The 40,721-nt window shown below is 62.3% G+C and carries 43 protein-coding genes; 26 read left to right on the forward strand and 17 right to left on the reverse strand.

What is annotated here, in order from left to right:
• From H0W47_RS08710 to H0W47_RS08720, 3 genes are all read left to right on the forward strand, one after another.
• The coding region (locus H0W47_RS08710) for a hypothetical protein (protein WP_296923224.1) at nt 1–388 on the forward strand (388 nt) is incomplete at its 5' end.
• Nucleotides 327–746 (forward strand): toxin-activating lysine-acyltransferase, encoded by a 420-nt coding sequence (locus H0W47_RS08715; RefSeq protein WP_296923227.1) that lies wholly within the window; start codon nt 327–329, stop codon nt 744–746. The genes H0W47_RS08710 and H0W47_RS08715, both read left to right, overlap by 62 nt.
• Nucleotides 747–815: 69 nt before the next feature.
• Nucleotides 816–1,289 (forward strand): ribonuclease HI family protein, encoded by a 474-nt coding sequence (locus H0W47_RS08720; protein WP_296923229.1) that lies wholly within the window; start codon nt 816–818, stop codon nt 1,287–1,289.
• On the opposite strand, the gene H0W47_RS08725 is transcribed toward H0W47_RS08720, so the two are convergent.
• The 4 genes from H0W47_RS08725 to H0W47_RS08740 form a co-directional block, all read right to left on the reverse strand.
• Entirely contained in the window at nt 1,286–1,798 is a 513-nt protein-coding gene (locus tag H0W47_RS08725; protein WP_296923232.1) for a nucleoside deaminase, read from the reverse strand. The two genes, H0W47_RS08720 and H0W47_RS08725, sit on opposite strands and share 4 nt — an antisense overlap.
• Nucleotides 1,799–1,812: 14 nt before the next feature.
• Nucleotides 1,813–3,504: a PhoH family protein gene (locus H0W47_RS08730; protein ID WP_296923236.1), complete on the reverse strand. Its 1,692-nt coding sequence runs from the start codon at nt 3,502–3,504 to the stop codon at nt 1,813–1,815.
• Between the two features lie 225 nt (nt 3,505–3,729).
• A complete protein-coding gene (locus H0W47_RS08735) occupies nt 3,730–4,206 on the reverse strand; it encodes a peroxiredoxin (RefSeq protein WP_296923239.1) in 477 nt (158 codons plus the stop codon).
• Between the two features lie 104 nt (nt 4,207–4,310).
• The gene (locus tag H0W47_RS08740) at nt 4,311–4,739 is read right to left on the reverse strand and encodes an Mth938-like domain-containing protein (RefSeq protein WP_296923242.1); all 429 of its coding nucleotides are present in this window, start codon (nt 4,737–4,739) and stop codon (nt 4,311–4,313) included.
• Between the two features lie 174 nt (nt 4,740–4,913).
• On the opposite strand from H0W47_RS08740, the gene H0W47_RS08745 reads away from it, so the two are divergent.
• The 8 genes from H0W47_RS08745 to moaD all read left to right on the forward strand — a co-directional run bounded on the left by H0W47_RS08745 (nt 4,914) and on the right by moaD (nt 12,854).
• Nucleotides 4,914–6,170: a pyridoxal phosphate-dependent aminotransferase gene (locus H0W47_RS08745; RefSeq protein WP_296923245.1), complete on the forward strand. Its 1,257-nt coding sequence runs from the start codon at nt 4,914–4,916 to the stop codon at nt 6,168–6,170.
• 32 nt (nt 6,171–6,202) lie between these two features.
• Complete coding sequence (locus H0W47_RS08750) at nt 6,203–7,525, forward strand: homoserine dehydrogenase (RefSeq protein WP_296923333.1); 1,323 nt, start codon at nt 6,203–6,205, stop codon at nt 7,523–7,525.
• 39 nt (nt 7,526–7,564) lie between these two features.
• Nucleotides 7,565–8,752, forward strand: a complete 1,188-nt coding sequence (locus H0W47_RS08755) for an AAA family ATPase (RefSeq protein ID WP_296923248.1) — start codon at nt 7,565–7,567, stop codon at nt 8,750–8,752.
• A complete protein-coding gene (locus tag H0W47_RS08760; RefSeq protein WP_296923251.1) occupies nt 8,749–9,309 on the forward strand; it encodes a DUF4276 family protein in 561 nt (186 codons plus the stop codon). The genes H0W47_RS08755 and H0W47_RS08760 overlap by 4 nt, the downstream gene beginning before the upstream one ends.
• A gap of 16 nt (nt 9,310–9,325) precedes the next feature.
• Nucleotides 9,326–10,744 (forward strand): threonine synthase, encoded by a 1,419-nt coding sequence (gene thrC / locus H0W47_RS08765; RefSeq protein WP_296923254.1) that lies wholly within the window; start codon nt 9,326–9,328, stop codon nt 10,742–10,744.
• Nucleotides 10,745–10,822: 78 nt separating this feature from the next.
• The gene (gene mobB, locus H0W47_RS08770; RefSeq protein WP_296923257.1) at nt 10,823–11,356 is read left to right on the forward strand and encodes a molybdopterin-guanine dinucleotide biosynthesis protein B; all 534 of its coding nucleotides are present in this window, start codon (nt 10,823–10,825) and stop codon (nt 11,354–11,356) included.
• Entirely contained in the window at nt 11,353–12,606 is a 1,254-nt protein-coding gene (gene glp / locus H0W47_RS08775) for a gephyrin-like molybdotransferase Glp (RefSeq protein ID WP_296923260.1), read from the forward strand. Before mobB ends, glp begins: the two co-directional genes overlap by 4 nt.
• A complete protein-coding gene (gene moaD / locus H0W47_RS08780; protein WP_296923263.1) occupies nt 12,603–12,854 on the forward strand; it encodes a molybdopterin converting factor subunit 1 in 252 nt (83 codons plus the stop codon). The genes glp and moaD overlap by 4 nt, the downstream gene beginning before the upstream one ends.
• On the opposite strand, the gene dapA is transcribed toward moaD, so the two are convergent.
• Entirely contained in the window at nt 12,851–13,759 is a 909-nt protein-coding gene (dapA, locus tag H0W47_RS08785; protein WP_296923265.1) for a 4-hydroxy-tetrahydrodipicolinate synthase, read from the reverse strand. The two genes, moaD and dapA, sit on opposite strands and share 4 nt — an antisense overlap.
• Before the next feature lie 297 nt (nt 13,760–14,056).
• Between dapA and H0W47_RS08790 the strand changes: the two genes are divergently transcribed.
• Nucleotides 14,057–14,533, forward strand: coding sequence for a molybdenum cofactor biosynthesis protein MoaE (locus H0W47_RS08790; RefSeq protein ID WP_296923268.1), 477 nt, complete (start codon nt 14,057–14,059; stop codon nt 14,531–14,533).
• A gap of 18 nt (nt 14,534–14,551) precedes the next feature.
• Here the strand turns inward: H0W47_RS08790 and H0W47_RS08795 are convergent, their stop codons facing one another.
• Together H0W47_RS08795 and H0W47_RS08800 are read right to left on the reverse strand one after the other, a co-directional pair.
• On the reverse strand, nt 14,552–15,058 hold the full coding sequence (locus H0W47_RS08795; RefSeq protein WP_296923270.1) for a MarR family winged helix-turn-helix transcriptional regulator: 507 nt from the start codon (nt 15,056–15,058) through the stop codon (nt 14,552–14,554).
• 562 nt (nt 15,059–15,620) lie between these two features.
• Entirely contained in the window at nt 15,621–16,244 is a 624-nt protein-coding gene (locus H0W47_RS08800; RefSeq protein WP_296923274.1) for a hypothetical protein, read from the reverse strand.
• 158 nt (nt 16,245–16,402) lie between these two features.
• Between H0W47_RS08800 and clpB the strand changes: the two genes are divergently transcribed.
• From clpB to H0W47_RS08815, 3 genes are all read left to right on the forward strand, one after another.
• Nucleotides 16,403–19,003 carry an ATP-dependent chaperone ClpB gene (gene clpB / locus H0W47_RS08805; RefSeq protein WP_296923276.1) on the forward strand — a complete coding sequence of 867 codons (2,601 nt, stop codon included), beginning with the start codon at nt 16,403–16,405 and terminating at the stop codon, nt 19,001–19,003.
• Between the two features lie 110 nt (nt 19,004–19,113).
• A complete protein-coding gene (locus H0W47_RS08810) occupies nt 19,114–19,365 on the forward strand; it encodes a hypothetical protein (RefSeq protein ID WP_296923279.1) in 252 nt (83 codons plus the stop codon).
• 51 nt (nt 19,366–19,416) lie between these two features.
• The gene (locus H0W47_RS08815) at nt 19,417–20,139 is read left to right on the forward strand and encodes a transporter substrate-binding domain-containing protein (protein ID WP_296923282.1); all 723 of its coding nucleotides are present in this window, start codon (nt 19,417–19,419) and stop codon (nt 20,137–20,139) included.
• Between the two features lie 93 nt (nt 20,140–20,232).
• Here the strand turns inward: H0W47_RS08815 and H0W47_RS08820 are convergent, their stop codons facing one another.
• The 4 genes from H0W47_RS08820 to H0W47_RS08835 form a co-directional block, all read right to left on the reverse strand.
• Entirely contained in the window at nt 20,233–20,658 is a 426-nt protein-coding gene (locus tag H0W47_RS08820; protein WP_296923284.1) for a GFA family protein, read from the reverse strand.
• A gap of 50 nt (nt 20,659–20,708) precedes the next feature.
• Nucleotides 20,709–20,966, reverse strand: coding sequence for a DUF3297 family protein (locus H0W47_RS08825; protein WP_296923286.1), 258 nt, complete (start codon nt 20,964–20,966; stop codon nt 20,709–20,711).
• A 27-nt stretch (nt 20,967–20,993) separates the two neighbouring features.
• Nucleotides 20,994–21,707: a YebC/PmpR family DNA-binding transcriptional regulator gene (locus tag H0W47_RS08830; protein ID WP_296923288.1), complete on the reverse strand. Its 714-nt coding sequence runs from the start codon at nt 21,705–21,707 to the stop codon at nt 20,994–20,996.
• 152 nt (nt 21,708–21,859) lie between these two features.
• Nucleotides 21,860–22,564, reverse strand: a complete 705-nt coding sequence (locus H0W47_RS08835; RefSeq protein ID WP_296923290.1) for a glutathione binding-like protein — start codon at nt 22,562–22,564, stop codon at nt 21,860–21,862.
• Nucleotides 22,565–22,719: 155 nt separating this feature from the next.
• Here H0W47_RS08835 and H0W47_RS08840 point away from each other — a divergent pair, with 155 nt between their 5' ends.
• Complete coding sequence (locus tag H0W47_RS08840) at nt 22,720–23,349, forward strand: pyridoxamine 5'-phosphate oxidase family protein (protein ID WP_296923291.1); 630 nt, start codon at nt 22,720–22,722, stop codon at nt 23,347–23,349.
• Between the two features lie 81 nt (nt 23,350–23,430).
• On the opposite strand, the gene H0W47_RS08845 is transcribed toward H0W47_RS08840, so the two are convergent.
• The 5 genes from H0W47_RS08845 to hutU all read right to left on the reverse strand — a co-directional run bounded on the left by H0W47_RS08845 (nt 23,431) and on the right by hutU (nt 29,654).
• The gene (locus tag H0W47_RS08845) at nt 23,431–24,222 is read right to left on the reverse strand and encodes an ABC transporter ATP-binding protein (RefSeq protein WP_296923293.1); all 792 of its coding nucleotides are present in this window, start codon (nt 24,220–24,222) and stop codon (nt 23,431–23,433) included.
• A gap of 133 nt (nt 24,223–24,355) precedes the next feature.
• Nucleotides 24,356–25,129 (reverse strand): ABC transporter permease, encoded by a 774-nt coding sequence (locus H0W47_RS08850; RefSeq protein ID WP_296923295.1) that lies wholly within the window; start codon nt 25,127–25,129, stop codon nt 24,356–24,358.
• 134 nt (nt 25,130–25,263) lie between these two features.
• A complete protein-coding gene (locus tag H0W47_RS08855; RefSeq protein ID WP_296923297.1) occupies nt 25,264–26,214 on the reverse strand; it encodes an ABC transporter substrate-binding protein in 951 nt (316 codons plus the stop codon).
• 55 nt (nt 26,215–26,269) lie between these two features.
• The gene (gene hutH, locus H0W47_RS08860; protein WP_296923299.1) at nt 26,270–27,853 is read right to left on the reverse strand and encodes a histidine ammonia-lyase; all 1,584 of its coding nucleotides are present in this window, start codon (nt 27,851–27,853) and stop codon (nt 26,270–26,272) included.
• Nucleotides 27,854–27,950: 97 nt separating this feature from the next.
• Nucleotides 27,951–29,654, reverse strand: coding sequence for a urocanate hydratase (gene hutU, locus H0W47_RS08865; protein ID WP_296923301.1), 1,704 nt, complete (start codon nt 29,652–29,654; stop codon nt 27,951–27,953).
• Nucleotides 29,655–29,750: 96 nt separating this feature from the next.
• Here hutU and hutC point away from each other — a divergent pair, with 96 nt between their 5' ends.
• The 9 genes from hutC to H0W47_RS08910 all read left to right on the forward strand — a co-directional run bounded on the left by hutC (nt 29,751) and on the right by H0W47_RS08910 (nt 37,672).
• The gene (hutC, locus tag H0W47_RS08870) at nt 29,751–30,461 is read left to right on the forward strand and encodes a histidine utilization repressor (protein WP_296923303.1); all 711 of its coding nucleotides are present in this window, start codon (nt 29,751–29,753) and stop codon (nt 30,459–30,461) included.
• A 28-nt stretch (nt 30,462–30,489) separates the two neighbouring features.
• Nucleotides 30,490–31,050 (forward strand): HutD family protein, encoded by a 561-nt coding sequence (locus H0W47_RS08875; protein ID WP_296923305.1) that lies wholly within the window; start codon nt 30,490–30,492, stop codon nt 31,048–31,050.
• On the forward strand, nt 31,047–32,261 hold the full coding sequence (hutI, locus tag H0W47_RS08880) for an imidazolonepropionase (RefSeq protein ID WP_296923307.1): 1,215 nt from the start codon (nt 31,047–31,049) through the stop codon (nt 32,259–32,261). The genes H0W47_RS08875 and hutI overlap by 4 nt, the downstream gene beginning before the upstream one ends.
• 190 nt (nt 32,262–32,451) lie before the next feature.
• Entirely contained in the window at nt 32,452–33,189 is a 738-nt protein-coding gene (locus H0W47_RS08885) for an IclR family transcriptional regulator (RefSeq protein ID WP_296923310.1), read from the forward strand.
• Between the two features lie 17 nt (nt 33,190–33,206).
• A complete protein-coding gene (locus H0W47_RS08890) occupies nt 33,207–33,950 on the forward strand; it encodes a glutamine ABC transporter substrate-binding protein (protein WP_296923313.1) in 744 nt (247 codons plus the stop codon).
• Nucleotides 33,951–33,974: 24 nt separating this feature from the next.
• On the forward strand, nt 33,975–34,643 hold the full coding sequence (locus H0W47_RS08895; protein WP_296923316.1) for an amino acid ABC transporter permease: 669 nt from the start codon (nt 33,975–33,977) through the stop codon (nt 34,641–34,643).
• Complete coding sequence (locus H0W47_RS08900; RefSeq protein ID WP_296923319.1) at nt 34,640–35,404, forward strand: amino acid ABC transporter ATP-binding protein; 765 nt, start codon at nt 34,640–34,642, stop codon at nt 35,402–35,404. The genes H0W47_RS08895 and H0W47_RS08900 overlap by 4 nt, the downstream gene beginning before the upstream one ends.
• Before the next feature lie 92 nt (nt 35,405–35,496).
• The gene (hutG, locus tag H0W47_RS08905) at nt 35,497–36,297 is read left to right on the forward strand and encodes an N-formylglutamate deformylase (RefSeq protein ID WP_296923322.1); all 801 of its coding nucleotides are present in this window, start codon (nt 35,497–35,499) and stop codon (nt 36,295–36,297) included.
• Complete coding sequence (locus tag H0W47_RS08910) at nt 36,287–37,672, forward strand: formimidoylglutamate deiminase (protein ID WP_296923325.1); 1,386 nt, start codon at nt 36,287–36,289, stop codon at nt 37,670–37,672. Before hutG ends, H0W47_RS08910 begins: the two co-directional genes overlap by 11 nt.
• A 72-nt stretch (nt 37,673–37,744) precedes the next feature.
• On the opposite strand, the gene H0W47_RS08915 is transcribed toward H0W47_RS08910, so the two are convergent.
• A complete protein-coding gene (locus H0W47_RS08915) occupies nt 37,745–39,058 on the reverse strand; it encodes an amidase (RefSeq protein ID WP_296923327.1) in 1,314 nt (437 codons plus the stop codon).
• Between the two features lie 77 nt (nt 39,059–39,135).
• Here H0W47_RS08915 and H0W47_RS08920 point away from each other — a divergent pair, with 77 nt between their 5' ends.
• Nucleotides 39,136–40,551 carry a coniferyl aldehyde dehydrogenase gene (locus H0W47_RS08920; RefSeq protein ID WP_296923330.1) on the forward strand — a complete coding sequence of 472 codons (1,416 nt, stop codon included), beginning with the start codon at nt 39,136–39,138 and terminating at the stop codon, nt 40,549–40,551.
• The last annotated feature ends 170 nt before the right edge of the window (nt 40,552–40,721 follow it).

Below are 40,721 nucleotides of genomic sequence, written 5' to 3' on the forward strand. Positions count from 1 at the left end.
CTCGCCTCGGTGCTCCTGCACCATACGGACCGCGCGTTCGCGTACTTCGGGGGAAAACTTGTTTGATTTCTTCATGGCTCCATCTTCTCAAAGGTTGGAGCCTCCTCAATTCCCGGGGCGATTCACTGGCTATGCCCATGACGTGGGTGCGTTGATCCTGCACTACCAGGACAAGGGTTACGACGATCCGGCCAATGTGCGGCGGCTCTATTGCTGGTTGCAAATTGAAGATACGTTCTGGATCGCGCAGGCTCCGCAACGATTGCTTGCTGACCTCAAGCAGCGAGTTATGCAGAACAATCGCCCGGAATTGTTAACGCTTCAAAATGAACTTCAAGGCAAGCAAAACACCTTGCAAGATTGTGTGGAACTGGGAACGGGAGAATAAAAATGAGCACGACCACACAAGCGGTAAACGTAACCGCAGTGAACAGCGGTTGGCTTTTGCATCGTGGGCGCGATTCAGTGACGCCACCGCTCAGCGCTACCGCTTGCCACCCCATCAGCTCATGACAACCGATTGGGCTTCGGGAGACCAGATCTGGCTGATTGATGTGTTCACGCCTTTCGGCGGTGCGCAGGACGTGCTTAAGGATCTGCGCGACAAGATTTTCGCCGGGCAGACCGTGTATCAGCTTGTGCCTGTGCCCGGCGCGCCGCCCAAGGTGCTGGCGTGGCCGGCCATCCAGAGCAAGCCCGATACCCCAACGTCAAGCAGCCAACATCCGTCCCATGACTCACCTTGATGTCTAAGGCCCCATGCGTGAGTCGCTGATGGGCACAGCGACGCGGGAAGCAAATCATCAGCAGGGTGCATGAGCCTGACGGCCGCGCCCTTCGCCGGGTCCTTTCGGCCGTGGACCATTCATTGCGACGGCAGCGCCGTGCCCAATCCTGGCCGCATGGGTCTGGGGGCGGTGCTGATGGCGCCGGATGGGGTGCGCCACGTGCTTTCGTTGGCGGCGGATGCGCGCGGCTGCAATAACGAGGCAGAGGCGAGAGCCTTGATGCTGGCCTTGCGCGAGGCGCAGGCGCGTGGAGCGAGGGAGTTGGAGATTTTTTCGGACAGCAGCTTGCTGGTGGCGCAACTGGGTAGTGGTGGCGTGCCACCGGTGCTGCGCCTGGCCGCGCTGTATGAGGAAGTGGCTGCTTTGCTGGCGACTTTTGCGCACACGTCCCTGCGTTGGATACCGCGGCACCGAAACGGCGAGGCGGATGTGTTGGCGCGTTCAGCGCTGGGGCTGGCGCCCAAGGCGGCGGTGAAGTTGACGAAGAAGAAGCGGCGTTAGCTGCTGCCGCAGTTGCTTTGCCAGAAGCCCCGGTGTGGCACGGCGGCTTCGTCTTCCAGCAGCGGGCCCACCACCTCGACCGGCCGTTGACCGGTCGCAAAGATATGCCTGCAGGGCAGGGACAGGGTTGGATTTTCCGGATGGGCGCCGGTCAGCTCAAGCAGCTTGTGCTCGGACAGGCCGTAAACGACGCGGCCTATGTTGCACCAGTAGATTGCACCGGCGCACATGCAGCAGGGCTCGGCGCTGGTGTAGAGCGTGCACTTGGACAGTTGCTCATGCGGCAAGGCGCGGGCGGCCAGCGCGGCGGCGGCCAGTTCAGCATGTTGAGTCGGGTCGCCCAGGGGCGGCATGGAGTTGTTGCCAGCTGCCGCGATGACTTTGCCGTTTTCGTCGGCCACCAGTGCGGCAAAGGGGTGGCGCCCGCTGATGCGCGATTCGGCCGACAGCGCGATAGCCTGGCGCAGCAGGGTGAGGTCGCGTGCAGAGGCCTGCTGCTCTGGCTGCATGGCCTCAGGCCCGCTCAGAGCACCTCGCTGGCGAAGTCGGCCAGGCGTGAACGCTCGCCGCGAGCCAGCGTGATGTGCCCGCCATGCGGCCAGCCCTTGAAGCGGTCCACGGCGTAGGTCATGCCGGATGAGCCTTCAGTCAGGTAGGGCGTATCGATTTGCGCGAGATTGCCCATGCAGATGATCTTGGTGCCGGGGCCGGCGCGGGTGATGAGGGTTTTCATCTGCTTGGGCGTCAGGTTCTGCGCCTCGTCGATGATCACGTACTTATTGAGGAAGGTGCGGCCGCGCATGAAGTTCATGCTCTTGACCTTGATGCGCGAACGGATCAGTTCGTTGGTGGCGGCGCGCCCCCATTCACCGGAGCCGCTGTCGTTTTTGCCCAGCACTTCGAGGTTGTCGTCGAGCGCACCCATCCAGGGGCCCATTTTTTCTTCTTCGGTGCCGGGCAGGAAACCGATGTCTTCGCCAACGCTGACGGTGGCGCGGGTCATGATGATCTCGGTGTAGCGGCGGTCGTCCAGCACCTGGGTCAGGCCGCTGGCCAGGGCCATCAGCGTCTTGCCGGTGCCGGCCGTGCCGGCCAGGGTGACGAAGTCGACTTCCGGGTCCATCAGCAGGTTCATCGCGAAGTTCTGCTCGCGGTTACGGGTGGTGATGCCCCAGACGGCGTTCTTGAGGTGGGTGTAGTCCTTCAGTGTCTTGAGCACGGCAGTCTTCGCGCGGATCTCGGTCACGCGGGCATACAGCGGCGGCTCGCCGGGTGCCTCGAAAAACACGAACTGGTTGATCAGCAGGCTGCCGACGATGGGGCCGGTGATGCGGTAGAAGGTGTGGCTGCCCTGCTGCCAGCTTTCGATGGTTTTGCTCTGGCGTGTCCAGAAGTCGGGCGGCAGGGCCAGCGAGCCGGCGTACAGCAGGTCGCCGTCTTCCAGCGTCTTGTCGTTCTGGTAGTCGTCGGTGGCCAGGCCCAAGGCGCGGGCCTTGACGCGCATGTTGATGTCCTTGGACACCAGCACCACCTCGCGCGGTGCGTATTCCTTGCGCAGGGCTTCGACCACGCCCAGGATCTGGTTGTCGGCCTTGCCCTGCGGCAGGCTCATGGGCAGGGAGTAGTCCAGCACCTTGGTCTGGAAGAACAGGCAGCCGCCGGCTTCCTTGTGGCCGGTGGTGTCGAGCTTGAGGCCTTTGGCAATGTCGGCGCCGCTGGTGCCGGCCAGTGCGTCCAGCGTGCGGCTGGTCTGGCGGGCATTGCGCGCGACTTCGGTCATGCCTTTTTTGTGGCCGTCGAGCTCTTCGAGCACGATCATGGGCAGGAAGATGTCGTGTTCTTCAAAGCGGAACAGGCACATCGGGTCGTGCATCAGCACGTTGGTGTCGAGCACAAACAGCTTGGTCGGGCCGCTGTGTTTGGGTCTTTTGGGTTTGGCGGCTACTTCTGGTCGTGCCGGCGATGCGCTATCTTTATGATAGCTGCCTGCGCCCGTCTTTAAAGGGCTGGCGGCCTCTTTGGCTTGATGCGCAACGGGGTGCTCGGCTTCACCGCCGGTCGAACGGCTGTCGAACAGCTCAAGCGCGGGTGGTTTGCGGATGGGCTCGGCCTGTTCCGTCTTTCGCGCAGCTTTGGAGGGCGACCGGGCCGGGGCGTCGAAAGCCTCGGTGGAAAGCAGAGCGGCACGTTTTGTCGGGGCGGGGGGCAGGGGCATGGTGCTTGGAGCTCGCTGGGTGGTTGGGGTTCTGAAAGCAAAAAAGCCGCCTGGAGGCCAGGGCGGCTTTTTCGGTAAACGCAGTCGCTAGGGTCAACAGCATGAAGTCACTATACACGACTCCCATGTCAAGAAACATCGCCCCCACGCTCATTCACTTTGTGTAATTCGCTGCCCCCGAGGGGTTAATTTTCCTGGGGGCGGCCCGTCGGAAAATTGCTCTGTTCAGGCGGCTTTCTTGAGCGCCTTGACGGCCTTGAGTACGTCGTCCACATGGCCGGGCACTTTCAGGCCGCGCCACTCTTCCTTGAGCGTGCCGTCGGCGCCCACCAGAAAGGTGCTGCGCTCAATGCCCTTGACCTTTTTGCCGTACATGATTTTGTTCTTGACCACGCCGAACATGTGGCACATTTTTTCTTCGGTATCGGCGATCAGCTCGAAGGGCAGCTCAAGCTTGGCCTTGAACTCGTCATGCGACTTCATGTTGTCGCGCGAAACGCCAAACACGGTGGCGCCGGCTTTGACGAAATCCTTGTAGCGGTCGCGGAACTGCATCGCTTCGGTGGTGCAGCCGGGGGTGTTGTCCTTGGGGTAGAAATACAGGACCACCACGTGGCCCACATGGGTTTGGTTGGAAACCTTGACGCCGCTGGTGGCGTTGGCTTCAAATTCGGGGAGTGGTTTATTAACGACGACTGCCATACTGCTTGGACCCTGACGAAAGTAGTTGTAATTGGCCGTTGGCTCTGGTGGCGGTATCGGGCCGGGCTCAGGGAGCCAAGCCGGTTTTTGCACCAGACGTAACCCTAGATTTTACTCTGAAAGCTCGGGCGTCCATTGGCAGCGTCCTCTGGCGCCTCCATCAGCAGCGCCGCCAGCACCTTGCGCCGTTCCCCGGCCAGAATGTTGTAGGTACGGCAGGCCGCAATCGTGTCCATGGTCTCGATACCGATGCGCGCGGCCATCAGGGCGCGCAAAAGGGCCGGCGGCGGGAAACGCAGCCGCGCGCCGCTGCCGAAAATCACCAGTTCCGGCCCGCTTTCCACCAGCCGGGCAAAATGCGCTTCGGTGAGGTCTTCAAAACGATCGCAGACCCAGTCAAACTTCTCGCCCCGCGAACCGATCACCACGCTGTGCTCAATTTTTTCGGCCACGCCCTGGTTGGCCACGCCGATCCAGCCGGGGCCGTAACCGAGGATGGACTGGACGTCGAGGCGGTCGGGTTGAAGTTTCATGCGGTAGTGAGGGGAGGGAATGGGTGGCGGCAGCCCCGGAAAATCGCGGCTTTATGTGGTCAAATTATAGATTCCGCCCGATTTTCCAGCTGCTGCGCCACGCTTCAGACCCGTTGCGAGTGGGGTCGTCAGCCTGCAGCGGTGCGGCACCCGCCGTTAATTCCCGAGAGACGCATGAAACCGATCACCAAATCCGCCAAACTGGCCAACGTGCTGTATGACATCCGCGGCCCGATCATGGACGCCGCCAAGCAGATGGAAGAGGAAGGGCAAAAGCTGATCAAGCTCAACCTCGGCAATCTCGCGGCCTTTGGTTTTGACGCGCCTGAGGAAGTGCAGCAGGACATGATCCGCAACCTGCCGGCTTCGGCGGGCTACTCCGACAGCAAGGGCATTTTTGCGGCGCGCAAGGCGGTCATGCACGAAACCCAGAAGCAGGGCATCAAAGGCGTGGTGCTGGACGACATCTACCTCGGCAACGGCGCCAGTGAGCTGATTGCCATGGCCACCAACGCGTTGCTCGACGACGGCGACGAGCTGCTGCTGCCGGCGCCCGACTACCCGCTGTGGACCGCCAGCACCAGTCTGTCAGGCGGCACGCCGGTGCATTACCTCTGCGACGAGGCCAACGGCTGGATGCCCAACCTGGCCGACATCCGCGCCAGGATCACGCCCAAAACCAAGGGCATCGTGGTCATCAATCCGAACAATCCGACCGGCGCGCTGTATTCGGACGAGCTGCTCAAGGGCATTGTGGCGATTGCGCGCGAGCACGGGCTGGTGCTGCTGGCCGACGAGGTGTATGACAAGGTGCTGTACGACGGCGTGAAACACACGGCGCTTGCCAGCCTGTCTACCGACGTGCTGACGCTGACTTTCAACTCACTGTCCAAGAGCTACCGTTCCTGTGGCTACCGCGCGGGCTGGCTGGTGGTGTCGGGTCCGAAGAAGCAGGCACAGGACTACATCGAGGGCCTGAACATGCTGGCCAACATGAAGCTGTGCTCCAACGTGCCGGGCCAGTGGGCGATTCAGACTGCGCTGGGCGGCTACCAGAGCATCAACGACTTGACGGGCGAGGGCGGCCGCCTGCGCCGCCAGCGCGATCTGGCCTATGAACTGATCACTGCCATCCCGGGCGTGAGCTGCGTCAAGCCGAGCGCGGCGCTTTACATGTTTCCGCGGCTGGACCCCAAGGTGTATCCGATCACCGACGACCGCCAGTTTTTCCTGGAGCTGCTGATGGAGACCAAGGTGATGCTGGTGCAGGGCACCGGCTTCAACTGGGCCTCGCCCGACCATTTCCGCATCGTGTTCCTGCCGCATGAAGAAGACCTGCGCGAGGCGATCGGACGCATTGCCAAATTCCTCGAAAGCCGCAGGAATACGGCGCAGCCTGCCAACACGCAAACCGCTGAACTGATCAAGTGAGCCAAACAACCAACATGACGACATCGACAAGTATGAAACCGATCAAGGTAGGCCTGCTGGGCATGGGCACCGTGGGCAGCGGTGTGTTCACCGTGCTCAAACGCAACCAGGAAGAAATTTTCCGCCGCGCTGGCCGCGGCATTGAAATCGCCATGGTCGCCGACCTGGACACGACGCGTGCGCAAACTGCAGCAGGCGCCGGCGTCACGGTGGTGGACGACGCGCGCAAGGTGATCGCCAACCCCGAGATCGATATCGTGATCGAACTCATCGGCGGCTACGGCATCGCCAGGGCGCTTGTGCTGGAAGCTATCGAGGCCGGCAAACATGTGGTGACCGCCAACAAGGCACTGCTGGCCGTGCACGGCACCGAAATTTTTGCAGCGGCGCACCGCAAAGGCGTGATGGTGGCGTTTGAAGCGGCGGTGGCCGGCGGCATTCCCATCATCAAGGCACTGCGTGAAGGCCTGACCGCCAACCGCATCCAGTGGATCGCCGGCATCATCAACGGCACCACCAACTTCATCCTCAGCGAGATGCGCGACAAAGGCCTGGACTTCGACGTCGTGCTGAAAGAAGCGCAGCGCCTCGGTTACGCCGAGGCCGACCCGACCTTCGACATCGAGGGTGTGGATGCCGCGCACAAGGCCACGCTGATGTCGGCGATTGCCTTTGGCATCCCGGTTCAGTTCGACAAGGCGTATGTGGAGGGCATCACCAAACTAGGCGCGCAGGACATCAAATACGCCGAGCAACTCGGCTACCGCATCAAACTGCTGGGCATCACCAAACAGACCGCCAAAGGCATCGAGCTGCGGGTGCATCCGGCGCTGGTGCCGGCCAAGCGCCTGATCGCTAATGTTGAGGGCGCGATGAACGCGGTGGTGGTGCAGGGCGACGCCGTTGGCACTACGCTGTATTACGGCAAGGGCGCCGGCAGCGAACCGACCGCCAGCGCGGTGATTGCCGACCTGGTCGACATCACGCGCCTGCACACCAGCGATCCGCTGCACCGTGTGCCGCATTTGGCCTTCCAGCCGCAGTCCATGAGTGACAAGCCGGTACTCGCCATGAGCGAGGTGGTGACCAGTTATTACCTGCGCCTGAACGTGGCCGACGAAGCCGGTGTGCTGGCCCGGGTGACCGGCATCCTGGCCGACGCTGACATCAGCATCGATGCAGTGCTGCAGCGCGAAGCCGATGAGGTGGGCGGCGAAGGCTCGACCCACACCGACCTGATCATCCTGACGCACGATTGTGTGGAAGCGAAGATGAACAGCGCGCTGGCGCAGATGCAGGCCTTGCCCACAGTGCTGTCGCCGATCACGCGTATCCGGAAAGAGGAATTGGCTTGAACTACTACCCCTCAGATATCGATCTGGAAGGACTAAATTATGAGAATTGAGTCAATTCGATTGAAAAACTTCAAAGTTTTTCGCGATGTTCATATTTCTGATATGCCGTCTTTTTTAGTGGTGGTTGGGGCGAATGGCGCCGGTAAAAGCACACTGTTTGATGTCTTCGGGTTCCTCCACGATTGTTTAAAGGGAAACGTTCGCCAAGCTTTAGACAGTCGAGGCCGATTTAAGGAAGTGCTTAGTAGGGATAGTGCGGACGATACGATATTGATTGAAATTCAGTACCGCATGCCGATTGCCGGGGTTGATCGGTTGGTAACATATTCTCTTGAGATTGGTGAAAAAGGAAACGCGCCGTACGTGAAGCGTGAGGTATTGCGCTACAAGCGCGGGCGCTATGGGAGTCCTTACCGCTTTCTTGACTTCACGAACGGTCAAGGCTTTGCAATTACCAACGAGGAAGAGTTTAATAAACCCGATGAAGAATTAGAGAGAGAGTTTCAGACGGTCGATTCGGACACTTTGGCCATTAAAGGACTCGGACAGTTTGAGAGATTTAAGGCAGCGAATGCCTTCAGGCAGCTAATGGAGTCTTGGCACGTTTCGGACTTTCATATTGACGCAGCACGTGGTCGCAAAGAAGCGTCTGGTGATTCAGAGCATCTTTCAGAAACGGGGGACAACCTTCCGTTAGTCGCGCGCTATATATTTGAGCAGCACCCCCAAGATTTTCAGAATATTTTGAATACGATGGCAAGGCGAGTGCCTGGTGTTCGCGGCATCGAGCCAAAGTTGATGGATGATGGATATCTCACGCTTCGCTTCCAAGATGGCTCGTTCAAAACCCCCTTTCTTGATCGCTACGTTTCTGACGGAACAATCAAGATGTTCGCGTACCTAGTGCTTTTGCATGATCCCAAGCCACATCCCTTGTTGTGCGTGGAGGAGCCAGAAAATCAGCTCTATCCCAAGTTGATGGCGGAGTTAGCCGAAGAGTTTCGTTTATACGCGCAGCGCGGAGGGCAGGTCTTGGTATCTACTCACTCCCCAGACTTTCTTAACGCAGTTGATCTGGATGAGGTGTGTTGGCTGGTCAAGCAAGATGGAGGCACGAAAATTCTGCGCGCAAGGGACGACGCCCAAATCGCCGCATATATGGCCGACGGCGACAAAATGGGGTATCTGTGGAAGCAAGGTTTCTTTGCGGGCGCAGATCCTACATGAAAGAGTTGGTTTTTTGCCTTGAGGAAGAGTCTGCGCAAGCAATGTTGGAAGAGCTGCTCCCGAGATTGCTTCCATTGGGAGATATTGTTTTTCGATACATAACTTTTCAGGGAAAGCAGGATTTAGAAAAACAACTACCTCGTAAATTGCGTGGGTACCAAAATCCCCTCGCAAAATTCGTCGTGGTTCGGGATCAAGATTCTCATCCGGACTGCAAGGTAGTTAAAGCCAGACTTGTGGATATCTGCTCTCAGGCAGGTAAGCCCAATGCTATGGTGCGCATAGCCTGCAGGGAACTTGAGAGCTTCTATTTGGCTGATTTGGCTGCGGTTGAGCAGGGGCTCGCTATTGCCGGTCTTGCTCACCTTCAGGCCAAAATGAAATACCGAAGTCCTGACTATCTTGGCTCACCATCAAGAGAGCTTTTTATGTTGACGCGAGGACAGTACCAGAAAGTGGGGGGCTCGCGAGCGATAGGCGCATATCTAGACCTTGACAATTCTCGATCTGACAGCTTTCGCAATCTTGTTGCCGGGATCCGAAAGCTCGCAGGTTGAATTACTGATTTTGTTTATGTTTTATCTTTCTACCCGCGGTGACACCGACCGCAAACGCTTCAGCGAAATTTTGCTTGAAGGCCTGGCGCCTGACGGCGGCCTGTATTTGCCCGAGACCTATCCGCAGGTCGATGCGGCCACACTCGAAGAGTGGCGCAATCTGCCGTATGCCAGCCTGGCGTTTGAGGTGTTGTCGCTCTACATCGACGACATCCCGCCAGCCGACCTGAAGGCCATCTGCGACAAGACTTACACCGAAGAAGTTTTCGGCACCAAAGAGATCGTTCCGCTGCGCAAGCTCGAAGATGGCCTGTATCTTGAAGCCCTGTCCAACGGCCCGACGCTGGCCTTCAAGGACATGGCGATGCAGTTGCTGGGCAACCTGTTCGAGTACGAACTGGCGCGCCGCGGTGAAGAGCTCAACATCCTGGGCGCGACCAGCGGCGACACCGGCAGCGCGGCCGAATACGCGATGCGCGGCAAAAAGGGTGTGCGGGTTTTCATGACCTCGCCGCAAGGCCGCATGAGCCCCTTCCAGCAGGCGCAGATGTTCAGCCTGCAAGACGAAAACATTCACAATCTCGCGCTCGAAGGTGTGTTTGACGACTGCCAGGACATCGTCAAGGCGGTCTCCCACGACCTGGCCTTCAAACGCAAGTACCGCATAGGCACTGTCAACTCGATCAACTGGGCGCGCCTGATGGCGCAAGTTGTCTACTATTTCTCGGGTTACTTCCAGGCTAGCGCAGCAACAGGCGCCGACAAGGTCAGCTTCACCGTGCCCTCGGGCAACTTCGGCAATGTCTGCGCCGGGCATGTGGCGCGCATGATGGGCCTGCCGATTGAGAAACTGGTGGTCGCGACCAACGAAAACGATGTGCTCGATGAGTTTTTTCGCACCGGTGTCTATCGTGTGCGGGCCAGCGCCGACACGCATGAAACATCCAGCCCGTCGATGGACATTTCCAAGGCGTCCAACTTCGAGCGTTTTGTGTTTGACCTGTTGGACCGCGATGCGGCGCGCGTGGCTGGCCTGTTCGGCGCGCAGTTGTCCAACCAAGGGTTTTTCGACCTCAGCGGCGATCCCCTGTTCCAGTCGGCGGCGCAGCACTACGGCTTTGCCAGCGGCAAAAGCACCCACGCAGACAGGCTGGACATCATCCGCGACACCTTCAAGCGCTTCGACACCATGATTGACACCCACACGGCCGACGGCCTGAAGGTCGCGCGTCTTCACCTCCAGCCCGGCGCGCCCATGGTGGTGCTGGAAACCGCCTTGCCGATCAAGTTCGCCGAGACGATCCAGGAGGCGCTGGGCCGCCTGCCGGACCGGCCCGCGAAGTTCGAAGGCATCGAGGCCCTGCCCAAACGGGTGCAGGTGATGCCTGTCGACGTGGACCTGGTCAAGGCCTACATCGCCAGACATGTGAACTAAATCGGCCTCCAGCCCCCGTCGGGCTTGTGTGGACAGCTATTGAGTTGATAGCAAACCAGGATCGGTGAAAACTGTTTTATGAACGTGGTTGGATTTGCCGGCTATTCCGGTTCGGGTAAAACAACGCTGGTCGAGGGGGTGATCCCCGCGCTCAGGCTGCGCGGCCTGCGGGTGTCGGTGGTCAAGCATGCACATCACAAATTCGACATCGACCACCCCGGCAAGGACACGTACCGGCACCGCGAGGCTGGCGCTTTCGAAGTGGTGGTGGCCTCGGACAAGCGGCTGGCGCTGATGCGCGAGTTCGAGCAGCCTGCGGCGCTGAGCGTGCATCACCTGCTTGCCGAGCTTTACGAGGGTGTGGACTGGGTGCTGGTCGAAGGTTTCAAGAGCAGCGACCTGCTCAAGGTCGAGGTCTGGCGCGCCGAGTCTGGCAAGCCGGCGCGTTATCCGGACGACGATTTTGTGGTTGCTATCGCCACCGACTCGCCAGCGCAACTGCCGGAAACCACCCTGAGGCCGGTGCTGGATTTGAACAGCCCCGATGCCGTGGCGCAGTGGCTGGTCGACAATCATGACCGGTTTGTCTACAACGTTGACATGCACGCATGAAGCCGCCGACCGCCGTACCTGCCACACGCCCGCCGCTGCGGTCGCTGGACGATGCGCTGGCCGAACTGCTGGCCCATGCCGCAGCACTGCCGGGCAGCGAGAGTGTTTGCACCTTTGATGCCGATGGCCGCGTGCTGGCTGTTGGCGTGGTCTCGGCCCTGCAGGTGCCGCCAGAAGATAACAGCGCCATGGACGGTTACGCGGTGCGCAGCACCGAGCTGTCTGACGAGGGCGTGGCGCTGCGGGTGTCGCAGCGCATCCCGGCCGGCAGCAGTGGCGGTGCGCTGGAACCTGGCACGGTGGCGCGCATTTTCACCGGTGCGCCGGTGCCCGCCGGTGCCGATGCAGTGGTGATGCAGGAGGACTGCGAGCCGGTCGCCGGCCGCGAAGGGTTTGTGCGCGTGTTGCAGATTCCCAAACCCGGCCAGTGGATACGCCGCGCCGGCGAAGACGTCACGCGCGGTGCCACGGTGCTCTCAAAAGGAGAGCGGCTGACGCCCGCTGCGCTTGGGCTGGCAGCCAGTATCGGCATGGATCAGCTGCAGGTGGCGAAGAAGCCGCGGGTGGCGCTGTTTTCCACCGGCGACGAACTCGTGATGCCGGGCGAGGTGCCGCCGGAGCAGATGCGTCCTGGCGCGATCTACAACTCCAACCGCTTTTTCCTGCGCGCCTTGCTGCTGCGCCTGGGCTGCGAGGTGACCGACCTGGGCATCGTGCCGGACCGGCGCGACGCCACCCTGGTCGCACTGCGCAGCGCCGCTGCAGCCCATGACCTGATCCTCACCAGCGGCGGTGTGTCGGTCGGCGAGGAAGACCACATCAAGCCGGCGGTGCAGCAACTGGGATCGCTGGACCTGTGGCAAATCGCCATCAAGCCGGGCAAGCCCTTTGCTTATGGCAAGGTCGGTGCCGCGCATTTCATCGGCCTGCCCGGCAACCCGGTGTCCAGTTTCCTGACTTTTTTGGTGCTGGTGCGGCCGTTTCTGCTCAAGCTGCAGGGCGCCAGCGAGCTGCTGCCGGCGGCGTTGCCGCTGGTCGCCGATTTCGACTGGCCGCGCGCCGACAGGCGCCGCGAGTTTCTGCGCGTGCGGCGCAATGCCACCGGCGGCCTGGAACTGTTCCACAACCAGAGCTCGGGTGTGCTGACCTCTGTGGTCTGGGGCGACGGTGTGATCGACAACCCGGCGGGCCAGACCATAAGCCGTGGCGACACCGTGCAGTTTCTGCCATTTTCCGAGTTGCTGTCATGAAAATCACCGTCAAGTACTTTGCCTCCATCCGTGAAACCATCGGGCAGGGCAGCGAGCAGATCGACACCGCCACCACCACGCTGGCCGGTCTGCGCGATGAGTTGATCACGCGCAGCCCGGCGCACGCTGAAAGCTTGGCCCGTGGCAAGGCGGTGCGCATGGCACTCAACCAGATCATGAGCGACGAGTCGGCGGCCTTGAGCCAGGGTTGTGAAGTCGCTTTTTTCCCGCCGGTGACAGGCGGCTAACTGCCCATCAACTTGTCCAGCCGCTGCAGACGCCCGGCCAGCGCGGCGGAGGCGCGGGTCATGGGGCTGCGCAGGCCGTCGCGAAGCAGGCCCCGGTGAGCCATCAGCGCCTTGAGCGGGCCCGGGTTGGGCTCCGAAAACAAGCCCTCAATCAGCGGCAGCAGCGGCGTCCATAAAGCACTGGCCTGAGCGGTTTTGCCCGCCCTGAGCAACGCGATCACCCGGACAAAACGCTGCGTGTGCACATGCGCGGCCGCGGCGATGGCGCCATGGCCGCCTTGCGAGATCGTTGAGAAAATGTTGATGTCTTCACCGGCCAGCACCTGCAGGCGTCCATCGGCAATCAGGGCCCGCGTCTTGGCCGGGTCGCCACCGCAATCCTTGACAGCGCAGATCCGGGGGTGGCTGGCCAGCGACAGCAGGGCGGCCAGGTCTAGGGTGCTGCCGGTACGGTAGGGAATGTCGTAAAGAATCAGCGGCACAGCGCTGGCGTCGGCCAGTGCATTGAACCATTCGATGAGGCCGGCCTGGGAAGGCCGGATATAGCTGGGCGCCGGCAGCAGGATGCCGCTGATGCCCTCGGCACCCAGGGCCGTGATGCGTGCCGCCGTCTGGCCCAGGTGGTAGCCCGACACGCCCATGATGACCGGCAGGCCGCGCGCTTCGGCCAGCACGGCGTGCAGCACCTCCATTTGTTCCTCTTCGCTCAGTGCCGCGGCCTCGCCAGTGGAGCCGCACACCACCAGCCCCGCGCTGCCGCTGCTGCGGTAGTGTGCGACCAGGCGCTTCAAGGCCGAATAGTCAATCTGGTCGCCGTCAAACGGTGTGACAAGCGGGATCCATAGCCCCGAAAAATCAGGCCGAAAGGGTGGTGTAGGGCTGGCTGACTCTGTTTCTGTTTGCATGAAGACACATCCTGAAAACTGACCGGCTTGAAAGCCGTCGTCAGAACAAGGATGGTGTCCGCAAAGACTTTTGGGGGAAGTTACCGGGCGGTTCCATCGCTCATTCGACGACGGAACCGCAGCCCCGGTCAAATGAGCAACGGTTTTTTCGATTTGCCGGCGCACGCGTCCTGCCCCGGTGCGCCGGAGGGCGTCCAGGTGGTCAGGCAACGGGTGCAAGCGGTCATGCGTCAAATCTTACTTGCATGTATTGCCAAATAGGCATGCGATGGGTGGGTGAGTGGCAAAATTGCAACCATGGCTTCTCCCCGCATCCTGATTACCACTGATGACTTCGACCTCGCCAATGAGGTGGCCGCCCTGCGTGCAAACGACAAACGCGTCGGCGCCGTCTGCAGTTTCATCGGCACCGTCAGGGACCGCAACGATGGAAGTGATGTGCGGTCCATGGAGCTCGAGCACTACCCCGGCATGACCGAAAAGGCCATTGAAGCCATGATCGATCAAGCCATGGCGCGCTTCGACATTTTTGGGGCCAGGGTGATTCACCGCGTCGGTTTGCTGCAGCCCCTCGATCAGGTGGTCATGGTGGCGGTGACTTCAACGCACCGCGGCGAGAGTTTTCAGGCCTGCGAATTCCTCATGGACTACCTCAAAACCCAGGCGCCGTTTTGGAAAAAAGAGCAGACGCCCGAGGGCGCTCGTTGGGTGGATGCACGCGTCAGTGACGACGCGGCGCTGGCCAAGTGGGGAATTCAGGCGTCCAACGCCTGAGCGTCTGGCGCACGCCTTTCAGCCCGGCGGGCTTTCGTCGCCAGCGCCGTCCTGTCCCGGCGGTACAAAAGCCGCTCGTGCCTCGCCCTCCAGTCCGCTGGTCAGCATCTGCAGCAGTTCCACGAGTTGCGCCTGCTGGGCAGCATCCAGAGGCCCCATCAGGCGGCGGTAGGCCCGGTCAGCCGGTTCCTGCGCCTGCTTGAGCAGGTCCAGCCCTTGGGCTGACAGGGTCACCGCCAGATTGCGCCGGCTGGCCGGCGCCGGGGCCCGTTCTATCAGCCCACGCGCCTCCAGCCCGCGCAACACGCGCAGCACCGTCACCTTGTCAAAGCCCAGGGCCCGCCCCAGGCTGGACTGGTCCAGCCCCGGGCTGGCGTGCAGCACACTGAGCACGCCGAACTGCGCCGGCGTTAGCGCCAGGCTACGGCATTCGTCCTCGAAAACGGCAGCCGAAATCTGATGCGCCCGGCGCAACAGAAAGCCCGGGCGGGCGTAAAGCCGGGTAAGGTTGTGGAAAGCAGGCAAGGCGGGCGGTCGCTTGGAAGTTTGTTCGGATGAGCTGGGACAGACTCGCCGATGACATGGATTGTGCCTTGGAGTGACCACCTCAATAACTATTTGCATGCAGAAAAAGAGGGATTTTCCATCAGCGTCACTTCGTGTTCCTGCCGCCTGACCTGCAAGATCCAAAAGTTATTTTGGCCCAAGGGCATGGGCCCCAGCGGCAGCACACAGGGCGAGTTCAAGAGCCTGAGCGAGACGGATGCCCAACGCCGGGCGCCACTAATCAAGGCCCGGAGAATCACCGCCACTTGAGCAAAGTTGCTATTAAAGTGATAGCTGACTGCGCTTGTCCGGCGAGGGCTGGAGGCCAATTTGATGCACAATTCGTCAACATCAAGGCTGATGAACTGAGTGGTGGCAAGCCGTTTGTCTATATCGGCGAGCTGATCAGCCAGCAGGAGCTGCGCGCAATATCGGACCACTACAAGCAGGTGGGCGGCTTCTGGCTGAAAGCGGGCACGAAGTGGGGCGGGCAGGACAGGTGCAGGCCCCGACCCGAGCGCCGATCGGAGCCCGCAAGCCCTCAGTTCAGGTACTTGGGCCGGGCCAGGTCGGCCGTCAGCTCGGCGGGCTCGGTGTCCGGCGCGGTATCTTGCGCCAGGGCCACGGCATCAACAGGCGCGGCTGACGCAGCTGCCGGCACGGTGAGCCACTGCGAGAACTTCATAGCCTGGTGCAGCAGGTGCAGCAAACCGTTGCTCAGCTGCGCGTCCATCATCACCTGGAAATCGCGCGCTGTGGCCTGCCCAGGGAATTTTTCAAACAGCTGCAGGCGCAGCTGGCCGTTGCCCATCAAGGTGAACTTGACCTCGGTCAGCAGCAAGGGCTCGGGGCCCACCGCCACGTCGGGGGGCGGGCCGGGCTGGTCGATATAAGGGGTTTTAAAGTCTCCGCTGCGCAGAGCCGCTTCTTTCTGGAAGCTTGTCAACAGCTGGCCGCGCTGCTCGTCCAGGCTGGTCGCTGCCCCCTCGGGGGTGGCCGCCTTGCGGGTCTGGTCGGCCGCGCTTTTGTCGAGCACGGGCAGCAAGGCCAGCGCCAGGCGCCGGGTGAGCCAGGCACGCAACTCACCGCCTTCCTTGCCGTTGATGCGGATCATCATGCGGTCCTGCTCCTGGACGTAACTGACCGACACCTGGTGAATGTTCATGGGGTCATTTTAGTCCCCCGCCTGTTCCCCCTGTGGTTTGATCTCCGTCAAGCCGCCCCGCGCCAGGCGGTGCATGAAGGGTGGCGACAACTGAGGACTATTGAAAAGCCACGGGTTTAGCCCCAGATTCTCAGCAATCCAATACACCAAGGGACGCCATGCGCCAGGACAAACTCACCACCAAATTCCAGGAGGCCCTCAGCGACGCGCAATCGATTGCGCTGGGCAACGACAACGCCTACATCGAACCGGCCCACCTGCTGGCGGCTATGCTGGCCCAGGAGGACGGGCCGAAAGCGCTGCTGCAGCGCGCCGGTGTCAACGTGCATGCCTTGCAGGCCGCCACCGACGCGTCCCTGAAGAAGCTAGCGACGGTGTCGGGCCAGGAGCAGATCCAGGTCGGCCCCGAACTGGCCAAGCTGCTGCAGGCGACCGAGAAGGAATCCATCAAGCGCGGTGACCAGTTCATCGCCGGCGAGCTGTTCCTGCTGGCCGTCGCCGACAGTAAATCCGAGGTCGGCAAGCTCGCCAAAGAGGCCGGGCTGACCCGCAAGGCGCTGGAGTCAGCCATCGACGCGGTGCGCGGCGGCGAGAAGATGGACAGCGCCGAGGGTGAAGGCCAGCGCGAAGCGCTCAAGAAATACACCTTGGACCTGACCGAGCGGGCCCGCCTGGGCAAGCTCGACCCAGTGATCGGCCGCGACGATGAAATCCGTCGCGCCATCCAGGTGCTGCAGCGCCGCACCAAGAACAACCCGGTGCTGATCGGTGAGCCCGGGGTCGGCAAGACCGCGATTGTCGAAGGCCTGGCCCAGCGCATCGTGGCCGGTGAAGTACCCGATTCGCTCAAGGGCAAGCGCGTGCTGAGCCTGGACATGGCCGCGCTGCTGGCAGGCGCCAAGTTTCGTGGCGAGTTCGAGGAGCGCCTGAAAACCGTGCTGAAGGAACTGGCCAAGGACGAAGGTCAGACCATCGTCTTTATCGACGAGCTGCACACCATGGTGGGCGCCGGCAAGGCCGAAGGCGCGATGGACGCGGGCAACATGCTCAAGCCCGCGCTGGCGCGGGGCGAACTGCACTGCGTGGGCGCCACCACTCTCGACGAGTACCGCAAGTACATCGAGAAAGACGCTGCGCTCGAGCGCCGCTTCCAGAAAATTTTGGTGGGCGAGCCATCGGTAGAGGCCACTATTGCCATCCTGCGCGGCTTAAAAGAAAAGTACGAGCTGCACCACGGCGTGCAGATCACCGACCCGGCCATCGTGGCCGCGGCTGAACTCAGCCACCGCTACATCACCGACCGCTTCTTGCCCGACAAGGCGATTGACCTGATTGACGAGGCCGCCAGCAAGATCAGCATCGAGCGCGACTCCAAGCCCGAGGTGATGGACAAGCTGGACCGCAGGCTGATTCAACTGCAAATTGAGCGCGAAGCCGTGCGGCGCGAAAAAGACGAGTCATCACAAAAACGCTTCGGTCTGATCGAAGAAGAAATCACCAGACTGCAAAAGGAAATTTCCGACCTCGACGAAATCTGGCAGGCCGAAAAAGCGCAGGCGCTTGGCTCCAAAGACGTGATGGAGGAAATCGACCGAATCAAATTCCAGATTGACGAGTTCACCCGCAAAGGTGACTTCAACAAAGTGGCAGAGCTGCAATACGGCAAGCTGCCTGACCTTGAAAAACGCCTGAAAGAAGCGCAGGACAGCGAAGCCGCCCCGCATGCCAACGCAGCACCCAAGCTGCTGCGCACCCAGGTGGGCGCTGAAGAGATCGCCGAAGTCGTGGCCCGTTCCACCGGCATTCCGGTCAGCAAACTCATGCAGGGCGAGCGCGACAAGCTGCTGCTAATGGAAGGCAAGCTGCACGAGCGTGTGGTCGGCCAGGACGAAGCCATAGGCGCAGTCGCCAACGCGATTCGTCGCTCTCGTTCGGGTCTGAGTGATCCGAACCGTCCCACAGGTTCTTTCCTGTTCCTCGGCCCGACCGGCGTCGGCAAGACCGAACTCTGCAAGGCGCTGGCCGGTTTTTTGTTCGACAGCGAAGACCACTTGATCCGCGTTGACATGAGCGAGTTCATGGAGAAACATTCGGTGGCCCGCCTGATCGGTGCGCCTCCGGGTTATGTGGGTTACGAGGAGGGCGGCTACCTGACCGAAGCCGTGCGGCGCAAGCCCTACAGCGTGCTGCTGCTCGACGAGGTGGAAAAAGCCCACCCCGACGTGTTCAACGTGTTGCTGCAGGTGCTGGACGACGGCCGCCTGACCGACGGCCAGGGCCGCACCGTGGACTTCAAAAACACCGTGATCGTGATGACCAGCAACATCGGCTCACCCATCATCCAGACCATGGTTGGCCAACCGTATGAAGACGTCAAGGAGGCGGTGGAGGGCGAGCTGAAGAACTACTTCCGCCCCGAGTTCCTGAACCGCATCGACGAGACCGTGGTCTTCCATTCGCTCGACGCGAAGAACATCGAGTCGATTGCACGCATCCAGCTGCGCACGCTGATAACGCGTCTGCAAAAGATGGATCTGAACATGGAAGTGTCGGAAGCGGCGATTGCCGAACTCGCCAAGGTCGGTTTCGATCCGGTGTTCGGTGCCAGGCCACTGAAACGTGCGATCCAGCAGCGCATCGAGAACCCCTTGAGCAAGCTGCTGCTTGAAGGCCGCTTCCCGCCCAAGAGTGTGATCCCGGTCGATGTGGACCCGATCCGTGACCCCGGCGTGTTCAGGTTCGAGGTGGCGCCGGACTGAACGGTGTTTTAGCCATCTGTAAAAAAGTCCACTTCTTCTGGGCCGGAGGTGGGTTCGCTATCATGCACATGCAAACACGGCGAGCACCATGACCACCCCGATTTGCACCCATGAAGCCTGTTTCGACCACCGGCCCGGGCCCGCATCACCGCAAGTCGCCCCACCGTTTGGCTGCCGTGCTGCAGGCGCTGAAACGCCAGACTTCGCCGACGGCTTTGGAGCGCGAACTGCGGGTCTCTCAATCCATAAGTCTCGAAGAATTCGATGAACTGTCCGACATGCAGCTTGACCGCCTGTTGCCCAAAGCCCACCGGGAAGTTTTCCCCGGCAAGCACAATTGCGCCGACCGCATTTTTATCTGATTTGTCTGTACCACGGCAACGCCTGGAGCTTTTACAAAGGAGGATTTCTCGATGACTGATCTGGCCACGGAATTTGCGCCCACCGGCAAGCTGCGCGCTTCGCTGAACATGGGCAACCCGGTGCTCGCGCACAGCCACACCGCTGCGGAAAAGCCGGCCGGCGTCACCATCGACCTGTCGCGCGAGTTCGCACGCGAGCTGGGTGTGGAGGTGGACTTCTTGCAGTTTGACAACGCTGCCAAATCGGTGGCCGCGCTGGCCAGCGGCGAGGCCGACATCGGCTTCATGGCGATTGACCCGCTGCGCGCGGAGACCACACATTTCACGCCGGCTTATGTGCAGATCGAGGGCTACTACCTCGTCCCCGAAAGTTCACCGATTCAGACCAATGCCGACGTGGACCGCGCCGGCACACGCATCGTGATGGGTGCGGGCAGCGCCTACGGTCTTTACCTGACGCGCAACATCCGCCATGCCGAGCTGGTGCAGGTGCCGACCTCCGAAGCCGTGGTTGATGCCATGCTGAAAGACGGACTTGAGGTGGCGTCGGGTGTGAAGCAGGGACTGGAAGCTGACGCCCGTCGTGTCGGCGGCGTGCGCCTGCTGGGTGAGCGCTTCATGGTGATCAACCAGGCCATGGCCATGCCCAGGGGCCGCAGCGCTGCAGCCGCTGCCTTCATTGATGACTTTGTCGCCCGCATGAAGCGTAGCGGGTTTGTGGCCGCTTCGCTGGCACGCCACGCCATTGTGGGTGCGGCCGTCGCTGCGGACTGAGGCTTCGCCTTCCGGTCGCTCTGCTTTTGATAGCTGCTCACGCCCGCCAGTCAAGGGTTGTGGGCCTTTTTTGTTCTCAACCGCGCTGACCCGTCAGTACGCGTCCGACTGCGGCCAGCCGTGCTCGATCTGGAACCAGGGCGCCCTGGAGGCCAGGTGGATGTGTCTTTGTTTGGGCGGTGTGTAAGGCGTGTCCAGCGTCGCCAGGGGAAATGACACCCAGTCCGCAAACTCTCCCTTGCTGTGCCAGAGCATGGGCGAGCCGCAGACCGAACAAAACGTCCTCGTGACCTCGGTCGACGAGGCGTAGCTGGCAAGCAGCTGGCTGCCCCCAGTGAAGCTGTGTGCTTCTTTCAGCACACTGGCATAGGTGGCAAACGCCGCCCCATGGGCCTTGCGGCACATCGAGCAATGGCAGTGCGATGTGGATTTGATGTCGGACGTGAGCTCATACCTGACCTGTCCGCACAGGCATGAACCGGAATGAACCGGCCTCGTGAGGCCTTCTTCTGGTTTCATGGGAAGGCCGCTTGCAGTGCGAAAAAAAGTACCAGAGGGAGTCTGCCCGCCTATTTGTAGAAGGCCTCGACCTTGCCCTTGAGCTTGATCATCAGCGGCTGGCCCTTGCGGTCCAGCGCCTTGCCCGCGGGCACCTTGATCCAGCGCTCGCTGATGCAGTATTCCTCGACGTCGCTGCGCTCCTTGTCGTTGAACCGGATGCCAATGTCGTGCTCGAACACGGCGGGGACATGGTGCGGGCTGCGTGGGTCTGCGGACAGATGGTCGGGCAGGGGAGGAAGGGACGGGGGCGTGGTGGCGTCGGTCATGCTGCTGGTGTGTGAGGTTGAATCGGGTCAGGCGCCGAGTCCGGCATAAATGGTCTGTACATCGTCGTTGGCGTCGATGGCGGCGAGGAAGGCTTCGACCTCCTCAAGTTCGGCGGCGCTCAGCGTTGCCGGATCCACCGGGTTTTTCGGCTTGTAGCCGAGTTTGGCGGACAGCACGGTGAAACCCTGGGCCGGCAGTGCCCGGCTGACGATGTCCAAGTCGGTGGCGTCGCTAAGGAACAGCGTCGTGCCTTCGTCTTCACCAGCCTCGAAGTCCTGGGCGCCGGCTTCGATGGCGGCGACTTCCGGATCCACCCCTGCGGCAGTGGGCTCGGCTTCAATCATGCCCACGTGGTCAAAATCCCAGGCAACTGAGCCCGAGGTGCCGAGCTGCCCCTTGCGGAACAAGACCCGCATTTCCGGCGCGGTGCGGTTCAGGTTGTCGGTCAGGCATTCGACCATGACCGGCACACGGTGCGGCGCAAAACCTTCGTAGATCACATGTTCGAAATGGACGGCGTCGCCGGTCAGGCCCGCACCCTTCTTGATGGCACGCTCCAGCGTGTCCTTGGGCATGGACACCTTGCGGGCCTGCTCGACCACCAGCCGCAGCCGCGCATTGAGCGCCGGGTCAGCGCCGCTGCGTGCAGCGACCATGATTTCCTTGGCCAGTTTGCCGAAGACCCTGCCCTTGGCATTTGCTGCGAGCTCTTTGCCTTTTGCTTTCCACTGCGCGCCCATGCTGGATGTTCCTTGAGGTGTGTCAGATAGTCCTGCGCTGCTGACACATGCGGCGCGCAGGACCGGGGGCCCTGTTTATACACCCTGCGGAGCGGCCGAGTGTCGATTTGCGGATCGCGGCCGGGAGTGCGGGCCCGGGGGGGGGGCGCTGCCTAGCTGCGTGCCGGTATGGCCAGGCCCCTGATCACCGCGGGACGGGCCACAAAAGCTTCCAGCACGCGTTTGACGTTGCCAAAGCTGTCGAAATCAACCAGCTCGCCGGCCTCGTAAAACCCGATCAGGTTGCGCACCCAGCCGAAGGTGGCGATGTCGGCGATGGTGTAGTCGTCGCCCATGATCCAGTTGCGGCCTTCGAGGCGTTTGTCCAGCACACTCAGCAGACGTTTCGATTCCGCAACGTAGCGGTCGCGGGGGCGTTTGTCCTCGTAATCCTTGCCGGCGAACTTGTGGAAAAAGCCGAGCTGGCCGAACATCGGGCCGATACCGCCCATCTGGAACATCAGCCACTGCAAGGTTTCGTAACGGCCTGCGGCGTCCGGCGGCAGGAATTTCCCGGTCTTTTCGGCCAGGTAGATCAGGATGGCGCCAGACTCGAACAGACCCAGCGGCTTGCCGCCGGGGCCCGCAGGGTCGAGGATGGCCGGGATCTTGTTGTTGGCGCTGAGCGAAATGAATTCCGGCGTCAACTGGTCATTCGTTGCGAAGTCCACCAGATGCGCTTCGTAGGGCAGGCCGGTTTCCTCCAGCATGATGGACACCTTGACGCCATTGGGCGTGGGGAGCGAATAAAGCTGGATGCGCTCCGGGTGCGTGGCAGGCCATTTTCGGGTGATGGGGAAGGCGGAGAGATTGCTCATGGTGTCAGCATTGTGTTGGCTGCAGGTCGCAGAGTGCTGCCTGTCCGCGCTAGCCCGGACCTGCCACAGGGGTATTGGCAGGACGGCGGCAAGCCTTTGGCGCTTGGGGCCGGAGCTGGATCACGGATAATCGGGCGAAACACCGGGACCCTGCCATGACCATCGCCGCTGACCCCCACACCATCCGCAGCGTAGAACAACTCGAATCGCTATTTGGCGCAGTCGGCGAGGCGTCCATCCGCAAGGAAACGGCGTTTGTCCATCCGCACTACCGGGCCATGATCGAAGCCTCGCCGTTTGCCATGCTGGCCACCACCGGCCCGGATGGGCTCGATGCCTCGCCGCGGGGGGATGCGCCGGGTTTTGTGCAGGTTCAGGAGGAGCACACCTTGCTGCTGCCAGAGCGTCGCGGCAACAACCGCGTGGACAGCCTGCGCAACATCCTGCACGACCCGCGCGTGGCGCTGCTGTTCCTGATTCCGGGGGTGGGTGAGACCCTGAGGGTCAATGGCAGGGCCAGCATCACGACGGCGCCGGATGTGCTCGCGCGGTTTACCGTGCAGGGCCAGTTGCCCAAATGCGTGGTGGTGAGCCGTGTCGAATCGGTGTTTTTCCAGTGCGCCCGCGCCATCCAGCGCTCCGGCCTGTGGCAGCCGCCGGCGCCGGACGCGCGGACCAAAGTGCCCAGCCCCGGCGCCATCCTGCAAGCGCTAACCAATGCGGCGGTGGACGGTGAAACCTACGACCGCGAGCTACCGGCCCGCCAGCGCGCCACCTTGTATTGACGGCACCGCTACTAAAGTGCTATCAAAATAATAGCTGCTTGCGCTTGTCGGACGAGGGCTGAGGCCCGATTTGGCTTGAAGTCAGGCTGCAGCCGGGATCAACCCGGCAGCGCGTTGCACCTCGATGCGTATCTCTTCGGTCAGCGTCGCCTTCAGCTCCATGAACACCGGCGTGGTCTTGACCGAGTAGTGGCGCGGGTGGGCGATGTCTACCTTCAGGTCGCACTTGATACGGCCGGGTCGCGCACTCATTACCACCACGCGGTTGCCCATGTAAATGGCCTCGTCGATGTCGTGGGTCACGAACAGCACGGTTTTTCGCTCGGCCTCCCAGATGCCCTGCAGCAGTTCCTGCATCAGCTCGCGCGTCTGGTGGTCCAGCGCCCCGAAAGGCTCGTCCATTAGTAGCATGCGTGGATCGTTGGCCAGCGCGCGGGCCAGGGCCGTGCGCTGCTGCATGCCGCCCGAGAGCTGCTTGGGAAAGTGGTTCTCAAAACCCGTCAGGCCGACTTTCTGGATGAAGGGCTGCGCAATCGCATGCTGCTCAGCGATCGGCAGGCCTTTTTCACGCAGGCCAAAGCAGACGTTCTCGAGGATGCTCAACCAGGGAAACAGAGTGTAGCTCTGGAACACCATGCCGCGGTCGGCACCGGGGCCGGTGACCGGTTTGCCGTCCAGCGTGATGCTGCCGGTGCTGGGTATGTCCAGCCCCGCGACCATGCGCAGCAGCGTGCTTTTGCCGCAGCCCGAAGGCCCAAGGATGGTGATGAAGTCGTTTTCAGCCACGCTTAAGTCGGTGGCCTGCAGCGCGACCGTGCCGCCGTTGGCGCCGGCGAAAGTTTTAGAGACCTGGGAGATTTCGAGGATATTCATGGATACGCAATGCAGTGGGAGGAGCCCGGAAGCTCTCTTTTCAAGCAGGGGCCGCGGAATCGGCTTTGCCGGGCCGCAGGCGCAGCGCCCCCGCGGGGAGCAGCGCAGCACACGAAGTGGCAGGCGTGGGGGCTCACAATCTTGCCCAAGGAAAAAGTTTTCGGTTCAGGGCTTTGAAGGCAAAGTCGGTGACTAGCCCAATCACACCAATCACAATAATCCCGAAGATGATCTGATCCGTGGCCAGTAAAGCCTGGCTGTCGGTGATCATATGGCCGATGCCGCTGGACGCGCCTATCAGCTCGGCGACGATCACGTAGGTCCAGGCCCAGCCCAGCACCATGCGCAGGGTTTCGGCAGTCTCGGGTGCGCTGCTGGGCAGCAACACCCGCGTGACGATGCCGCGGTCGCCCGCGCCCAGCGTGTAGGCGGCTTCTACCAGGTCGCGCCGCGTGTTGCCCACGCTCACGGCCATCATCAGCACCAGCTGAAAAAACGAGCCGATAAAAATGACCGCCAGCTTCTGCGCTTCACCAATCCCGGCCCAAAGGATCAGCAACGGAATAAAAGCCGAGGCCGGCAAGTAACGCGCAAAACTGACGAAGGGCTCGAAGAATGCCTCAATCGGTTTGTAGGCGCCCATCAACACACCCAGTGGCACAGCCAGCACGGCGGCGATGAGAAAGCCGCCCAGCACGCGCCACACCGTCATGCCGATGTCTTTGATGAAGCCCTGGTTCGCGAGCAGGTCGTAGCCAGAACGCACCATGGTCACTGGGTCGGCCAGAAAGGTCTTGGAGACGTAGCCGCCGAAGGTGGCGAAGGCCCACACCGCGAAGAACAGGACGAAGAAAGAAATGCCCAGCGCAATGCGGGTGGCGGGGGCGACAGGTTGGAGGGGGCGCATCGTTTGTGTGTATTTGGGCTTGTCATCCCGGACTCTCCGGGATCCCTGCCTGAGTACCTGCAATCAGGCACCCAGGCAGGGATTGCGGCGGATCCAGAGGAGACCTCTGGTTCGGGCTCGCAATGACAAGTTGTTCACTTGATAAAACGTGTGTCGGCCAGCTTGCTCATGTCCGGCAGGGCTTTGATAACGCCGGCTTCGAGCAGCAGCTCGGCGGCTTCCTTGCTGAAGGCGGCGTGTTCGCCAGCAAAGAACTTCAGGTTGGCTGCGCGGTCTTGCCAGCGCAGGTATTTCTGGCTGGCTTCAAACTTGTCGGCGGGTTGTTTGACATCCGCGCCCATGATTTCAAAGCTTTTCTGCGGCTCTTTGGCAATCATTTCCAGCGCGTCGAAATAGCTGTCGGCCAGCGCCTTGGCAGCACGCGGGTTGTCGGTGAGGAACTTGGGTGTGCAACCCACGGTGTCCATGATCATCGGGTAGTCGAGCGTGGTGGCGATGATCTTGCCGGCTTCAGGCTTGGCACGCACTGCGCCGAGGTAAGGTTCGTAAGTCATGGCGGCGTCAATGCCGTCGGTGCCGGCAATCATCGCGTTGGCGGCGGCTTGCGGCTCGAGGTTGACGATCTTCACGTCCTTGGGGCTCAGGCCGTTTTTCTTGAGCATCCAGGCGAGCGTGAACCAGGGTGCGGTGCCCGGTGCGCTGGCAGCAACGGTTTTACCTTTGAGATCGCTGATTTTCATAATGCCGGGTTTGACCACCATGCCATCGGCACCGTAGCTCTTGTCGAGCTGGAAGATTTGCGTGGTGGCCACGCCGTTGGCGTTCCAGACGATCCAGGTCTCCACCGTGGTGGCGGCACATTGAACGTCACCGGATGCAATCGCGAGGTGACGATCTTTCTGCGGAATTTTCTTGATTGTTACATCCAGTCCGTTCCTCTTGAAGATGCCGGCTTCCTTGGCCAGGGTCAGCGGGGCAAAGCCCGTCCAGCCAGACATGCCCAGGGTGATTTTGGTTTCCTGCAACTGCGCATGTGCAGACAGGCAGGCCGCGGCGATGAGCGAGAAAGTGAGCAGCTTCTTCATGGGAACTCCTTGGGTTGACGGTTGAAGGGACGGGTGATCGAAAGGTATGCAGTGTTCATGCCAGATAGGGGGCAAGGGGTGCGAAATTCGCGAGACGCAGCGCGTGCAACTCAGGCATGGCGGCATCGAGTGCTGCCGCCATGTCCCCGCTCGCCACCAGATGGTGCACCGCCTCCATGTCGCGCGCCAGGCTGCGGTCTTCCATCATGGCCGGCGAGACGATGCGTATCAGGCGCAACACACGCTCTAGCGGGGCCGAACTCCTGAGGGGGCGTAAAAACTCAATGCCTTGCGCTGCGGCCAGTAATTCGATGCCGACGATGTAGGCGGTATTGCGCAACATGGGCTGCAAGCGGCGCGCTGCAAAGGTGGCCATGCTCACATGGTCTTCCTGATTCGCCGAGGTCGGCAGGCTGTCCACGCTGGCCGGGTGCGCCAGCGACTTGTTCTCGGACGCCAGCGCGGCGGCCGTGACGTGCACGATCATGAAGCCGGAGTTGAGCCCGGCATCGGGCGTGAGGAAAGGCGGCAGGCGCGACACCACAGTGTCAACCAGCATGGCGATACGGCGCTCGGTGATGGCGCCAATTTCGGCAATTGCCACAGCCAGCGCGTCGCAGACCAGTGCAACGGGTTCCGCATGGAAGTTACCACCGGAGAGCAGGCTACCCTCGGCGGCAAACACCAGCGGGTTGTCGGTCACGGCATTGGCTTCGATCACCAGCACCTGTGCGGCGTAACGCATCTGGTCCAGGCAGGCGCCCATCACCTGGGGCTGGCAGCGCAGGCAGTACGGGTCCTGCACGCGGTCATCATTTTCAAGGTGCGAGCGGCGGATTTCACTGCCCGCCGTCAGGGCGCGGTAGGCGGCGGCGCAGGCGATCTGCCCGGGCTGGCCGCGCACCGCATGGATGCGCGGGTCAAACGGGCCGTCGCTGCCGCGCGCGGCGTCCAGCGTCAACGCGCCCGAGATCACGGCGGTCTCGAACAGGCGCTCGGCGGCAAACAGCGCATCCAGCGCCAGCGCGGTCGAAACCTGAGTGCCATTGATCAGCGCCAGTCCTTCCTTGGCCGAGAGTTCAAGAGGCTGCAGACCGGCCTGCGCCAGTGCCTGCGCGGCCGGCAGCCGCTGACCCCGGCAAAAAACTTCACCTTCACCCACCAGCGGCAGGCACAAATGCGCCAGCGGCGCCAGGTCGCCCGAAGCGCCGACCGAGCCCTGGCAGGGAATCACCGGGCAGATGTCGTTGTTGTGCAAATCGAGCAGCGCATCAATCACCTCTTCACGCACACCCGAGTAGCCGCGAGCCAGGCTGGCCGCCTTGAGCAGCAGGATCAGGTGAACCACACGTGCAGGCAGCGGCTCGCCGACACCGACGGCGTGCGAGCGCAGCAGCTTGAGCTGCAGGATGGCCAGGTCTTTTTTTGCAATGCGCGTGTTGGCTAGTTTGCCGAAGCCTGTGTTCACCCCGTACACCGCTGCACCGCCGCTGGCCGCTTGGTGTACCAGTGCGGCGCTGGCGCGCACGCCCGTGCGGCAGGCGCTGTCCAGCGTCACTGGCACGGGCACTACACCGCAGAGGCGGCGTAACTGGGCGAGGCTGAGTTCGCCGGGGATGAGGGTTTCTTTATTTGGCATGGTGTTTTTTCAAATCTCCGTTCGCTCTGAGCCTGTCTGAGGGTGTCCAGCAAGCTCGGGGCAGGCTTCGACGGGCTCAGCCCGAACGGTAGCGTGTTCAGCCAATCATCGGCAGGTTTAGGCCGTTCTCACGGGCGCTGGTTTTGGCGATGTCGTAGCCCGCATCGGCATGGCGCATCACGCCGGTGGCCGGGTCATTGAACAACACGCGTTCAATACGGTCCGTTGCTTCGGGTGTTCCGTCGCAAACAATGACCACCCCGGAGTGCTGCGAGTAGCCCATGCCCACGCCGCCGCCATGGTGCAGGCTGACCCAGGTGGCACCGCTGGCGGTGTTGAGCAGGGCGTTGAGTAAGGGCCAGTCGCTCACCGCGTCGCTGCCGTCCTTCATGGCTTCGGTCTCGCGGTTGGGCGAAGCCACAGAGCCGCTGTCCAGGTGGTCGCGGCCAATCACGATCGGAGCTTTGAGTTCCCCGCATTTAACCATCTCGTTAAAGGCCAGGCCCGCCAGGTGGCGCTCACCCAGGCCTATCCAGCAGATGCGCGCCGGCAGGCCCTGGTAGCTGATGCGTTCTTCCGCCATGTCCAGCCAGCGGTGCAGATGTTTGTTGTCGGGGAAAAGTTCTTTCATCTTCGCGTCGGTCTTGCGAATGTCTTCTGGGTCGCCGGAAAGCGCCACCCAGCGGAAGGGGCCGACGCCGCGACAGAACAGCGGGCGAATGTAAGCCGGCACAAAGCCGGGGTAGTCAAACGCGTTGGCCACGCCAAAATCTTTGGCAACTTGGCGCAGGTTGTTGCCGTAGTCCACGGTGGGAATGCCCATGGCGTGGAAGGCCAGCATGGCCTTGACGTGCGTGGCACAGGACTCGCCCGCAGCCTTCGTGAGCGCGGCGTGTTGCGCCGGGTCTTTCTGCGCGGCCTGCCATTGCGCCACGCTCCAGCCCGCCGGCAGGTAGCCGTTGATGATGTCGTGCGCCGACGTCTGGTCGGTCACCATGTCGGGGCGCATGCCGCCGGCCGCGGCACGGCGTGCCAGCTCCGGAACAATCTCGGCCGCATTACCGCACAGGGCAATGGACACGGCTTCCTTGCGGCTGGTGTGGTGCTTGATCATCTCCAGCGCTTCGTCGAGGTCTTTAGCCTGCTTGTCGACGTAACGCGTGCGCAGCCGAAAATCGATGCGGGACTGCTGGCACTCAATGTTCAGCGAACAGGCGCCGGCAAAGGTGGCGGCCAGTGGCTGCGCGCCGCCCATGCCGCCCAGACCGGCGGTCAGCACCCAGCGGCCAGCCAGGTCGCCTTTGAAATGCTGACGACCCGCTTCAACAAAGGTTTCGTAGGTGCCCTGGACAATGCCTTGTGTGCCAATGTAAATCCAGCTACCAGCTGTCATTTGGCCGTACATCATCAGCCCGGCGCGATCAAGCTCGTTGAAGTGCTCCCAGGTGGCCCACTTGGGCACCAGATTGGAGTTGGCAATCAGCACGCGCGGCGCGCCAGGGTGGGTGCGAAACACGCCGACCGGCTTGCCCGACTGCACCAGCAGGGTTTCGTCGGCCTTGAGTTTGCGCAGCGAATCAAGAATGGCGTCAAACGCCGGCCAGTTGCGCGCCGCCTTGCCGATGCCGCCGTACACCACCAGCTCGTCGGGGTTTTCGGCAACCTCTGGGTCGAGATTGTTTTGAATCATGCGGTAGGCCGCCTCAATCTGCCAGTTGGCGCAGGTGAGGCTGTTGCCACGCGGCGCACGGACCGGCCTGGCCTTGCTGTCGAGAAAAGGGGTTTGCGAAAGGTCTGACATGGCGGTGCTCCAGCGGGAATGAGATCCGGAAACTATTTATTCCGGCAAATCGTAGTTGTCTATACAACTTGTGTCAACTGGGGTAATCTACGGTCTATGCCAAAAACCCCTATTCCTGCGTACGAGCAGGTCAAGGCCTTTATCAAGACACGGATCAGCGCCGGCACCTGGAAACCGGGTGACCCGGTGCCCAGCGAGGCGGCGCTGATGACGCAGTTCGGCATCAGCCGCATGACGGTCAACCGCGCGCTGCGCGAGCTGGCCGCCGAAGGCATGGTGACGCGGGTGCAGGGCTCCGGCACCCGGGTGGCCGAGCTGCACCGCATTTCGTCCCGGCTGACCATTCGCGACATCCATGAAGAAGTGGCCGAACGCGGCCATGTGCACACCACCCGGGTACTGTTGGTAGAAGCCGAGAAAGCCAGCGCTGACTTGGCCAAAACCTTGGGCCTGCGCGCCGGTGCGCGGATTTTTCACACCTTGCTGGTGCACCTGGAAAACGGCGTGCCTATTCAGTACGAAGACCGCTACGTCAACCCCGCGGCAGCGCCCGGCTTTCTGGAGACCGACTTCACCCGGACCACGCCCACCCACCACCTGCTGTTACATGCACCGTTGACAGAAGCCAGCTACTCGATTGAAGCTTGCCTGCCCACCGCACAAGAGGCAAAACAACTGGGAATCAAACGCAGCGAACCCTGCCTGGCCATGATGCGACGTACTGTCAGTGGCGCCCATGTGGCTAGCGTGGCGCGCCTGGTTTACCCTGGCACGCGTTACAGCTTTGCAGGACAATTTCAGGCATGAACACAGTCCACAGTGCGGAGGTGAGCCCATGAGCTGGCAGATGATTCCCCTCGAAGACGTTGCACCGTCCCCCTGGCGTAATGGTGGCGGTGTGACGCGCGAACTGATCGCCTGGCCGACACCGCAGGACTGGGACTGGCGCATCTCTGTGGCCCAGATCGAAAAGAATGGCCCCTTCTCGCGCTTCGAAGGTGTGGAGCGCTGGTTCGCAGTGTTGGGTGGCGCCGGCGTGCGTCTGACGCTGGCAGGCGGGACGCACGAAATGAGTGCGCAGGGGCCGCCGCTGCGCTTCGACGGTGACCAGGACTGCGCCTGCGAACTGATTGATGGTCCCACCGAGGACTTCAACCTGATGCTCAAGCGGGGACACACGCGGTCAAGCATGGTGCGCGTTCTCGGTGCGCTGGATGTGAAGGTGCAACCCGGTACACGCGTGGCTGTTTATGCCTGGGACGAGCCGGTGCGGGTGCAGGTGAACAGGAAATTCGTCACTGTGGCGCCGCACACGCTGGCCTGGCGCGCGCTCGCCGACGGTGCATCCGTGCGCATTGAAGCGCCGACGGCGCTGTGGATGGAGATGGCCCGATGACGCTGCAGGTCTGGACCCATTGCGACATCGCTACGCTGCAGGCCGGCCATGCCGCGCCTTACGGCTTGATCAAGGACGCTGCGCTGGCTGTTGAGGCCGGGCAGATCACTTGGGCCGGTACGCGCAACGAGTTGCCCGCCGACCTGGCCGCGCGGGTCACGCACGAACACGATACCGGTGGTGCCTTGATCACGCCGGGTCTGATCGACTGCCACACCCATCTGGTGTATGGCGGTGATCGGGCCCACGAGTTCGAGCTGCGCCTGCAGGGTGCAAGTTATGAGGACATCGCCCGCGCCGGTGGCGGTATCGCCTCGACCGTGAAAGCCACACGCGCGGCAAGCGAGGCGGAACTCAGTGCGCAGAGCCTTAAGCGCCTGCGGGCCTTGCTGGCTGAAGGCGTGACCACGCTGGAAATCAAGTCGGGTTATGGCCTGGCACTCGAGCATGAACGCAAGGCCTTGCGCGTGGCGCGTGAACTGGGTCGCATTCAACCGGTGGAGGTACGCACCACTTTTCTGGGCGCCCACGCGTTGCCGCCCGAATACACCGGCCGGCAAGATGCCTATGTGGACGAGGTGGTCCGCATGTTGCCGCTGCTGCATGCCGAAGGCTTGGTCGATGCGGTCGATGCGTTTTGTGAGCGTATTGCTTTCAGTACGGCGCAGACAGAGCGCGTGTTCCAGGCGGCGCAGGCGCTGGGCCTGCGGGTCAAGCTGCATGCCGAACAGCTCAGCGACAGCAGTGGCGCCCAGCTCGCGGCGCGGTACGGCGCACTCAGTTGTGACCACCTCGAGTGGCTCAGCGAAGAGGGCGCGGCCGCCATGGCGAAAGCCGGCAGCGTGGCCGTGCTCCTGCCCGGGGCCTTCTATTTTCTGCGCGAAACAAAGCTGCCGCCAGTGGCCCTGCTGCGCCAGCACGGCGTGGTCATGGCAATTTCCACGGACTGCAACCCCGGCAGCTCACCCTGCACCTCGCTGCTGTTGATGCTCAACATGGCCTGCACGCTGTTCCGCCTGACACCCGAGGAAGCATTGGCTGGCGTGACGCGCCACGCCGCCAAAGCGCTGGGACTGTCTGACCGCGGAGTGCTTGCCCCCGGCATGCGCGCCGACTTCGTGTTGTGGGATGTGGGCCATCCCGCGCAACTGGCCTGTGCCATCGGCGCGAATCCGCGCCTGCAGACGGTGATCGAGGGTGAACTGGTATGAGTTTTGCGACGTACTGCAGCACAAAGACGGCTCCCGCATAGTTGCGGTGTCCCCCATCCCGACGGCGGGCCCTGCTGATTCGACGATGAAGCCAGGGTTGCGCTTTGCGAGATTCAAAAAAGAGAGGGCTATTCCCAGTCAATGAGAAATAGTGTTTTACGCGTTCAGGCAAGCGCCTGATACTGAAACGATGTTGCCTGATTCGCATGCTGTTTCTGCGGTTGATCGCGCCCTGGTGGTGCTTGCCACGCTGGCGCAGCAGGGGCATCCACTGACCGCGACGGAGTTGGTGCGTAAGACTGGCCTGAGCCAGAGCACGCTTTACCGCCAGCTTCATGCCCTCAAGCGCTGGGGTTTTGTTCTTGAAGTGGAGGGACGCTACGCCCCCGGGCCGCTGAGTCTTCAACTGGCGCTGGGTTTTGACATGGCCTCCCACCTGGCCCGGCAGGCGCGCCAGGACATGCTGGTGCTGGCGCAGCAATCCCAGGAAAGTGTGGGCCTCATTGTGGCGGTGAACGGCCAGGCTATCTGCATCGAGATGGTCGAGAGCCGGCAAGCCCTGCGCTGTTCTTTCGAAAAAGGGCGCAGTGTCCCTCTGGAAAAAGGCGCTTCGGCGAAGTGCCTGCTGGCGCACCTGCCCGAGGCGGCCCGGGACGCGGCTTCGGGTACACCCGAGCTCCCGCAGGCCGGCCGGGTGGCCGAACTGGACGCGATCCGCAAGGCCGGGTTTGCCGTCAGCCATGGGGAGGTGGATGCCGGTGTCTGGGGCGTCAGTGCCCCCTTGTTCGCCATGGGACAACAAGCCGTCGGCGCCTTGACGCTCATGGCACCGAGTGTGCGCATCCTGGACAAACATTCCCCCCTGATTCAGATGACGGTGGTGACTGCCGCCCGCATTTCCCGAAGTTTGAGTACCTTGATTCATTAACCCTTGGAGAAAATCCCATGAACTTTCGCCGTCAATTCCTGCTTTCCTGCTTTGCCGTCCTCGGCCTGGGTGGCATGAGCGCACACGCGCAAGACGTTCTTCGCGTCGGCACCGATGCCACCTTCCCGCCCATGGAGTACGTCGAGGGTGGTAAGCGCACCGGCTTCGACATCGAGCTGGTCGAAGCCATCGGCAAGGTATTGAACAAGCGTGTCGAATGGGTCGATATCGATTTCAAGGGCCTGATTCCGGGGCTCATTTCCAAGCGTTTTGACATGGCGGTGTCAGCCATCTACATAACGGATGACCGCAAGAAAGTCGTGGATTTCACGGACTCATACTACGCCGGTGGTCTGGTGGCCATGGTCAAGGAGGGCAACACCGCCATCAAGACGCTGGCAGACCTGAATGGCAAAAAAGTGGCCGTACAGGTCGGCACCAAGTCGGTGTCTTACCTGGCAGCCAACCACCCGCAGGTGCAACTGGTGGAGGTTGAAAAAAACCAGGAGATGTTCAATCTGGTTGAGATCGGTCGGGCCGATGCGGCCGTGACCGGCAAGCCCGCAGCGTTCCAGTATGTGCGAACCCGCGGCGGACAGCGCGTGTTGGAGCAACAAATCACGACCGAAGAGTACGGCATGGCCCTGCGCAAGGACAGCCCCGAGCTGACCCGGTCCGTCAACGGCGCACTGGCCAAACTCAAGGCCGATGGCACCTATGCACAGATCGTCAAAAAGTGGTTTAGCGGCACCACCAAGTAAACTGTTAACCGCGGAGCGCATTAGATGGAACTCGATTTCTCCCCCGTGTGGGCTGGCTGGCGCAACCTGCTTCAGGGTGGCCTGGTCACCGTGGAAATTACCGCAGTGTCCCTAGCGCTTGGCTGCGTCATGGGGTTGCTGGTGGGGATAGGCCGTCTCAACCCGAAAAGACGCGTGGTGTATGCACTGTGCACAAGCTACGTCGCCGCGATTCGGGGAACGCCCTTGCTGGTGCAACTGTTCATTTTGTTTTTCGGTTTGCCGCAGTTCGGCATTTTGCTCCCGGCTTTTTTGTGCGGCGTGATCGGGCTGGGCATTTACTCTGGCGCCTATGTGTCGGAAATTGTGCGTGGGGCCATTCAGTCGATTGACCGGGGTCAGATGGAAGCTGCGCGGTCCGTGGGCATGTCGTATGGCACGGCCATGCGCAGCATCATCCTGCCGCAGGCGCTGGTGCGCATGATTCCCCCGCTGGGAAACGAGTTCATTGCGTTGATCAAGAATTCTGCGCTGGTGTCTCTGCTGACCATTCACGACCTGATGCATGAGGGACAGAAAATCATCAGCGTGTCCTACCGCTCGCTGGAGGTTTACCTGGCCATCGCCGTGATGTATTTTGTTCTGACCGGGCTGACAACGCTGGCGCTGCGCCACATCGAACAACGGCTGCGTGCGGGAGGCATGGTGCAATGAAAACTGAACAGGCGATTGTCAGCATACGCGGCTTGCGTAAGTCTTTTGGCAACCACACCGTGTTGAAAGGCATCGATTTCGATGTCCAGCCCTCGCAGGTGGTGGTGGTGATCGGCCCCAGCGGGTCGGGGAAAAGCACTTTTTTGCGCTGTTGCAACGGGCTGGAAACACCCGAGAAGGGCCGGATCGAGATCTGCGGAAGCACGCTGGTCGAAGACGGTCAGATGCTGAGCGAGGTGGCGCTCAACCATTTGCGGGAGGATGTTGGCATGGTGTTCCAGTCCTTCAACCTGTTCCCCCACCTGCCGGTGATTGACAACATCACCGTCGGTCCGCGCAAGGTGCGCGGTGTTTCGAGGAAACAGGCGCAGTCCGAAGCCATGGCACTGCTCGAGAAGGTGGGGCTGGCCGAAAAAGCCCATGCCATGCCCGCCAGCCTGTCCGGGGGGCAGAAGCAGCGGGTGGCCATTGCCAGGGCGCTGGCTATGCAGCCCAAAGTCATGCTGTTTGACGAGCCCACTTCCGCGCTGGACCCCGAACTCGTGGGTGAGGTGCTGCAGGTCATGAAGCTGCTGGCGAGCGAGGGCATGACGATGATGGTCGTGACCCATGAAATGGACTTTGCCCGCGAGGTGGGCGACGTCGTGGTGGTGATGGATGGCGGTGTGGTGATCGAAGCCGGGCCACCCGATATTATTTTCACCAACCCGGCGCAGACCCGAACCCGTGATTTCCTGCGTGCGGTCCTGTCCCGGAGCTGATCGGATTTTTTATTCGTTGCCACCGGGCTCCCCGTGGGCTTTAAGCCCTCGGCGCCCGGGCGGCTTCGACTTATTTTGAATGGTGAGCCTGTATGAGTTTTACCCTCGAACGCGGCAACGTCCCACTGCTGGTCAGCATGCCGCACACCGGCACCGAGATTCCGATTGAGCTGCAGGTCGACTACGCCCCACGCGCGCTGGGTCTGGAGGACACCGACTGGCATTTGCAGCGCCTGTACGATTTCTTGCCCGCACTCGGCGCCAGCGTGATCACGCCGCGCTATTCGCGTTACGTGATCGATCTGAACCGCCCGCCCGACGACGCGCCCATGTACCCGGGCGCGTCGAACACCGAACTGTGCCCCACCCATTTTTTCAACGGCGATGCGCTGTACAAGGTGGGCAGGGCGCCCGACCTGGCCGAGCGCCTGCGCCGCCGCGAGATGTACTGGCAGCCCTACCACGCGGCGCTGGCCGCAGAACTGGCACGCCTGAAGGCCGAGCACGGCTTTGTGCTGCTGTGGGACGCACACAGCATCCGCTCGGAAATTCCCTGGCTGTTCGAGGGGCGCCTGCCTGACCTGAACATAGGCACCGCCCATGGTGCGGCGGCGCATGCCTGCATCACCGATGCCGCCGCAGCCGGCTGTGCCGGCGTGCCGGGTGTGAGCAGCGTCGTCAACGGTCGCTTCAAGGGCGGCTACATCACTCGCCACTATGGCCGGCCAGCGCAGCATGTGCATGCGGTGCAACTCGAAAAATGCCAGAGTCTGTACATGCAGGAAGTTTCACCTTTTGCGTATGACGAAACCCTGGCGCAAAAGATCCAGCCGGTGCTGAACAAAATGGTGTCTGTCAGCCTGGCCGCTGCCCGCAAGCTGTATGCGCGCTGAATCGAAAACCTACGCCGCGCCGCAAGCCTGGGTGAATGGCGCCTGGGCGCAGGACGTGTTGCTGACCGTCGGGGCCGATGGCCACTGGCTGCGCATCCAGGCGAAGGGCACGCCTCAAGCGCTGCGAGATGCCGAGCGGTTGAGCGGCCCTGTCTTGCCAGGCCTTGTCAATGCGCACAGCCACGCCTTCCAGCGTGCCATCGTCGGGCTCACGGAGCGTGCCAGTGCCGGAGGAGACGATTTTTGGAGCTGGCGCGACCGCATGTACAGCGCCGCCTTGCGCATCACGCCAGAACAGCTTGAAGCAATCGCCGCACTGCTTTATGCCGAGCTCCTGCAGGCCGGTTACACCCAGGTCTGCGAGTTCCATTACCTGCACAACCACACCGACGGCAAGCCGTATGCCGACCCTCTGGCCATGTCGCTGGCCCTGGTGCGTGCGGCGCAACGCACGGGCATGGGTCTGACACTGCTGCCCACGCTGTACATGCGCTCTGGTTTTAACGCGACCGGTCTGCGCGAGGACCAGCGGCGTTTTGCCTCGACGCCTGATTCGGTGCTGCGTCTGGCCGAAGGGGTGATGGCCCAGAGTGATAGCCGCGTCAACACTGGCCTGGCGTTGCATTCGCTGCGCGCAGTCAACGCGGCGGCCCTGCAGGAAGTAGCGGCGGCGGCGCGGGCGCGGGGCATGGCGGTGCACACCCACATCGCCGAACAGACGCAAGAGGTGAACGACTGCGTTGCCGCCACCGGCCAGCGGCCCATCGAATGGCTGCTGTCCCATGCGCCCGTCGGCGCGCACTGGAATTTGGTGCACGCGACCCAGTCCACAGCGGACGAACTGCAGGGGGTGCAGCGCAGCGGCGCAGCCATCGTGATCTGCCCGAACACGGAGGCGAACCTCGGCGACGGCGTGTTCGACTTGCCGGCGTATGCCGCAGCGGGCGGCCGCTGGTCGATAGGCTCCGACAGCCACGTCACGCGCAGCTGGCAGGAAGAGCTGCGCCTGCTGGAATATTCACAGCGCCTGAGCCTGCGCCAGCGCAACATCGCAGCGCGTGTGCTGGGCGGTACGTCCAGTGCGGACAGGCTTTTTTCAGCCGCGCTGGCCGGTGGGTCGGGGGCGACCTCGCTGCCGCTGGCCGGCCTGGCAGTGGGCCAGCGCGCCGACTTCGCGGTGGTGGACATGGCCTCGCCGGCGCTGCTCGGCGTGCCCGCCGATCATGTGCTTGATGCCATGGTGTTCTCCAGCCCGGACGCGCGCCTGAGCGAGGTGTTTGTCGCAGGCCGGCGCGTGCTCAGCAGCGGGCAGGTCCCTGAATGGCAGCGGCTGGCGGCGGATTTTTCGCAGGCCATGCGGGCTTTGTGGGCCTGATACGCGCCATTTTACTATCAAATTCATAGCTGCTTGCGCCCGTCAGTCGGGGGTTGGAGGCTGATTTGACCCTCAACCGACCAGCAGCGCTTCCACTGCGGCGCCCAGCGCCAGCAGTTCCCGGTCGGCGCCGCGTTTGCCGACCAGCATCAGGCCCACCGCCAGGCCGTTCTGGCGCGGCAGCGGCAAGGACAGCGCCGGTAAATCAAAGAAGTTGAACACCGAGGGGTTGCGCAGCAGCAGCGCGTTGGTGCGCAGAAAGACGTCCTCTTCCTGCACGTCTGCGATGCACGGCGCCAGCAGCGGCACCGTGGGCAGCACCAGCGCATCGAGCTTCGCCATGCGGGCGTCAAGCGCCGGCAGCAGCGCGGCGCGTGCCTGCTGAATGCCGACATAACTGGCCGCGTCCAGCGTCTGGCCGCGGCGTATGCGGCCGAGCACGATGGGGTCGTACTCGGCCGGCCGGCTGTCCACCCATTGGTGATGGATCCAGGCCGCCTCGGCGGCCACCAGGGTGCCGCGTTCCTGCAGACGAAAGGGCTGGCCCAGCAAATCATCAAGGCTTTCGTCGCTGAGACACGCGCCCACACCGCCGAGCTTGCTCAATGCCTGTTCAAACGCTGTCAGCACTTCGTCATCGGCCTGGCTGAACAATATGCCGCGCGGCACGCCTAGCCGCAGACCAGGCACATGGCGGGCGTGTAGTGGCTCATCGGGATTGCCGGCCAGCACGCTGTCTGCGGCCGAGGCATCGGACACGCTGTGACACAGGGGCCCCAGCGTGTCCAGCGTGTACGAGAGCGGAAAAGCGCCGTCGCGTGGTACCCGGGCCTGCGTCGGCTTGAAACCGACCAGGCCGTTGAGCGCCGAAGGGATGCGCACCGAGCCCCCGGTGTCGGAGCCGATGGCGATTTCACACATGCCACGCGCCACCGAAACGCCAGCGCCGGATGAAGACCCGCCCGGAATGCGGCTGGGGTCCAGCGCGTTGCCGGGCGTGCCGTAGTGTGGGTTGATGCCGACGCCAGAGAAAGCGAATTCGGTCATGTTGGTTTTGCCGATGATGACGGCGCCTGCCGCGCGCAGGCGGCTGATCACCAGCGCGTCCTGCGCGGCCGGTGGCGCATCGCGTAGCAGAATCGATCCGGCCGTGGTGGCTTCACCCGCCACGTCGAACAAGTCCTTGATCGAGACGATGCGCCCGTCCAGCGGGCCCAGGGCTGTGCCGGTAGCGGCACGCCGTTCAGACGCCTGTGCCGCCACGCGGGCGCTGTGGGCATACACCCTCGTGAAGATGCGCCGGCCTTCGTCGCCGGCAGCGGTGATGGCCGCCAGCGCGGTGTCCAGCCGCTGGCTTGCGGGGGTGGAGGTGGGGGGAGATGTCATGCCGCGATTATCTGCACATTCGCACCGTTGGAGTCAGGCCCCTACTGCGGGCAAGGGCCGCAGCCTATCATGGCTGCATGACCGCCACCCCCAACACCCTAAGCACCCTGTTTGATGCCCAGCACCGCGCCAGCCGCGCGCAGATCGATGTGCCGCTGGACTTGCGCCGCGAGCGCCTGCTGCGCATGGCGCGCCTGCTTGACGCGCATGGTGCGGCACTGGCGCAGGCGGTGCAGCAGGACTTTGGCGTGCGTTCGCCGCAGCTCACCGAAATTGCCGACCTTTTTGTGCTGCGTTCACTGCTGTCGACTACGCTAAAAAAACTCGCGAAATGGATGAAACCGGTGCGCGTCAGTACGCCGCTCTACCTGTTGCCTGCACGCGCTTTTTTGCAGCGCCAGCCGCTGGGCGTGGTCGGTGTGGTCTCGCCCTGGAACTACCCGGTCCAGCTCTCGCTCGGCCCGGTCATCACCGCGCTGGCCGCCGGTAACCGCGTGATGCTCAAACCCAGCGAGCTGACGCCGGCCACCTCGGCCCTGCTGGAAAAGCTGCTGGGCGAGGCGTATGCGCCCGACGAAGTCTGCGTGGTGCAGGGCGACGGTGAGGTCGCTGCCGCCTTTGCCGCCTTGCCGTTTGACCACCTGTTTTTTACCGGTTCCACCGCCGTGGGCCGCAAGGTCGCCGAGGCCGCCGCCGCCAACCTGACGCCGACCACGCTGGAGCTCGGTGGCAAGTCGCCCTGCATCATCGACGCGTCCTGCGATCTCGACAGCGCCGCCATCAAGATCGCGCACGGCAAGCTGCTCAACGCTGGACAGACCTGTATCGCGCCCGACTACGTGTTGCTCCCCCGCGGCCAGGAAGCCGCTTTTGGCGAAGCCTTCGCACGCGCGGTGGCGAAACTGTTCCCCACTATCGCCGGCAACCCCGACTACGCCGCCATCATCAGCCCGCGCCACCATGAGCGCCTGCAGGCACTGCTGGCCCAGGCCGAAGCCGGCGGCGCGCGGCTGCAGGTGGTCAACCCCGGCAGCGCTGCGGCCACAGACTCACGCCAGATGGCGCCGGTGCTGGTGTTCGACACCGCTGCCGATTCCAAATTGCTCAGCGAAGAAATATTCGGCCCCATCCTGCCGGTGCTGGCCTATGGCTCGCTCGACGAGGCCATCCGCCACATCAACGACCGGCCACGGCCGCTGGCGCTGTACTGGTTTGGTACAGACACCGAATCACGCGACGACGTGCTGGCCAACACCGTCAGCGGTGGCGTGACCGTCAACGACACCCTGATGCACATCGCTCACGAAAATTTGCCTTTCGGCGGCGTCGGCGACAGCGGTTGGGGCAGCTACCACGGCGAGGCCGGCTTCCTGCGCCTGACGCAGCAAAAGCCGGTGCTGGTGCAGTCGAAGTGGGCGCGGGGGGATTTGTTTTATCCGCCTTATGGCAAGCGCTTTGATCAGGTGATGGGGTTGTTGAAGCGGGTGATTTGAGTAGCTGTATTGCTAGCCTTAGTGATTGGGGAGAACGAGTCAGACTGAATCGCCCCGGGTTTCATGGAGGCTGTTTGGTTTAAGTCATGCCTCCACCGTGGAGGCTTGACTGGCGAGTTGCCGGTAGTAGTTTGCCTCAGCTTCTGCCGGAGGTATATATCCGATAGGGC

It is taken from the genome of Polaromonas sp. (assembly GCF_013817205.1).
Classification (GTDB): Bacteria; Pseudomonadota; Gammaproteobacteria; order Burkholderiales; family Burkholderiaceae_C; genus Polaromonas.

Excerpts from the sequence above, each read along its gene's own strand:
- H0W47_RS08920 (WP_296923330.1), top strand. The coding sequence starts at position 39,136 with ATGACCGCCACCCCCAACACCCTAAGCACCCTGTTTGATGCCCAGCAC.
- H0W47_RS08750 (WP_296923333.1), top strand. The coding sequence starts at position 6,203 with ATGAAACCGATCAAGGTAGGCCTGCTGGGCATGGGCACCGTGGGCAGC.
- mobB (WP_296923257.1), top strand. The coding sequence starts at position 10,823 with ATGAACGTGGTTGGATTTGCCGGCTATTCCGGTTCGGGTAAAACAACG.
- H0W47_RS08735 (WP_296923239.1), bottom strand. The coding sequence starts at position 4,206 with ATGGCAGTCGTCGTTAATAAACCACTCCCCGAATTTGAAGCCAACGCC.
- H0W47_RS08850 (WP_296923295.1), bottom strand. The coding sequence starts at position 25,129 with ATGCGCCCCCTCCAACCTGTCGCCCCCGCCACCCGCATTGCGCTGGGC.
- H0W47_RS08895 (WP_296923316.1), top strand. The coding sequence starts at position 33,975 with ATGGAACTCGATTTCTCCCCCGTGTGGGCTGGCTGGCGCAACCTGCTT.
- H0W47_RS08745 (WP_296923245.1), top strand. The coding sequence starts at position 4,914 with ATGAAACCGATCACCAAATCCGCCAAACTGGCCAACGTGCTGTATGAC.
- H0W47_RS08885 (WP_296923310.1), top strand. The coding sequence starts at position 32,452 with ATGTTGCCTGATTCGCATGCTGTTTCTGCGGTTGATCGCGCCCTGGTG.
- H0W47_RS08840 (WP_296923291.1), top strand. The coding sequence starts at position 22,720 with ATGACCATCGCCGCTGACCCCCACACCATCCGCAGCGTAGAACAACTC.
- H0W47_RS08810 (WP_296923279.1), top strand. The coding sequence starts at position 19,114 with ATGAAGCCTGTTTCGACCACCGGCCCGGGCCCGCATCACCGCAAGTCG.
- H0W47_RS08815 (WP_296923282.1), top strand. The coding sequence starts at position 19,417 with ATGACTGATCTGGCCACGGAATTTGCGCCCACCGGCAAGCTGCGCGCT.
- H0W47_RS08755 (WP_296923248.1), top strand. The coding sequence starts at position 7,565 with ATGAGAATTGAGTCAATTCGATTGAAAAACTTCAAAGTTTTTCGCGAT.
- H0W47_RS08800 (WP_296923274.1), bottom strand. The coding sequence starts at position 16,244 with ATGAACATTCACCAGGTGTCGGTCAGTTACGTCCAGGAGCAGGACCGC.
- H0W47_RS08890 (WP_296923313.1), top strand. The coding sequence starts at position 33,207 with ATGAACTTTCGCCGTCAATTCCTGCTTTCCTGCTTTGCCGTCCTCGGC.
- hutI (WP_296923307.1), top strand. The coding sequence starts at position 31,047 with ATGACGCTGCAGGTCTGGACCCATTGCGACATCGCTACGCTGCAGGCC.
- H0W47_RS08715 (WP_296923227.1), top strand. The coding sequence starts at position 327 with ATGAACTTCAAGGCAAGCAAAACACCTTGCAAGATTGTGTGGAACTGG.
- hutG (WP_296923322.1), top strand. The coding sequence starts at position 35,497 with ATGAGTTTTACCCTCGAACGCGGCAACGTCCCACTGCTGGTCAGCATG.
- H0W47_RS08845 (WP_296923293.1), bottom strand. The coding sequence starts at position 24,222 with ATGAATATCCTCGAAATCTCCCAGGTCTCTAAAACTTTCGCCGGCGCC.
- H0W47_RS08730 (WP_296923236.1), bottom strand. The coding sequence starts at position 3,504 with ATGCCCCTGCCCCCCGCCCCGACAAAACGTGCCGCTCTGCTTTCCACC.
- H0W47_RS08900 (WP_296923319.1), top strand. The coding sequence starts at position 34,640 with ATGAAAACTGAACAGGCGATTGTCAGCATACGCGGCTTGCGTAAGTCT.
- H0W47_RS08790 (WP_296923268.1), top strand. The coding sequence starts at position 14,057 with ATGGCTTCTCCCCGCATCCTGATTACCACTGATGACTTCGACCTCGCC.
- H0W47_RS08830 (WP_296923288.1), bottom strand. The coding sequence starts at position 21,707 with ATGGGCGCGCAGTGGAAAGCAAAAGGCAAAGAGCTCGCAGCAAATGCC.
- clpB (WP_296923276.1), top strand. The coding sequence starts at position 16,403 with ATGCGCCAGGACAAACTCACCACCAAATTCCAGGAGGCCCTCAGCGAC.
- H0W47_RS08725 (WP_296923232.1), bottom strand. The coding sequence starts at position 1,798 with ATGCAGCCAGAGCAGCAGGCCTCTGCACGCGACCTCACCCTGCTGCGC.
- H0W47_RS08825 (WP_296923286.1), bottom strand. The coding sequence starts at position 20,966 with ATGACCGACGCCACCACGCCCCCGTCCCTTCCTCCCCTGCCCGACCAT.
- H0W47_RS08915 (WP_296923327.1), bottom strand. The coding sequence starts at position 39,058 with ATGACATCTCCCCCCACCTCCACCCCCGCAAGCCAGCGGCTGGACACC.
- H0W47_RS08855 (WP_296923297.1), bottom strand. The coding sequence starts at position 26,214 with ATGAAGAAGCTGCTCACTTTCTCGCTCATCGCCGCGGCCTGCCTGTCT.
- glp (WP_296923260.1), top strand. The coding sequence starts at position 11,353 with ATGAAGCCGCCGACCGCCGTACCTGCCACACGCCCGCCGCTGCGGTCG.
- moaD (WP_296923263.1), top strand. The coding sequence starts at position 12,603 with ATGAAAATCACCGTCAAGTACTTTGCCTCCATCCGTGAAACCATCGGG.
- hutH (WP_296923299.1), bottom strand. The coding sequence starts at position 27,853 with ATGCCAAATAAAGAAACCCTCATCCCCGGCGAACTCAGCCTCGCCCAG.
- thrC (WP_296923254.1), top strand. The coding sequence starts at position 9,326 with ATGTTTTATCTTTCTACCCGCGGTGACACCGACCGCAAACGCTTCAGC.
- hutC (WP_296923303.1), top strand. The coding sequence starts at position 29,751 with ATGCCAAAAACCCCTATTCCTGCGTACGAGCAGGTCAAGGCCTTTATC.
- hutU (WP_296923301.1), bottom strand. The coding sequence starts at position 29,654 with ATGTCAGACCTTTCGCAAACCCCTTTTCTCGACAGCAAGGCCAGGCCG.
- H0W47_RS08760 (WP_296923251.1), top strand. The coding sequence starts at position 8,749 with ATGAAAGAGTTGGTTTTTTGCCTTGAGGAAGAGTCTGCGCAAGCAATG.
- H0W47_RS08820 (WP_296923284.1), bottom strand. The coding sequence starts at position 20,658 with ATGAAACCAGAAGAAGGCCTCACGAGGCCGGTTCATTCCGGTTCATGC.
- H0W47_RS08720 (WP_296923229.1), top strand. The coding sequence starts at position 816 with ATGAGCCTGACGGCCGCGCCCTTCGCCGGGTCCTTTCGGCCGTGGACC.
- dapA (WP_296923265.1), bottom strand. The coding sequence starts at position 13,759 with ATGCAAACAGAAACAGAGTCAGCCAGCCCTACACCACCCTTTCGGCCT.
- H0W47_RS08910 (WP_296923325.1), top strand. The coding sequence starts at position 36,287 with ATGCGCGCTGAATCGAAAACCTACGCCGCGCCGCAAGCCTGGGTGAAT.
- H0W47_RS08875 (WP_296923305.1), top strand. The coding sequence starts at position 30,490 with ATGAGCTGGCAGATGATTCCCCTCGAAGACGTTGCACCGTCCCCCTGG.
- H0W47_RS08835 (WP_296923290.1), bottom strand. The coding sequence starts at position 22,564 with ATGAGCAATCTCTCCGCCTTCCCCATCACCCGAAAATGGCCTGCCACG.
- H0W47_RS08740 (WP_296923242.1), bottom strand. The coding sequence starts at position 4,739 with ATGAAACTTCAACCCGACCGCCTCGACGTCCAGTCCATCCTCGGTTAC.